General features: G+C 65.3%; 45 protein-coding genes, 2 tRNA genes and 2 pseudogenes (1 of these 49 running past the window's edge). 8 read left to right on the forward strand and 41 right to left on the reverse strand.

All coding sequences use genetic code 11. From position 1 onward, the window contains the following. A pseudogene (locus HNW77_RS05420) lies at nucleotides 1-172 on the forward strand (IS5/IS1182 family transposase); the annotation flags it as partial. A 58-nt stretch (nucleotides 173-230) separates the two neighbouring features. Here HNW77_RS05420 and HNW77_RS05425 read toward each other — a convergent pair. Genes HNW77_RS05425 through HNW77_RS05435 form a run of 3 tightly spaced genes read right to left on the reverse strand, consistent with a single transcriptional unit; the run spans nucleotide 231 to nucleotide 3,216 of the window. Next, nucleotides 231-596 (reverse strand): hypothetical protein, encoded by a 366-nt coding sequence (locus HNW77_RS05425; protein WP_130730117.1) that lies wholly within the window; start codon nucleotides 594-596, stop codon nucleotides 231-233. 14 nt (nucleotides 597-610) lie between these two features. Continuing rightward, on the reverse strand, nucleotides 611-1,780 hold the full coding sequence (locus tag HNW77_RS05430; protein WP_172155899.1) for a beta/alpha barrel domain-containing protein: 1,170 nt from the start codon (nucleotides 1,778-1,780) through the stop codon (nucleotides 611-613). A gap of 32 nt (nucleotides 1,781-1,812) precedes the next feature. Further along, nucleotides 1,813-3,216 (reverse strand): class II 3-deoxy-7-phosphoheptulonate synthase, encoded by a 1,404-nt coding sequence (locus tag HNW77_RS05435; RefSeq protein ID WP_172155901.1) that lies wholly within the window; start codon nucleotides 3,214-3,216, stop codon nucleotides 1,813-1,815. A 308-nt stretch (nucleotides 3,217-3,524) separates the two neighbouring features. Here HNW77_RS05435 and HNW77_RS05440 point away from each other — a divergent pair, with 308 nt between their 5' ends. Beyond that, nucleotides 3,525-3,869, forward strand: a complete 345-nt coding sequence (locus tag HNW77_RS05440) for a hypothetical protein (protein WP_172155903.1) — start codon at nucleotides 3,525-3,527, stop codon at nucleotides 3,867-3,869. 180 nt (nucleotides 3,870-4,049) lie between these two features. On the opposite strand, the pseudogene gorA reads toward HNW77_RS05440, so the two are convergent. Both gorA and HNW77_RS05450 read right to left on the reverse strand, forming a co-directional pair. Next, nucleotides 4,050-5,451: pseudogene (gene gorA / locus HNW77_RS05445) on the reverse strand (glutathione-disulfide reductase). Between the two features lie 128 nt (nucleotides 5,452-5,579). Then, nucleotides 5,580-6,458: a ferredoxin--NADP reductase gene (locus HNW77_RS05450; protein ID WP_172155905.1), complete on the reverse strand. Its 879-nt coding sequence runs from the start codon at nucleotides 6,456-6,458 to the stop codon at nucleotides 5,580-5,582. Between the two features lie 293 nt (nucleotides 6,459-6,751). Here HNW77_RS05450 and HNW77_RS05455 point away from each other — a divergent pair, with 293 nt between their 5' ends. Then, nucleotides 6,752-9,220 (forward strand): helicase-related protein, encoded by a 2,469-nt coding sequence (locus HNW77_RS05455; protein WP_172155907.1) that lies wholly within the window; start codon nucleotides 6,752-6,754, stop codon nucleotides 9,218-9,220. Nucleotides 9,221-9,316: 96 nt separating this feature from the next. Here HNW77_RS05455 and serS read toward each other — a convergent pair whose 3' ends face one another. From serS to HNW77_RS05495, 8 genes are all read right to left on the reverse strand, one after another. Then, nucleotides 9,317-10,582 carry a serine--tRNA ligase gene (serS, locus tag HNW77_RS05460; RefSeq protein ID WP_172155909.1) on the reverse strand — a complete coding sequence of 422 codons (1,266 nt, stop codon included), beginning with the start codon at nucleotides 10,580-10,582 and terminating at the stop codon, nucleotides 9,317-9,319. Then, a complete protein-coding gene (gene tatC, locus HNW77_RS05465) occupies nucleotides 10,582-11,391 on the reverse strand; it encodes a twin-arginine translocase subunit TatC (RefSeq protein WP_172155911.1) in 810 nt (269 codons plus the stop codon). Before tatC ends, serS begins: the two co-directional genes overlap by 1 nt. A 7-nt stretch (nucleotides 11,392-11,398) precedes the next feature. After that, the gene (tatB, locus tag HNW77_RS05470) at nucleotides 11,399-11,959 is read right to left on the reverse strand and encodes a Sec-independent protein translocase protein TatB (protein ID WP_172155913.1); all 561 of its coding nucleotides are present in this window, start codon (nucleotides 11,957-11,959) and stop codon (nucleotides 11,399-11,401) included. A 78-nt stretch (nucleotides 11,960-12,037) separates the two neighbouring features. Further along, a complete protein-coding gene (gene scpB / locus HNW77_RS05475) occupies nucleotides 12,038-12,733 on the reverse strand; it encodes an SMC-Scp complex subunit ScpB (RefSeq protein WP_241694313.1) in 696 nt (231 codons plus the stop codon). Beyond that, nucleotides 12,733-13,590, reverse strand: coding sequence for a segregation and condensation protein A (locus HNW77_RS05480; protein ID WP_172155915.1), 858 nt, complete (start codon nucleotides 13,588-13,590; stop codon nucleotides 12,733-12,735). The genes scpB and HNW77_RS05480 overlap by 1 nt, the downstream gene beginning before the upstream one ends. A gap of 9 nt (nucleotides 13,591-13,599) precedes the next feature. Continuing rightward, nucleotides 13,600-14,583, reverse strand: a complete 984-nt coding sequence (locus HNW77_RS05485) for an SPOR domain-containing protein (protein ID WP_172155917.1) — start codon at nucleotides 14,581-14,583, stop codon at nucleotides 13,600-13,602. Beyond that, the gene (gene argS / locus HNW77_RS05490) at nucleotides 14,580-16,385 is read right to left on the reverse strand and encodes an arginine--tRNA ligase (RefSeq protein ID WP_172155919.1); all 1,806 of its coding nucleotides are present in this window, start codon (nucleotides 16,383-16,385) and stop codon (nucleotides 14,580-14,582) included. Before argS ends, HNW77_RS05485 begins: the two co-directional genes overlap by 4 nt. 170 nt (nucleotides 16,386-16,555) lie before the next feature. After that, on the reverse strand, nucleotides 16,556-16,738 hold the full coding sequence (locus tag HNW77_RS05495; protein ID WP_172155921.1) for a hypothetical protein: 183 nt from the start codon (nucleotides 16,736-16,738) through the stop codon (nucleotides 16,556-16,558). A 127-nt stretch (nucleotides 16,739-16,865) separates the two neighbouring features. On the opposite strand from HNW77_RS05495, the gene HNW77_RS05500 reads away from it, so the two are divergent. Beyond that, the gene (locus HNW77_RS05500) at nucleotides 16,866-17,231 is read left to right on the forward strand and encodes a HesB/IscA family protein (RefSeq protein ID WP_172155923.1); all 366 of its coding nucleotides are present in this window, start codon (nucleotides 16,866-16,868) and stop codon (nucleotides 17,229-17,231) included. Further along, nucleotides 17,228-18,013: an exodeoxyribonuclease III gene (locus HNW77_RS05505; protein WP_172155925.1), complete on the forward strand. Its 786-nt coding sequence runs from the start codon at nucleotides 17,228-17,230 to the stop codon at nucleotides 18,011-18,013. The genes HNW77_RS05500 and HNW77_RS05505 overlap by 4 nt, the downstream gene beginning before the upstream one ends. On the opposite strand, the gene HNW77_RS05510 is transcribed toward HNW77_RS05505, so the two are convergent. The 16 genes from HNW77_RS05510 to HNW77_RS05585 all read right to left on the reverse strand — a co-directional run bounded on the left by HNW77_RS05510 (nucleotide 17,988) and on the right by HNW77_RS05585 (nucleotide 41,120). Further along, nucleotides 17,988-18,878, reverse strand: a complete 891-nt coding sequence (locus tag HNW77_RS05510; RefSeq protein ID WP_241694314.1) for an EipB family protein — start codon at nucleotides 18,876-18,878, stop codon at nucleotides 17,988-17,990. The two genes, HNW77_RS05505 and HNW77_RS05510, sit on opposite strands and share 26 nt — an antisense overlap. A gap of 5 nt (nucleotides 18,879-18,883) precedes the next feature. Then, nucleotides 18,884-20,680 (reverse strand): aspartate--tRNA ligase, encoded by a 1,797-nt coding sequence (gene aspS, locus HNW77_RS05515; protein ID WP_172155927.1) that lies wholly within the window; start codon nucleotides 20,678-20,680, stop codon nucleotides 18,884-18,886. A gap of 134 nt (nucleotides 20,681-20,814) precedes the next feature. Continuing rightward, the gene (mtnA, locus tag HNW77_RS05520; RefSeq protein ID WP_172155929.1) at nucleotides 20,815-21,906 is read right to left on the reverse strand and encodes an S-methyl-5-thioribose-1-phosphate isomerase; all 1,092 of its coding nucleotides are present in this window, start codon (nucleotides 21,904-21,906) and stop codon (nucleotides 20,815-20,817) included. Between the two features lie 305 nt (nucleotides 21,907-22,211). After that, on the reverse strand, nucleotides 22,212-24,098 hold the full coding sequence (htpG, locus tag HNW77_RS05525; RefSeq protein WP_172155931.1) for a molecular chaperone HtpG: 1,887 nt from the start codon (nucleotides 24,096-24,098) through the stop codon (nucleotides 22,212-22,214). A 181-nt stretch (nucleotides 24,099-24,279) separates the two neighbouring features. Next, the gene (locus HNW77_RS05530; RefSeq protein ID WP_172155933.1) at nucleotides 24,280-24,909 is read right to left on the reverse strand and encodes an NUDIX hydrolase; all 630 of its coding nucleotides are present in this window, start codon (nucleotides 24,907-24,909) and stop codon (nucleotides 24,280-24,282) included. Continuing rightward, nucleotides 24,906-25,364, reverse strand: a complete 459-nt coding sequence (locus tag HNW77_RS05535; RefSeq protein ID WP_172155935.1) for a cupin domain-containing protein — start codon at nucleotides 25,362-25,364, stop codon at nucleotides 24,906-24,908. Before HNW77_RS05535 ends, HNW77_RS05530 begins: the two co-directional genes overlap by 4 nt. Nucleotides 25,365-25,526: 162 nt before the next feature. Continuing rightward, on the reverse strand, nucleotides 25,527-26,204 hold the full coding sequence (locus HNW77_RS05540; RefSeq protein WP_172155937.1) for a hypothetical protein: 678 nt from the start codon (nucleotides 26,202-26,204) through the stop codon (nucleotides 25,527-25,529). 8 nt (nucleotides 26,205-26,212) lie between these two features. Beyond that, nucleotides 26,213-28,420, reverse strand: a complete 2,208-nt coding sequence (locus HNW77_RS05545) for a beta-glucosidase family protein (protein ID WP_172155939.1) — start codon at nucleotides 28,418-28,420, stop codon at nucleotides 26,213-26,215. A 208-nt stretch (nucleotides 28,421-28,628) separates the two neighbouring features. Beyond that, nucleotides 28,629-29,099 (reverse strand): cellulose biosynthesis protein BcsD, encoded by a 471-nt coding sequence (gene bcsD / locus HNW77_RS05550; RefSeq protein WP_061271618.1) that lies wholly within the window; start codon nucleotides 29,097-29,099, stop codon nucleotides 28,629-28,631. Beyond that, nucleotides 29,099-33,082, reverse strand: coding sequence for a cellulose synthase subunit BcsC-related outer membrane protein (locus tag HNW77_RS05555; protein ID WP_172155941.1), 3,984 nt, complete (start codon nucleotides 33,080-33,082; stop codon nucleotides 29,099-29,101). The genes bcsD and HNW77_RS05555 overlap by 1 nt, the downstream gene beginning before the upstream one ends. 2 nt (nucleotides 33,083-33,084) lie before the next feature. Next, on the reverse strand, nucleotides 33,085-35,508 hold the full coding sequence (locus HNW77_RS05560; RefSeq protein WP_276592070.1) for a cellulose biosynthesis cyclic di-GMP-binding regulatory protein BcsB: 2,424 nt from the start codon (nucleotides 35,506-35,508) through the stop codon (nucleotides 33,085-33,087). Beyond that, nucleotides 35,495-37,759 carry a UDP-forming cellulose synthase catalytic subunit gene (gene bcsA / locus HNW77_RS05565; protein WP_172155943.1) on the reverse strand — a complete coding sequence of 755 codons (2,265 nt, stop codon included), beginning with the start codon at nucleotides 37,757-37,759 and terminating at the stop codon, nucleotides 35,495-35,497. The genes HNW77_RS05560 and bcsA overlap by 14 nt, the downstream gene beginning before the upstream one ends. Nucleotides 37,760-37,935: 176 nt before the next feature. Then, nucleotides 37,936-38,934, reverse strand: a complete 999-nt coding sequence (locus HNW77_RS05570; RefSeq protein ID WP_276592071.1) for an endoglucanase — start codon at nucleotides 38,932-38,934, stop codon at nucleotides 37,936-37,938. Then, nucleotides 38,931-39,929 (reverse strand): glycosyl hydrolase family 8, encoded by a 999-nt coding sequence (locus HNW77_RS05575; protein WP_241694315.1) that lies wholly within the window; start codon nucleotides 39,927-39,929, stop codon nucleotides 38,931-38,933. The genes HNW77_RS05570 and HNW77_RS05575 overlap by 4 nt, the downstream gene beginning before the upstream one ends. A 683-nt stretch (nucleotides 39,930-40,612) precedes the next feature. Beyond that, a tRNA-Glu gene (locus HNW77_RS05580) sits at nucleotides 40,613-40,688 on the reverse strand. Between the two features lie 78 nt (nucleotides 40,689-40,766). After that, a complete protein-coding gene (locus HNW77_RS05585; RefSeq protein WP_172155947.1) occupies nucleotides 40,767-41,120 on the reverse strand; it encodes a hypothetical protein in 354 nt (117 codons plus the stop codon). Nucleotides 41,121-41,168: 48 nt separating this feature from the next. On the opposite strand from HNW77_RS05585, the gene HNW77_RS05590 reads away from it, so the two are divergent. Both HNW77_RS05590 and rpoH read left to right on the forward strand, forming a co-directional pair. Further along, nucleotides 41,169-42,140, forward strand: coding sequence for an RluA family pseudouridine synthase (locus HNW77_RS05590; RefSeq protein WP_172155949.1), 972 nt, complete (start codon nucleotides 41,169-41,171; stop codon nucleotides 42,138-42,140). Between the two features lie 243 nt (nucleotides 42,141-42,383). Then, a complete protein-coding gene (rpoH, locus tag HNW77_RS05595) occupies nucleotides 42,384-43,280 on the forward strand; it encodes an RNA polymerase sigma factor RpoH (RefSeq protein ID WP_172155951.1) in 897 nt (298 codons plus the stop codon). Nucleotides 43,281-43,456: 176 nt separating this feature from the next. Here the strand turns inward: rpoH and HNW77_RS05600 are convergent, their stop codons facing one another. From HNW77_RS05600 to argC, 5 genes are all read right to left on the reverse strand, one after another. Then, nucleotides 43,457-44,746, reverse strand: coding sequence for an adenylosuccinate synthase (locus tag HNW77_RS05600; protein WP_172155953.1), 1,290 nt, complete (start codon nucleotides 44,744-44,746; stop codon nucleotides 43,457-43,459). Between the two features lie 83 nt (nucleotides 44,747-44,829). After that, a complete protein-coding gene (locus HNW77_RS05605) occupies nucleotides 44,830-45,987 on the reverse strand; it encodes an ATP phosphoribosyltransferase regulatory subunit (RefSeq protein ID WP_172155955.1) in 1,158 nt (385 codons plus the stop codon). Between the two features lie 83 nt (nucleotides 45,988-46,070). Further along, on the reverse strand, nucleotides 46,071-47,243 hold the full coding sequence (locus tag HNW77_RS05610; protein WP_172155957.1) for a phosphoserine transaminase: 1,173 nt from the start codon (nucleotides 47,241-47,243) through the stop codon (nucleotides 46,071-46,073). A gap of 66 nt (nucleotides 47,244-47,309) precedes the next feature. Further along, a tRNA-Leu gene (locus HNW77_RS05615) sits at nucleotides 47,310-47,393 on the reverse strand. A gap of 76 nt (nucleotides 47,394-47,469) precedes the next feature. Then, a complete protein-coding gene (gene argC / locus HNW77_RS05620) occupies nucleotides 47,470-48,405 on the reverse strand; it encodes an N-acetyl-gamma-glutamyl-phosphate reductase (RefSeq protein ID WP_172155959.1) in 936 nt (311 codons plus the stop codon). A gap of 95 nt (nucleotides 48,406-48,500) precedes the next feature. Here argC and mazG point away from each other — a divergent pair, with 95 nt between their 5' ends. Beyond that, complete coding sequence (gene mazG, locus HNW77_RS05625; RefSeq protein ID WP_172155961.1) at nucleotides 48,501-49,295, forward strand: nucleoside triphosphate pyrophosphohydrolase; 795 nt, start codon at nucleotides 48,501-48,503, stop codon at nucleotides 49,293-49,295. A gap of 91 nt (nucleotides 49,296-49,386) precedes the next feature. Here mazG and HNW77_RS05630 read toward each other — a convergent pair whose 3' ends face one another. From HNW77_RS05630 to HNW77_RS05660, 7 genes are all read right to left on the reverse strand, one after another. Next, a complete protein-coding gene (locus HNW77_RS05630; protein ID WP_172155963.1) occupies nucleotides 49,387-50,223 on the reverse strand; it encodes an inositol monophosphatase family protein in 837 nt (278 codons plus the stop codon). A 238-nt stretch (nucleotides 50,224-50,461) separates the two neighbouring features. Continuing rightward, on the reverse strand, nucleotides 50,462-51,772 hold the full coding sequence (gene hflX / locus HNW77_RS05635) for a GTPase HflX (protein WP_172155965.1): 1,311 nt from the start codon (nucleotides 51,770-51,772) through the stop codon (nucleotides 50,462-50,464). Then, entirely contained in the window at nucleotides 51,769-52,047 is a 279-nt protein-coding gene (gene hfq / locus HNW77_RS05640) for an RNA chaperone Hfq (protein ID WP_172155967.1), read from the reverse strand. Before hfq ends, hflX begins: the two co-directional genes overlap by 4 nt. Before the next feature lie 127 nt (nucleotides 52,048-52,174). Next, entirely contained in the window at nucleotides 52,175-53,566 is a 1,392-nt protein-coding gene (gene ntrX / locus HNW77_RS05645) for a nitrogen assimilation response regulator NtrX (protein WP_172155969.1), read from the reverse strand. Continuing rightward, nucleotides 53,556-55,769, reverse strand: a complete 2,214-nt coding sequence (locus HNW77_RS05650) for a sensor histidine kinase NtrY-like (protein WP_408886764.1) — start codon at nucleotides 55,767-55,769, stop codon at nucleotides 53,556-53,558. Before HNW77_RS05650 ends, ntrX begins: the two co-directional genes overlap by 11 nt. A gap of 50 nt (nucleotides 55,770-55,819) precedes the next feature. Further along, nucleotides 55,820-57,271, reverse strand: a complete 1,452-nt coding sequence (ntrC, locus tag HNW77_RS05655; RefSeq protein ID WP_172155973.1) for a nitrogen regulation protein NR(I) — start codon at nucleotides 57,269-57,271, stop codon at nucleotides 55,820-55,822. Nucleotides 57,272-57,318: 47 nt separating this feature from the next. Then, nucleotides 57,319-57,671, reverse strand: the 3' end of a protein-coding gene (locus HNW77_RS05660) for a two-component system sensor histidine kinase NtrB (protein ID WP_172155975.1). 793 nt of this gene lie beyond the right edge of the window; 353 of the gene's 1,146 nt are visible here — the last part of the coding sequence; its start codon lies beyond the right edge, outside the window — the gene reads right to left on this strand; its stop codon occupies nucleotides 57,319-57,321.

A 57,671-nucleotide genomic window follows, 5' to 3' on the forward strand; every position in this document is an offset into this window, starting at 1 on the left:
TCGTCTCGACAGACGCCCGTTCGATAAAGCCCTGTTCAAGGCGCGCCATCTCATCGAGAACTTCTTCTGCAAGCTCAAGGAGTTCAAGCGTATCGCCACGCGGAGCGACAAGACAGACAGATCATTCGCAGCGATGATTTATCTCTCCGCTGCAATCATCAATTCACGATAATTCCCAACAGGCCCTGAAAAAAGCTTCACCAAAAACTTTTCCCTGCCCTGCGGGGCTTTCAGGCCTCTTCCTCATCATCGCCCCGGCGGGGGTCGAAGGCACGCCAATCACGCTCCATGGGGGTGGCTGCATGGGCTGCGAAATCATCAAGTTCATTGGCCGAGCGCCAGCCCTGCTCGCCTGCTTCCAGCACCTCCGCGTCCTCGCCAAAGGCGAACCAGGCCTTGAGGATGTCGGCTGCCGAAAGCCCGGCCATGCGGCAGCGCTCGATGCTGTCGCGCACATAGGCGCGGGCAAAGGCATTGGCCTGGATCAGGTCGGGGAAGCCGCCCACCTCCTCGACGATATTGTCCTCGGCGCCACCTGACAGGTCGATGATGCGCACGCGCCAGCCGCCCTCGGGGGCAAAGATGTTTTCTGACAAGATGAAGCCTTTCGTTATTCCGGGTCGTGTGGCGTGCGGCGCAGCAGGAACTCGCGCCCCGCCTTGACCCGTGGCACGTCGTCATACGCCACGATATCCGCCGTGGCATAGGTCTCGGACCAGCGATCAGGGATGAACGAGCCCGTGCCGATCACATCCACCGGGGCATGGGCATCGGCCATGCTCAGGCATTTCTCCACGCTGAACCCCGATGAGGCGATGATGCGTACATGCGCGAAACCCGCCTCGTCCAGCACCTCGCGCATGCGCCAGATGGCGGCAGCCGAGACCCCGGTGCCCACAAGGTGGCTGAGTTCCTTGTCCGAGCGGTAGCGCCGGATGGTGCCCGGCGTGTGGCGCTCGAGCACGTCATAGGAAGCCTGCGGGTCCAGCCCTTCAAGAAAGCGGCCGCCATGCGTGTCGAGCCGCACGGCCAGCCGCCCCTGTGCCGCAAGTTCGGGGAAGTGCCGGCATACCTCCAGCGCATCCGTCACCTCGCGGCCAAAATAGTCAACCAGCACCACCAGGTCCATGGCGGGATAGACCTCATGGAACATCTCGGCCGCCCGCAGGGTCGAGCCCGCATAGCCCACCAGCGCATGCGGCATGGTGCCCAGGCCGTGGGTGGTGCCAAAATAATGGGCCGTGGCGTCATTCGCGCCACCAATGAAGCCATGCGCCCCTTCCTTCTGGGCGGCATGGCTGCCAACGGAGGCGGCATAGGCCATCTGCTCCTGCATGCCAAAGCCCGCGCAATGGCGGGCCTCCATGGCCAGAAAGCGCACATGGGGCAGCGCCATGGCCATCTGGTAGGCATTATGGGCCGCGACACAGGCCGGGCCGAGGCGCTGGAGCAGCAGTGTCTCGAGCGGGGCAAGGGCTGCAAACGAGCCGGTTACGTAGGCCAGCGGCTCACCCGCCCCCACCCATGTGCCCTCGGGGTAGAGAAGCGTGGTGTCAATGGTGATGCCGCGCGCACTACCAACTGCGCGCAGCCACTCGGTCATGAGCCGGGGGGCGGAAATGACCGGGCGGCGCAGGAAGACGGCATAGGTCACCTTCCTGTCGCCAAAATGCTCCACAATGGCGCGCGTGCGGTTGAAATACGCATCCGTGCGGGCTGCGATCATGTCATCCGCAGCACTGGCAAGCCTGTCACGGCCTGCCGGTTCACCCTGGGTCATGTCCCCTCCCTTCCCGCTCCGGGGCGGCGGGGTCAGCGTGCCCCGCCAGCCATCCGGTGCATCCGCGTTTTCAGTTCCTCGGCCAGACGGAATGCCATCTCCAGCGACTGTTCCGCATTCAGGCGCGGATCGCAAAAGGTTTCATACCGCTCGCCCAGATCATCTTCCGTCAGGCGGTGGGCGCCACCGATGCATTCGGTCACGTTCTGGCCCGTCATTTCAAAATGCACGCCGCCGGGGCTGGCGCCCGCGGCCTCGAACACATCAAAGAAGCCGTGGATCTCGGAGAGGATGGCATCGAACGAACGCGTCTTCACACCCGTCGAGGTCGAACTGGTATTGCCGTGCATGGGGTCGCACAGCCACGTGACCGTGCGGCCGGTGGCCATCACCTTGTCGAGCAGCGGCGGCAGGTGGTCGCGCACCTTGCCCGCCCCCATGCGCGAGATGAGCGAGATGCGCCCGGCTTCATCCCCGGGGTTGAGAATGTCGAGCAGCTGCTCGAGGTCCTCGATGGTGGTGGAGGGGCCGACCTTGATGCCGATGGGGTTGCGCACCCCGCGCAGGAACTCGACATGCGCGCCATCGGGCTGGCGGGTGCGATCACCGATCCACACGAAATGGGCCGAGCAGTCATACCATTCGCCCGATGTCGAATCGATGCGGGTCAGCGCCTGCTCGTAAGGCAGCAGCAGGGCCTCGTGCGAGGTATAGAACTCGGTCTCGTCGATCTGGGGCGTGGTGGTGGCATTCAGGCCGCAGGCCGCCATGAAGTCCAGCGTCTCGCCGATGCGACCGGCGAGTTCGCCATAACGCTGGGCCAGCGGCGAGCGCTCGACGAAGCCGAGGTTCCAGCGATGCACCTCATGGAGGTTGGCATAGCCGCCGCTGGCGAAGGCGCGCAGCAGGTTCATGGTGCCGACCGACTGGAAGTAGCCGGTTTCCATGCGCCTGGGGTCGGGAATGCGCGCGGCCTCGGTGAAGTCGGAGCCGTTGATGATGTCACCGCGATAGGACGGCAGGGTCACGCCATCCTTGGTTTCGGTATCCGATGAGCGCGGCTTGGCGTACTGGCCTGCCATGCGCCCGATCTTGATCACCGGCACCTTGGCGCCAAAGGTCAGCACCACCGCCATCTGCAGCAGCACGCGAAAGGTGTCGCGCACGATATCGGCGGTGAATTCGCTGAAGCTCTCGGCACACGCGCCACCCTGCAGCACGAAGGCCTGCCCCGTGGCGGCCTTGGCCAGGTGGGCGCGCAGGCGGCGGGCCTCGCCTGCGAAGACCAGCGGCGGGTAGCGGCGCAGGCGGGCCTCCACGTCGCCCAGGGCTGTCTCGTCGGGGTATCGCGGCATCTGCCGCGCGGGAAACGACCGCCAGCTCTCCGGCGTCCAGGCCTGCCGGGAAGAACTGTTGTGGCTGTGCGTCGCACTCATGGGTCGGATCCTAATTCCTCTTGATACAAGACACTCCTTTCCGCCCACGGGCGGAAGGGCCGCCTTTATGTCGAAAAAACCACCATATGGCAAAGCCTGTTCGCGGCGCTTTGTGATAGCAGGGACGGGACAGGCGCCATAAATGTTGCATGGCGGCCACAACTCAGGTGGCGCGCGCCCTCGTGGGGTCGTATTGCGCGGCGGGGGCACCCATATGTAAAAGAGGTATGGTTGGCCTGCCACGTCACCGCTTCCCTTAGCAAAAAAGCCTTGGCATGCTGCCCTCTCAGGTAAAAGGATTACGGATCATGGCCACCTCACGTGGGAAACTCATAACCGCCCTCTCGGCCGGGCTGTGCCTGTTGAGCGTGACGGCCATGGCCGCCCCGGCCAGCCAGGACGACGCAAACAGCCAGGATGAAGACCGGATGACCGTTCACGGCCAGCGCGGCCACCTGCCGCCCGGCTATGAGGAAGCGCCGTCGATGGAACTCAACCACGGCCCCGACCCCGACCATCTGGAGCATGTGCATCGTGACTCGGTTACGGGCACGGACCTGTCGCGCTTCGGCACGGCCTACCAGAGCAGCGGCATCAATGGCGATGGCCAGCTTGGCGATTCCACCGGCAATGGCTGGGTGGCCCCGCGCTGACACATTCAGCCGCCAGACATAAAAAAAACCGCTGCCGGGATGACCCGCAGCGGTTTTTTTATTGGGCAGAGCCTGTATTCAGATAAAAGTTTCTGGGAGCCGCCTTTTTCAAAAAGGCGGCATTCCTCCGTAGCTTTTTGAAAAAAGCTTCACCAAAAACTTTTACTGTTTTTTAACTTTTTAACCTGCGCTGCGTGGTGTCACGCGCGTGCGGGTGCGCATGGTCACGAATTCTTCCGCCGCCGTGGGGTGGATGCCGATCGTGCGGTCCCAGTCAGCTTTCTTCAGCCGTGCCGTCACGGCCACGGCCAGCCCCTGCATGATCTCGGGCGCGTCATCGCCCAGCATGTGGGCACCGACCACCACCTGGCTGGCCTGATCGACCACAAGCTTCATCAACGTGCGCTGCTCGCGCCCGCTCAGCGTGTTGCGCATGGGGCGGAAGCGGCTGACATACACATCCACATCCCCTTCCTTCGCGGCCTCCGCCTCGGTCAGGCCAACGCTGGACAGCGTGGGGGTGAAAAACACCGCCTTGGGCGTGGTGGCGTAGCACCATTCGCGCGGCGGGGCCTTGCCAAACAGGCGGTCGGCCAGGTTATGGCCCTCGGCAATGGCGACCGGGGTCAGGTTGAGGCGGTTGGTCACGTCGCCTATGGCGTAGATGCCGGGCACCGTCGTCTCGCTCTTGTCATCAACGATGATGCGCCCGTTCTCCTCCATCGCCACGCCAAGCTGCGTAAGCCCCAGCCCGGTCACCTTGGGGTGGCGGCCGGTGGCGAAGAAGACGCAGTCGGTCTCGATGCGGGTGCCGTTATCAAGGCTGACAACGAAACTGCCATCGGCCTGTTTTTCAATGGCGGTGGGTGAAGCCGCCACGTGCTGGCGGATGCCACGCAGGTCGATCGCATCATGCAGGGCGTGGCGCAGGTCGGCGTCAAAACCACGCAGCGGCAGGTTCTGGCGGTAAACCAGGTCCACCGTCGAGCCAAGCCCGCGGAAGATACCGGCAAACTCCACGCCGATATAGCCCCCCCCCCACCAGGCACACGCGGGCGGGACGCTCTTCAAGGTGGAACGCCTGGTCGGACGAGATGGCATATTCCACGCCCGGCAGTTTGGGCAGGGTGGGCGTGGAACCGACCGCAATGACGATGCGCGCGGCCGTGACACGGCGCGGGGCCTCATGCGGGGCGAGTGGCGAGGGGTCGATGCGCAGGGTGTGCGCGTCCTCGATGGTGGCATGGCCGGTAAACAGGGCCACGCCAGCCTTTTCCAGCATCGTGACATAGATGCCGTTGAGCCGGGCGATCTCGCGGTCCTTGGCAGCGATGAGCGCGGCCCAGTCATTGTGGCCGCGCTGCGTGTTCCAGCCAAAGCCGTGGCTGTCATCCACCCAGTCGCCATAGTCGCTGGCCTGCACCATCAGCTTCTTGGGCACGCAACCCAGATTGACGCAGGTGCCGCCCCAGTGGCGGCTCTCGGCTACGGCAACCCGCGCCCCGTGGCTGGCGGCAATGCGCGCGCAGCGCACGCCGCCGGAGCCCGCGCCAATGACGAACAGATCAAAATCATAACTCATGCCGGTTGTGCATCCTGTCTCGGCCGGACGGGACACAGCACGCCGCATTCCGGCAATGACCCGCCCTGCGCGGGGCGGGGGCTATAAAAAACCCCGGCCATGGCAAATGGCCGGGGGTGTGGGCGGGATCAGCGCTCGGCGAACGCCTTTTCCACCACGTAGGCGCCGGGGTGGGAGTTGTTGCCCTCGTCGAAGCCGCGCTCCTGGAGCAACTTCTCGGTATCGGCCAGCATCTCGGGCGAGCCGCAGATCATCACGCGGTCATGCTCGGGGTCGAGTGCGGGGATGTTGAGATCGGTGAAGATCTTGCCCGTCTCGATCAGCTTGGTGATGCGGTCGGTCACGGCAAACGGCTCACGCGTCACGGCGGGGTAGTAGAGCAGCTTGCCCTTCACGTCCTCGCCGAGGAATTCATGCTCGGGCAGTTCGTGGCGGATGTGGTTGGCATAGGCCAGTTCACCCGAAATGCGCACCGTATGGCTCAGGATCACGTGCTCGTAACGCTCATAGCATTCCGGGTCCTTGATCAGGCTCATGAAGGGCGCAAGCCCCGTGCCGGTGGACAGGAAATACAGGTTGCGGCCCGGGCGCAGGTTATCAAGCAGCAGCGTGCCCACGGGCTTGCGGCCGATCAGTACCTTGTCACCCACCTTGACGTGGCGCAGGCGCGAGGTCAGCGGGCCATCGGGCACGGCGATGGACAGGAATTCGAGGTGGTCCTCGTAATTGGCGCTGGCAATGCTGTAGGCGCGCAGCAACGGCTTGCCCTCGACCTCGATGCCGATCATCGTGAACTGGCCGTTCTCGAAGCGCAGCGCGGGATCACGCGTGGTGGTGAAGCTGAACAGCCGGTCGGTCCAGTGATGCACGGACAGCACGGTCTCGGCATTCAGGTGGCCGTATTCCTTGGTGGGTTCGGCAAGATGGAACACGCCGGACTGCCCCTCAACCGGGGCGAGGCCGGTGAGCATGGTCTCACTGGTTGGCATAATCAACGTATCGGACATCTGGTTATCATTCTCCCGGCTGGATATGACGCAGACACAGGATTTCCTGAAACATGCGCCGCCCACAACGATATGGCTAAGGCGGGCATGTTTAGGCCATCCACAACGTGGATTTCCAGCACAAAACAAACATATCACGCGCCACGGGTGGCTGAACCTGCCGCATAAGGCCCGTTCTACGGCACGCCTGTCACGCAAGGCGCGTACGATGGGGGCTTCTATTCAATGATTTCCCCCACCGATGCAAGCCGGAGTCCATTGTCCCCGCCGCATGGATGACGCACATAGGAAACATGAGTTCAGAATTTTCCGATCGCGACGCGTCCACCGCAGCCCCTGCCGCGCTGGCGCTCGATGCCGCCATCGCCGCCACCGGCCTGCATGTTGAAACCCGCGAGCGCCCCAAGCTCGAGCGCGTGATCGCCCGCAAGCTGGCCCCCGGCACCGAGCGCGTGGATGACGCGACCTTCCGCGCCGCCCTGTGTACCGTGCGCCGCAAGCCGTGGGGCTCGCGCCTGATGGACCTCACCCGCCGGGCAGGGCAGGTGTGGGTTACCCGCGCGGATACCGAGGCTGCGGCAAAAACGGTCGATACCCCCGAGCCGGACGATGCCACCCTGCTCGCGGCGCTGACGCCCGTGCTGCATGAAAAACTGCGCACCCAGGGCGACACGCCACAGCAGGCGGTGGAGAACATCCGCTCCGACCTGTTCGATGGCACGGGGCGCATGCTCTCGCCCGGTGAACTGCGCACCCTGGCGCTGGCGGTGGCCGATGCCTTTGCCCTGGCCGACCCGGCCGCCTTTGCCGCCAGCCTCGATGCGGCGGAAAGCAGTCGCCGCGACCGCGATGCCCGCATAGAGGACACGGCGCGCACCCGCCGGCGCGAGGAAGTCCAGCGCCTGCGCGATTGGGAAAAGAGCCTCGTGCCCTTCAGCGACGTGCCGGGCCTGCTGCGCTGCTCGCAGCGCGAGGCCCTACGCTGGATTGCCGAGAACCGCCTGCCCGTCGCCCGCCGCGTGCCGCAGGCGGGTGGGCAGGAACGCTGGGAGTTCGACCCCTCCGAACTCATGGCCCTGCGCCAGAACCTGCCCGCGTGGCGGCGCGAAGGACCGGAGGGCGACAAACGCGCACCACTGGCCCCCGACCTTGGCAACAAACGCGTGGGCAATGCCGTGATTGCGCAGGTGGCGGCGCTCGACCGCTACGCCGCCCACTTCCGCACCGCGCGCGCGCTCAACCGGCGCATCACGCTGGTTACGGGGCCGACCAACAGCGGCAAGTCGCACACCGCACTCGATGCACTGGCCCGCGCCGAAAGCGGGCTCGCACTCGCGCCGCTGCGGCTGCTGGCCCATGAGTTCCGCGAGTCGCTGACCGCGCGCGGCGTGCCGACCTCGCTCGCCACGGGCGAGGAACGCATCGACGTGCCCGGCAGCCGCCACCTTGCTGCAACAGTCGAGATGTGCCCGCTGAACAACCCGGTCGATGTCGCCATCATCGACGAGGCCCAGATGCTCACCGACCCCGACCGGGGCGCTGCGTGGACGGCGGCCATCATGGGCGCACCCGCGCGTCACCTGTTCATTCTCGGCGCGCCGGACTGCATCCCCATGGTCCGGCGCATTGCCGAACTGTGCGGCGACCCGGTGGATGAAATCCGCCTGGAGCGCAAAAGCCCGCTGGTCGCAGCCGAGCGCGCGGTCAGCCTGCCTGAGTTGCAGAAGCATGATGCGCTGATCGCCTTCTCACGCCGCGAGGTGCTCGACCTGCGCGCGCTGCTGCTGGCCCATGGCAAGCGGGTGGCGGTGGTGTATGGCGCGCTCAGCCCCGAGGTGCGCCGGGCGGAGGCGCAGCGCTTCAATAACGGCGATGCCGATATCCTGATCGCAACCGATGCCATCGGCATGGGGCTGAACCTGACCATCCGCCGCGTGGTGTTTGCGGCCCTGCGCAAATATGACGGCAACCAGACCCGCGACCTCAACCCGCAGGAGGTCAAGCAGATCGGTGGCCGCGCCGGGCGCTTTGGCAAGCATGAACAGGGCGTGGTGGCCGTGCTGGAGGGCGTGGGCAGCCCGTCCTTCATCCGCGCCATGCTGGACGCGCCGCCGCAGCCGATCGAGGACATGCGCCCGCAGGTGCAGCCCGATGCCGACATCGTGCAGGCGGTTGCCGCCGAGATCGGCTCCGACAGCCTGTTCGGCGTGCTGGTGCGCATCCGCCGCGCGGTGCTGCGGCGTGATGACCCCAATTACCGCCTGGCCAATATGGAGCAGGCCTTCGCCATCGCCACCGCCCTTGAAGGTGTGCCGGACCTGACACTGGCCCAGCGCTGGGTCTATGCCATGTGCCCGGTGGATGACCGTGACAACGGCATCCAGCGCCTCGTGCACTGGGCTGCGGACCACGCGGCGGGCAACAGCGTGCCGCCACCGGGCACGGGCCGCCTGCCGCCCGCCGAACGCGCCGAGCGCACGGAGCTTGAACGCGCCGAAAAGCGCCACAAGCGGCTGGTGGCGTGGCGGTGGCTGGCACTCCGCTTCCCCGAAGCCTACGTCAACCGCGAGGATGCGGAGGAAACCACGGCAAGGCTGAATGACTGGATCGAGGACGTGCTGCGCCAGCAGAGCGTGCGCGCGCGGGCCACATCCGCCTCCCCCTTCCGCCCCGACAGCCGCGCCAACCCGCCGGGGCGCAGGAGCGGCAACCGCGATGGCGCTCCCCCCAAAGGCAAGCGCCCCCACCGCAAAAGGCGCTGAACAGAACAGACGTTTTTGGTGAAGCTTTTTTCAAAAAGCTTCGAAAAGAAGCCGCTTTTTTGAAAAAAGGCGGCACCCAAAAACTTCTGATTTTCTTCAGCGGATGATGTCGATCCCGCCCATGTAAGGCCGCAGCACCTCCGGCACGGTGATGGTGCCATCCTCGTTCTGGTAGTTTTCCATCACCGCGATCAGCGTGCGGCCCACGGCAAGGCCGGAACCATTGAGCGTGTGCACGAAGGCGGGCTTGCCATCGGCCGCGCGGTAGCGGGCATTCATGCGCCGGGCCTGGAAGTCGCGCGTGGTGGAGCACGACGAGATCTCGCGCCACGCCTTCTGGCCGGGCAGCCAGGCCTCGAGGTCGAAGGTCTTGGCCGCGCCAAAGCCGGTATCCCCCGCGCACAGCAGCAGGCGGCGATAGGGGATGCCCAGCTTCTCCAGCACCATCTCGGCACAGCGGGTCATGCGCTCGTGCTCGGCATCACTTTCCTCCGGCGTGGTGATGCTGACCATCTCCACCTTCTGGAACTGGTGCTGGCGCAGCATGCCGCGCGTATCCCGCCCTGCCGCCCCCGCCTCGCTGCGAAAGCATGAGGAAAGCGCCACCAGCCTGCGCGGCAGCACGGAGCTGGGCAGGATCTGGCCCGAAACACTGGCCGTGAGCGGTACCTCGGCGGTGGGGATGAGCCAGCGGCCATCTTCGGTGCGGAAGGACTGGTCGGCAAATTTGGGCAGCTTGTCGGTGCCGTACATGGCCTCGTTATTGACCAGCACCGGCACGGCTGTTTCCTCATAGCCGTTATCGGTGGTGTGCAGGTCGAGCATGAACTGGCCCAGGGCGCGCTCCATGCGGGCCAGTGCGCCGCGCAGCACCACGAAGCGCGCCCCCGACAGGCGCGATGCGGTCTCGAAATCCATCAGGCCCAGCGCCTCGCCCAGCTCGAAATGTTCGCGCGGGGTGAAGCTGAATTCGCGCACCACGCCATTGCGGTGCACTTCCACGTTGGCGCTTTCATCCGCCCCATCGGGCACCGACGGATCAAGCTGGTTGGGCAGGCGCTCGAGCGTGCCGCGAATCTGGCCATCGAGTTCGGCAACCCGGGTCTGGAGTGCTTCCATCCGCGCCTTGCCATGGGCCACGCGCTCTTCAAGTGCTGCGGTATCCGCGCCGGATTTGCGCAAGGCCCCGATCTCTTTGGAGATCTTCTTGCGGCTGGCCTGAAGCTCCTGCAATTCGGTCTCGGCGGCGCGGCGCTCGGTGTCCAGCAGCAGCACGCCATCGGCCACGGCGGGCGCCCCGCGCCGTTTCAGGGCAGCATCAAAGCCTGCGGGGTCGGCGCGTAGGGCACGCAGGTCGTGCATCAGGGGGTCTCCTCGGTTTCTTCAGGCGGTCTGCGCGGCTCGACAAGGCGGGCGCAGAGAATGGAAATTTCGTACAGCCCGATCAGCGGCACGGCCAGGCCGGTCTGGGTAATGACATCGGGCGGGGTGAGAATGGCAGCCGCCACGAACGCGCCCACATAGGCGTAGCGCCGCACCTTCGCCAGCCCCCTTGACGTGACCAGCCCCACGCGGGCCATCAGCGTGAGCACCACCGGCAGCTCGAACGCCATGCCGAACGCCAGGATCAGCTTCATCACCAGCGAGAGGTATTCCGACACCTTGGCCTGAAGCTCGATCTGCAACCCGTCCTGCCCGTCCGCCGTCTGGAACGACAGGAAGAACTTCCACGCGGCGGGGAAGATGAAGTAGTAGGCCAGCGCGGCACCGATGGCGAACATGATGGGGGTGGCCACGAGGAAGGGCGCGAAAGCCCGCTTTTCGCTCTTGTACAGACCGGGTGCGATGAAGATCCATGCCTGCACCGCCACCATGGGGAATGACAGGCAGGCCGCGCCGAAGAAGGCGACCTTCATGTAGGTGAAGAAGGCTTCGTACAGCGCGGTATAGATCAGGTGCGGCTGCTCGCCCTTCTGGCGCATGATGTCGCCCAGCGGCTTGGCGAGGAAGAAGTAGATCTGCTCGGAATAGTAGTAGCAGACCGCAAAGCACGCCACGAACGACACCATCGACCACAGCAGCCTGCGCCGCAGTTCGACAAGGTGCTCGAGCAGCGGCATGGGCTGGTCATCAATGGCGTCCGGGTTGGGGCTTTCGTCTTGGGCGTCCATCGTGTTCCTATTCCTGCCCTGCGGGGTTCACGCCAACGCGCTGGCCACGGTGAATGACCCGGACTGGCGGCAGGAAGGCAGGGGGGGTAAGGCGCGGCAGTTCGGCGGCGATGCGCCGGGCGGCGCGGGGTGGCAGGAAATCGGGCGCATCGGGTGCGTCCACCTCCGCAGGGTCTGCATCGACAAGGGGCGGGATGTAGTGGCGTGAGGGAATGGCCTGCTCGGGCAGGGATGATGCAGGCGTTGTAACGGGTGCGGACATGGCGGACTGCGCCGCCTCATGCGTATCATCAAGCGAGCGGCGCAGGGCGCCATCGCCGTCAATGGCGCTCATGATCTTGTCGCGCACGTTCATGCGCTTGAGCTGGCCAAGCTGGTCGCGCGCCTCGGTCAGGTCGGCCTCGCGCACCATCTCATCCACATGCGACTGGAACTCGGTGGCAAGGCCGCGGGCCTTCTTGATCAGCCCGGTGACGGTGCGGATGGCGACAGGCATGTCCTTCGGCCCGATCAGCAGCAGGCCCACCACCCCGATCAGGGCAAATTCAGACCATGCGAAATCGAACATCAGCCGTTCCTTCCCTACCGCGCCCGCCCCTTGCGGCCCGCGCAGAACCGTACATCATCATCCTGCTCCGCACACCTATCACGCCACGGGCGCGTCAGGAACCTCATCCGGCGCATCATCGCCTCCGTCCGCCGCCTGCATGCCACCGGGCGGTTCGGATGCCGCATCGGGCACATCCACCAGCAGTTCCTCGCGCCGGGGCAGGTCGCCCAGGTCCTTGAGGCCAAAATGGCGCAGGAAGCCGCTTGACGTGCCCCACAGGATCGGCCGCCCCGGCACTTCCTTGCGGCCCAGCGGCATGATGAGTTCGGCCTCGAGCAGCGTGTCGAGCACCTGCTGGCTCAGGCTCACACCGCGAATTTCCTCGATCTCGGCGCGCGTGCAGGGCTGGTGGTAGGCGATGATGGCCAGCGTCTCCATGGTCGAGCGCGCCAGCCTGCGCGGGCGCGGCATCACGCGGGTCAGGCGCGGAGCAAGGTCAGGGGCTGTGCGGAACTGCCAGCCCCCCGCCACCTCGACCAGTTCCACCCCGCGCCCGGCATACTGCGCGCCAAGGGCGGCCAGCGTGGCTGCCACATAGGCATCGCGGTCGGCGGTATCATGCGGGATGCCGCCCTGCGCGCCGAGCACCTCGGCAATGGCGCGGGTGCTGAGCGGGTCGGCACGGGCGAAGATCAGGGCCTCGACAAGGCGCAGCGAAAAATCACGCACCGTGATGTCTTCCGCCCCGTCCTGCACGGGCGCGATGAGATCAGGCTGCTCGGGGTCGTTCATCAGGGCCTCTCGCCTTCTGGTTGCATGGGGGCGGCGGGGTGGTCAGCCGCCATCCGTTCACGCAGCAGGATGCGGCCAAACTGTTCCGCCTGCCGCAGTTCGATCGTGCCATTGCGCGCCATCTCCAGGCTGGCCAGCAGCGTGCCCGCCACGGCGGCCCTCCGGCCGGTCTCGGCCAGGGGGCCAGCGCTGTCCGCCCCGGTGGCAGGGGGCAGGAAGGCCTCGAGCTCGCACCAGCCCACGGGCATGAGCGTGCCGAGCATGCGCCGCAGCCGCTCCAGCGCATCCTGCACGGTCCAGAACCGGGGCGGGCGCGGCTGGTAGGTGGCCTTGCGCGCGCGCCGCCGCATGGCGGCCATATAACCGCGCATGAGTTGCGGCACATCCACCGCCAGCCCCGAGCGGTCGATCGCCACAAGGCTTTCGGCCTGCCCGCGTTCAAACACCTCATGGCCAAGCTGGTCACGCGCGCCGAGCCAGCGGCCCAGTTGCACCATGCGCTCAAGCTCGAGCAGGCGCTCGTGCAGGAGGGCTGCCGCATCCTCGGCATCAATGTCTTCGCCGTCATCCTCGGGCAGCAGCAGGCGCGACTTGAGCCAGGCCAGCCATGCCGCCATCACCAGCCAGTCCGCCGCCTGCTCCAGCCGCACGGCGGGAATGGTCCGCACCACCACCAGAAACTGCTCGACAAGCTGCAGGATGGAAATGCGCCACAGATCCACCTTCTGCGCCCGGGCGAGTTCAAGCAGCAGGTCCATTGGCCCGTCAAACCCGTCAAGATGCACGATGGGCGAGGTCGGCTGCCCCTGCAGGGCAGGCGCGCCTGCGCCCCGCCCCGCCTCATCTGGCTGGGTCATGGAGTGCGCTCAGGAATGGACCGGTTCACACGGCAGGCTTTTGGCCTTGACCTTCTCGCACACCGATGCCGCCTGCGCCTTGCTCAACCCCTTGATGCGCAGGCGGTAGAATGTCTTGCCGCCCCGCTCCGCCTTGATGACGGCAGGCTGGTATGGGCCAAACACGCCGGGATAACGGCTGAGGAGGCTGCTCCAGTTTTTCAGCGCCGCCTCCTGCGAATCAAGGGCCGCAAGCTGCACGCCATAGGCCCCATTGCCCTCATTGAGCGCGCGCGGCACCGGCGGCGGCAGGGTGGCGGGTGCCTCCTCGGCCTGCTTTACCGGTTCCGCGGGCTTCTGGGCGGCCTCCTGCGGGGCGGGCTCGGTCGCGGCGGGCGTCTCGGCAGGTGGCGGGGCGGCGGCCGTGGTGGTGGCTGGCGCAGGGGTATTGCCACCATCGGCGCTGTCGCCGCCCGGTGGCGGGCCATACTGCCGGGCCATGGCATCGGGCTGGGGCTGCTCGGGCGGGGGCGAGAGGCGCATCACGCCACCATCAGCGGCCATGCCATCGCCCGCACCCAGAATCTGCATGCCGCCCGGATCGGCCGGCTTGACGCGCACCGGCCCCGGCGGGGGGCCAAGCACCGCAATCCCGCCTTCATGGTGGCCGAAGAGCGACCAGCCGCCAATCGCCAGGACCAGAATGCCGCCAAGCCCCGCCGCGCCATAGACCAGCTTGCGCGTGAGCGGGTCATCGCCCAGCAGGCTGCTGCCCGCAAACCGCGCCAGCAGGGCCTTGAAATCGGTGCCACCCCGGCCCCCACGCGCGGATGGGCGCTGGCCGATATCATCAGCCGGCTCCATGGGCGCGCGCGTGTTCAGGTCGGGGTTGGAATCCGTGCCCATGCGCTCGCGCGTGGGCGGGCGCTCGGCATAGGGATCGGGTGCTGCCGGGCTGTCCCGCCGGAGGTCATCGGGGCCACCATTGCGCGGCGGGGTATCGTCAGGACTCATCGCATCTCCTCGACCGGCTGCACGCCGAGCACGTTCAGGCCCGAACGCAGCACGGTTGCCGTCGCCTCGACAAGGGCGAGTTTCGTGCGGGTTGCGGCCACGTCATCTTCCTGCACGAAGCGCAGGGTCGTGTCATCCTTGCCCCGGTTCCACAGCGCATGGAAATCGGAGGCCAGTTCATTGAGATAGAACGCAATGCGGTGCGGCTCATGCGCGCTGGCCGCCGACTCGACCATGCGCGGCCACTGCGCCATGCGCTGCAAGAGCGCCAGTTCCGCATCCGCCACCAGCCCCGACAGGTCGGCGGTTGCCAGCTCGGCAGGGGTCAGGCCGCCGGGCAGCCTGCCCGCATTGGCAAGGCCCGCCGCCGCCCGCAGCACCGAGCAGCAGCGCGCATGGGCATACTGCACGTAAAAGACCGGGTTGTCGCGGCTCTGGGCCACGACCTGGTCAAGGTCGAACTCCATCTGCGCGTCGGCCTTGCGGGTAAGCATGGTAAAGCGCACCGCGTCACGCCCCACCTCATCGATCAGGTCGCGCAGGGTGACGAACGTGCCCGCGCGCTTGGACATGCGCACCGGCTGCCCATCGCGCACGATGCGCACGATCTGGCAGAGCAGCACATCAAGCACCGGGCGGCCATCGGTAGCCAGTGCCGCAACGGCAGCCTTCATGCGCGTGACGTAGCCGCCATGATCGGCACCCCATACATCGACCAGCACATCCGCACCCCGGCGGATCTTGTCGGCATGGTAGCCGATGTCATTGGCGAAATAGGTGTTCGAGCCATCCGACTTGCGCAGGGGCCGGTCCACGTCATCGCCAAATTCAGTGGAGCGGAACAGGGTCTGGGGGCGGGCCTCCCAGTCATCGGGCAGCTTGCCCTTGGGGGGCTCGAGCACGCCTTCGTAGATCAGGCCCTTATCCTCGAGCTTTTTGATGGCGCGGTCGGTCTCGCCATCGGCCAGAATCTTCGCCTCGCTGGTGAACACGTCATGATGCACGCCAAGGGCGGCCAGATCCGCGCGGATCATGCCCATCATGGTATCGACCGCCTCTTTTTTCACGGTCTCGAGCCACAGGGCGGGATCGGCGGGCTTCAGACCAGGGGCGGCGAGGCTGTCGCCATGTTTTTTGGCCAGCGCCTCGCCTACGGGCACCAGATAGTCACCGCCGTACTGGATCGCGCCACCGGGCACGACGGCTGCGAATTCCGCCTCCGTCACGGTAGTGTGCAGCGCCTGCAGGTAGCGCCAGTACGTAGCCCAGGCCAGCGCGATCACCTGCGCGCCAGCATCGTTGATGTAATATTCTTTCGTAACGTCATACCCCGCCTTGGCCAGCAGGTTGGCCAGCACGTCACCCACCACGGCGCCACGGCAGTGGCCCACATGCATCGGCCCCGTGGGGTTGGCCGAGACATATTCCACATTCACCTTGACGCCACGGCCTGCGCTGCTCGTGCCGTAGGCCTCGCCTGCGTGCAGCACGTCACGGGCCACGGCCTGCCACACGGCGGGCGCAAGGCGCATGTTGACAAAGCCCGGCCCCGCCACCTCGGCCTGCGCGATGCCGGGCACGCTGGCCAGCGCCGTGACCAGTTCGCCCGCGATCTCGGCCGGGCGGCGGCGGGCCGCCTTGGAGATGACCAGAGCCGCATTGGTGGCCAGGTCGCCATGCGCGGGGTCGCGGGTCGGTGTTACCTCAACGCGCTCAAGGGCTGCCGGGGGCAGGTCGGGCATGATGGCGCGCAGCGCATCGCGCACATGCGTGAGGTAACGGGCGAACAGACTGTCTGACATGCGGCTTGGTTTCCCAACAGATAACGATAACAGGCGCTGTGGCCCGGCATGGAATGGCCCGCCGGCATCGCGCCACGGCGGTGGCAGGCGGAGGATCGTGCTGCGCGTGTTTCACCCCGGCGGGGACGGGTCCGTCAACCGTCGATATGCCTCCATTGTGCAGCGACCCGTCATACCGGCAGTATAATCGGCCGCGACCCGGCACGCACCTGCCATGTCACGCCCCCCACCCGTAGCAGGGGCCTGGCGCAGGCGCCGATGGCCGGGATCGATTCGATCACAGGGCGGCCACGGTCGCGCTGCAATGGGCCATGGGCCGGAGCGGTCTGGACAGCGCAGGGTGCAGTGCTCATATAGGATCAGGACCAAGCCATGGATGAAACGGTAAAGGCCATATCACCGTACATCCATAACCCGCCCGCGGCCCGCCGCCAACATGCAGTGGTGCCGGCCTGCGTGCACAGATCATGGTGAAACCCGATGTCCACGCCCCCTTCCCCCCCGGCCGAGATGTTCCGCGTATCGGATTCGGCAGCAGATCGCCTGCGCGAAATTCTGGATGAACAGCCCGCCGCCCCCACGGGCGAGCCTGCTTTGCGGGTGGCGGTGGAGGCCGGTGGCTGCAACGGCTTTCAGTATAAATTCGCCCTTGAGCCCGAAACCCGCCCCGATGACATCGTGATTGCCGCAGGCACTGCCCGCGTACTCGTTGACCCCGCCAGCATGGACCTGCTGAGTGGCGCGGTGCTCGATTTTGATGACAGCCTGATGGGCGCGCATTTCACGGTGCGCAACCCGCATGCGGCGTCATCATGCGGGTGTGGCACCAGCTTCTCGGTGGAATGATGAAATTCGTTACCTGGAACGTCAATTCCATCCGCCAGCGCCTTGACCATGTGCTTGACTACCTTGCCCGCGAGCAGCCCGACGTGCTGGCGTTGCAGGAGATCAAGTGCGCCACCGAGATCTTCCCCGCCGATGCATTCAGGGCGGCAGGCTATGACAGCATCGTGGTCGGGCAGAAAAGCTATAACGGCGTGGCCATCCTCACGCGCCTGCCGCATGAGGTCACGCACACCGCCCTGCCCGGCTGGGAGACCGACCCGCCACAGGCCCGCTACGTGGAAATTCGCGCAGGCGGGCTGGTTTTTGGCAATCTGTACCTGCCCAACGGCAATTCCGGCGGCAGTGCAGGCTACGACTCCAAGCTTGCCTTCATGGAGGCACTGGCCCTCCACGCCCATGCCATGCTTGCAGCCGGGCAGGACTTCGTGCTGCTGGGCGACTACAATGTCTGCCCCACCGATGAGGACTGCGCACCCGGCGCGCTCGCACCCGATGATGCGCTGGTGCGCCCGGCCAGCCGTGCTGCCTTCCGCCGCCTGCTCTGGCTCGGCCTGACCGATGCGCTGCGCGCGCTGCACCCGGTGGGGCGCTTTTATACCTTCTGGGATTATCAGGCCGCCGCCTGGCAGCGTGACAGCGGACTGCGCATCGACCATGCCCTGCTCTCGCCCCGCGTGGCCGAACGGCTGCTCACCGCCCTGCCCGCGCGTGACGAGCGCGGCAAGGCCCAGCCATCGGACCATGTGCCGCTGGCTGTTACAGTGGCCGATGCTGCGGGCTGAGCGGAGCGGCCGGCGGGCAGTGATCGGGCACCGGCAGCAGCCGGAATTCGCGTAGCGTGCCCGCCAGCCGGAACTGCCCGAAATTGAGGTCGAGCTGGTCGGCCACCCCGTTGGTGAAATAACGCATGCCCTGCTCGAATATCGGCCCCATGTCGCGCGTGGTGGGGTTGTAGTAGGCAATATGCACCCGCTGCGCCCCAAGCGGGGCCAGGGCTGCAAACGGCGTTGCCACAGGCGGCGCCTCGCGTGCCAGCAGCAGCACGTAGGTGCTCAGCGCCCCGGTCTCGACCGTGCCATCGAACAAAGGCGGCGCGATCTCGCCCTGGCCCGCCTGGCCTGCCGCGATCACGCTGGTGGTGTGCGCCACGGGGAACAGCGTGCCCGCGGGCAGCGCCACGTCATGCACGCTGGGCGCGGTATAATGCACCCTGCCGCCCGTGGGGCGCATATGCGCCTCGCCTGCTATGCGCGGGCTGGGCTGGCCGTTTTCTCTCTGGTCGGCACGGAAAACGAGGGAGGCGCCATCCTTGTCCTCCAGCACCGCGTAATCGGAATCACTGTCGTGCTGATCACCCCCCCGGCCCACGGTGCGCACATGCAACTGCTGCTGGGTGGACCAGGCCGTGCACATGTCGGACAGCACGAAGGTCAGCCTGCCCTCCGCCGTCACCACATCGCCATCGCCCACGGCGGACAGCACAAGGTCATACACCGCCCGGTGCGCCGCCATGCCCGCAGGCGGGGCGGCACGCGCCGGGCCATGCCACAGCCCCACGGCCACCATGCCCGCCATCATGCCGCCATGATACATGCGCCGCGCCACAATGCGGCGCGCCGTGAGGGAGGGGTCCATCACGGCGTGCATCGCACTCAGTCCTTCTTCTGGCCGGGCTTGGGGCGCGGCAGGTCAAGCGCGAGCGAGAGTTCCTTGAGCCGCTGCGGCTCGACCGGGGCGGGGGCCCCCATCATCAGGTCCTCGCCCTGCTGGTTGAGCGGGAACAGGATCACCTCGCGGATGTTCGGCTCATCGGCAAGCAGCATCACGATGCGATCCACGCCCGGCGCCGAGCCACCATGCGGCGGCGCGCCGTAGCGGAAAGCGTTGAGCATGCCGCCAAAGCGGGCCTCGACCTCGCTGGCCGGATAGCCCGCGATCTCGAAGGCGCGGATCATCACATCGGGCTGGTGGTTCCGGATCGCGCCCGATGAGAGTTCGATGCCGTTGCATACGATATCGTACTGATAGGCCTTGATGGTCAGCGGGTCCTGATTCTGGAGCGCGTCCATGCCCCCCTGCGGCATGGAGAACGGGTTGTGCGAGAAGTCGATCTCGCCCGTTTCCTCATTGCGCTCGTACATCGGGAAGTCCGTGATCCAGCAGAAGCGGAAGGCGTTCTGCTCGATCAGGTCGAGTTCGGTCGCAACGCGGGTGCGCACGGCCCCCGAGAACTTGACCATCTCATCGCCCTTGCCCGCTACGAAGAACACGGCATCGCCTGCCTTCAGCCCGGTCTTGGCGCGGATGGCCTCGATACGCTCGGCCTCGAGGTTCTTGGCGATCGGCCCCTTGCCGCCTTCTTCCGCGAAGATGATGTAGCCCAGCCCGCCAGCACCCGATTCACGCGCCCAGTTGTTGAGCTTGTCAAAGAACGCACGCGGGCGGTCACCCGCACCGGGGGCGGGAATGGCACGGACCTGGCCACCATCGGCGGCAATACGGGCAAACAGGCCAAAGCCGGAACCGGCAAACGCCTCGGTCACGTCCGAGAGTTTGAGCGGGTTGCGCAGGTCGGGCTTGTCGCTGCCATAGACGTCCATGGCCGTGGCGTAGGGAATGCGCTCGAACGGCCCTTCGCTGACGATGCGGCCACCGCCGAACTCACGGAACACGCCTTCCATCACCGGCTCGAGGGTCGCGAACACGTCTTCCTGTGTGGCGAACGCCATCTCGAAATCAAGCTGGTAGAACTCACCGGGCGAGCGGTCGGCGCGCGCCGCTTCATCACGGAAGCAGGGTGCGATCTGGAAATAGCGGTCAAACCCCGCCACCATGGCCAGCTGCTTGAACTGCTGAGGGGCCTGCGGCAGGGCGTAGAACTTGCCCGGATGCATGCGCGCGGGCACGAGGAAGTCACGCGCGCCCTCGGGTGATGACGCGGTCAGGATCGGGGTCTGGAATTCGACAAAGCCGAGGTCGGTCATGCGCTTGCGCAGGCTCGCGATCACCTGCGCGCGCAGCATGATGTTGCGGTGCACCTTCTCGCGCCGCAGGTCGATGTAGCGGTAGGTCAGGCGCAGGTCTTCGGGGTAGTGCTCGTTGCCCGCCACCTGCAGCGGCAGCACGTCGGCGCTGGACTGGACCACGATCTCGCGCGCGCGCAGTTCGATCTCGCCGGTGGGCAGGTTGGGGTTCTTGGTGGCGCCATCGCGCAGCACCACGTCACCCGTCACGGTCAGCACGCTTTCCACGCGCACGCGCTCGGCGGTTTCCAGCACGGGGGAGCCTGCGGGGATCACGATCTGCGTCATGCCGAAATGGTCGCGCAGGTCAATGAACAGCAGGCCGCCATGATCGCGCTTGGAGTGTACCCATCCGGAAAGGCGGGCCGTCTGCCCGGCATCGGCAGCCCGCAGGGCCGCGCAGCTATGGGTACGATAGGGATGCATGCTCTTGTCCTGATTCTACCAGATTTGGGGGGCATGGCCACAAGGGGCCGCACCCGGTTGCAGGCGCGACAAAGCCAATCCCGCCCGCGCCTGTCAAGGTCATAGGTGAGCAGCCCCGGCCTGCGGGGCCGTGCTCACACGTATTCGGGGAAGAGATCGCACAGCCCGTCCGCCGTGGCCGGGCAGCGCCCGCGCTCGGTGATCAGGCCGGTCACGAGGCGCGCGGGGGTGACGTCAAAGGCCGGGTTGGCGGCCGGGCTGCCATCGGGCACAAGCTGCACGCCTGTCACGCGGCCTTCCGCATCCCGGCCCTGGATATGGGTGACTTCGCGGCCGTCACGCTCCTCGATCGGGATTTCGCTGACCCCGTCACTGATGGTCCAGTCGATGGTGGTCGACGGCAGCGCCACCCAGAAGGGCACGTTATTGTCACGCGCCGCCAGTGCCTTGAGGTAGGTGCCGATCTTGTTGGCCACATCGCCCGTGCGGGTCACGCGGTCGGTGCCCACGATCACGAGGTCGACCTGCCCATGCTGCATCAGGTGGCCACCGGCGTTATCGGCAATGACGGTGTGCTTCACCCCATGGCTGCCCAGTTCCCATGCGGTGAGCGAGGCGCCCTGGTTGCGCGGGCGGGTTTCATCCACCCACACATGCACGTCAATGCCACGGTCATGCGCCATGTAGATGGGCGCAAGCGCCGTGCCCCAGTCCACGGTGGCGATCCAGCCCGCGTTGCAGTGGGTGAGTATATTGACCGGGCCGGGGCGGCGGGCAGCGATCTCCCCGATCAGTTCCAGCCCCTGCCGGCCGATGGCCTCGTTCTGGATCACGTCTTCATCGCAGATGCGCCCGGCCTCGTCATAGGCGGCGGCCACGCGGTCGGCCTGGGGCGTGGTGCGCAGGCGGGTGAGCATGCGCCTGATGGCCCAGGCCAGGTTGACTGCCGTGGGGCGGGTGGCGGCAAGCAGTGCTGCGTCACGTTCCATGGCGGCATCACTGCTGTCATGGCGCAGGGCAAGCGCCAGCCCGTAGGCCGCGACCGCACCGATCAGCGGCGCGCCACGCACCTGCATGGTGCGGATGGCGTGCGCCACCTGATCGCGCCCGGTCAGGCGCAGGATATCGAGCGACCAGGGCAGACGGGTCTGGTCAAAGATATGGACCGACCAGCCATCATCGGCATCCACCCAGACACTGCGATAAGAGACGTTATCAATTTTCATATAAGATTTGCCGCCATCCAAAAACCGGAACACACAAAAGGGCGTGTAGGGAAGCATCCGGCCGGACCGCGTTCAAGGCCCTGCCGCCTGAATACTTTGAATAAAGCTGCCGTTGCGGTTTTTCTGCCATAAGGCAGCGTAAACCGTTCCCGCATGGGCGGGATCATACAGGCAGTCAGCCCGCAGGGCTACACCGGAACATGAAAAGCCCCTGCGCCCGGCCCGGCTGAAGCCTGAAAAAAAACATCCCGCCATGCACAACGCATGGCGGGACGTTGGGAGCATACCCTTCAGCGCAGGGCTGATCAGCCCTGCGGGCCGTCCGTCAGCGGCAGGCGCGTGAGGATCGTGGTCAGGCGCTGGGCGAAGCCGGTGGGGTCCTTCGGGCTTTCACCATCCTGGATCCGGGCCATGTCCATCAGCGTCAGCGCAATATCCTGCACCGGGTCGCCATTCTTCACGCGGGTGGCGAGATCGGCGATGAGCGGATGGGCCGGGTTGACCTGCAGCACCGGCGCCGTGTCGGGCACCTGCTGGCCGCTGCGCTTCATCAGCCGGATCATCTGCAGGTCCGGCCCGGATTCGGGGGCGGCCAGCACCACGGCGCTGTTGACGAGGCGATTGGTGCCCTTCACGTCGGACACCGCATCGCCAAGCGCTTCCTTCAGTGCGGGGATCACGACTGCCAGCGCATCCTTTTCAGCCTGCGTTTCCTCCGGCGCGCCGAACTTTTCCAGATCGGTGTGGAACTGGCTGATATTGCGGATGGGCACGTCCTTGTACACGCCCAGCCGCTCGGGCCAGAAGGAGTCCACCGGGTCGGACAGCAGCAGCACCTCGATGCCACGCGCGCGGAAACCCTCGAGCTGCGGCGAGGAGGGCAGCATTTCCGTGCGGTCGCCGGTCAGGTAGTAAATGGCTTCCTGCTCGGGCTTCTTGCGCTCGAGATAGGCATCGAGCGTGGTCCAGCCTTCCTGCGTGCTGGAACGGAAGCGGGCGATGGCGGCAAGTTCCGTGCGGTGGGTTGCGTCGTCCCAGATGCCTTCCTTGAAGGTGGGGCCGAAATTGTCCCAGAATTTCTCGAAATCCGCCTCGTCCTTGCTGCGGGTCTTGAGTTCCGAGATCACGCGGTTGGTCACGGCCTTGCGGATGCGGGCGAGCACCGGGGTGGCCTGCAGCATCTCGCGCGAGACGTTGAGCGGCAGATCCTCGGTATCGACCACACCGGTCACGAACCGCAGCCATGGCGGCAGCAGGCCCGCGTCATCGGTAATGAACATGCGGCGCACATGCAGGCGGATCTGGCTCTCGCGCACCGGCTCGGCAAACTCGAACGGCTTGCTGCCGGGAATGAACAGCAGGGCCGAGAACTCCATCGTGCCTTCGGCATGCCAGTGCAGCGTGGCCCAGGGCGTGTCGAAGTTGTGGCTCACATGGCGGTAGAACTCGTTGAGCTGTTCTTCATCAATCTCGCCACGCGGCTTGCGCCACAGGGCGGTGCCCTTGTTGGCCGAGGTTTCCTCGCCATCGTCCTTGACGATGGTGATCGGCCACGAGATGTGGTCGGCCCATTTCCGCACGATGGTTTCAAGCTGCCACGAATCGAGGAAGTCGTTCGCGTCTTCCTTGATGTGCAGGATGATGTCGGTGCCTGCCTTCTCACGCGTGGCGGGGCTGATGGTGTAGTTGCCCTTGCCGGTGGAGGACCAGCACCAGGCCTCGTCACTGCCAGCGCGGCGCGAGATCACGTCCACCCTGTCCGCCACCATGAAGGCGGCATAGAAGCCCACGCCGAACTGGCCGATCAGGCTCGGCTTGTCCTCGGGCTTGGCGTTGGCCAGTTCCTCGCCAAAGGCACGGGTGCCGGAGCGGGCGATGGTGCCGAGGTTGCGGGCAAGCTCTTCCTTGCTCATGCCCGCGCCATCATCGCTGATGGTCAGCAGGCGGGCATCCTTGTCGGGGTTGATGCGGATCTTGGCATCTTCAGGCAGGGCGCGCGCGCCATCGGTCAGCGCCTCGAAGCGACGCTTGTCTGTCGCATCCGCCGCGTTGGCGACGAGTTCACGCAGGAAGATTTCACGCTCGGAATAGAGCGCATGCACCACAAGGTCGAGCAGGCGGCCGACCTCGGCGCTGAATTCATGCTGTTCGCCCGTGGCTTCGGGCGGGGTCGTGGTGGTCTGTTCCGTCATGGCTTATCCAGTCTGTCTGTTGCAATGTCGTCGGGTTACAATTTGTATTGGATATGGAAATCCCGGCTGGTTTTTCAATGGGCGGCCTGTGGGTTGCGTGAACGCTGCGACGCCGCCTTTTTGAAAAAAGGCGGCACCCAAAAACTTTTACTACTTTATCAAGTCATTGTTTTTTAAGGTTTCAGTCAAAATCCGTGGGCAGGTCGGGGTTGGCGGCGTGTTCGAACATGCGGGCCAACTGGCCGGGCAGCACGCGGCCAAGCGAGAGGTCGGTGGGCAGGTGGTCTGCAGCAAACCAGCCGATCTCCGATGTCTCGATACTGGTCTTGGCACTGCCGCCGGTCAGTTCGCAGATGAAATAGAGCGTGCAGCATGAAAACGGTCCCGGCGGGTGGCCCTGCCGGTCGCGGTCCCACACGGCGGCGAGCTTGGTCACGCGCACGCTAAAGCCGCTTTCCTCGCGCACTTCCTTTACCGTGTTTTCCACCGGGGTCAGGTTCACATCCGCCCAGCCGCCAGGCAGGGTCCAGCGGTCATGGTCCAGCACCTCGCGCACCAGCAGTATCCGGCCCTGCGCATCGAACACGGCGGCGCGCACCACCAGCTTTGGCGTGGCATAGCCGTCCTGATCGCTGAACAGGTCGAGCACGCGCGCCATGTCGGCATGGCTGCCCGCGGCCATCATGTCGGCTGCGATCTGCCTTATGCTTTCATAGCGTTCCCGGTCGAACGGGCTTTCGGCATAGGTCAGGCCACTCTGGGCCAGTGCCTGCAGGTCGCGCGCCCAGATGAGCCATTGCGGGGGTGTCATGCGTTTTCTCCTTGTGGCGTCCAGCCGGGCGGGGCCAGTTCAAACTGGCTGAAAACAAAGGCGGGCGCCACCTGGCAGCCCATCAGGCTCCAGCCCCCCTCGCTCCGGGCTGCCTGCCATGCCCCCGGCGGCACCACCGCCTGTAGCACCTGCCCCTGCGTGGCCAGCGGGCCAAGCACGATCCGCTCGATCGGAGCCCCCTGCCCTGCGGCAATTTCAAGGACGAGCGGGCTGCCGCCCTGCCAGCACCAGATCTCGGCCGCATCAACGCGGTGCCAGTGCGAGCGCTCGCCCGCCGCCAGCAGGAAACTGATGGTCGAGACCGCGCCGCGCGGGCCATCGGCTGGCGTACTGCGCCATATTTCGCGGTAGCTGCCGCCTTCGGGGTGGGGGTGCAGGCCCAGTACCTGCCGCACGGTCTCGGCTGGCGTGTTGGGGTCGCGCAAATCTGTCATGGGGTTCGGGCTCCGGTCAGGGTCGCATGCGCTGGCGTAGCCTTCCTGCCGCCGGTCTGCAAACGGCAGGGAAAGAATGAATGAAAGTCTTCGGGTGCCGCCCTTTTTCAAAAAGGCTGATTTCTTCGAAGCTTTTAAAAAAAAGCTTCGCCAGAAACCTCTTCAGGGATCGGGGCTTCCCTGATCCCGAGACGGAAAGGCGAGGGTCTGGTCGGTATAGGTTTCCACCACCTCACTAAAGGCATGCCCCTGCCCGTCGCGCAGCACCGCGCGCTGGCGCACGATTTCAGCCGGGGCCACGATCATCGCCATGGCCTGCCCCGCAGCCGGTCCCGGCCAGGGGGACCACAGCCGCGTAAATTCCAGCCGCTCGCGGGTAAAATCCAGCGGCGCCACCACATGGCCGAAGGAGGTATCCGTCCCCTCCAGCGTGGCGTTCATCTGCGGCGTCAGCAGACCGGGCACATACCAGTTATCCGCGACCGAAAGCACATACGGGCCACAGGCCAGCCTGACCTGCCGGTGCCGCACGGGCTGCGTGGCACTCACGCCCAGATCGGCCCGCACCCGCGCGGGCACGGGGTCGGGCTGCGGCAGGTCTGCCTTCTGTGCCACCACCACGGGGTGTTCGGCCATATGGTGGACTGCGCACCAGTCCTCGAGCGCCAACGTTGCGCTGGGGTGGGTGAGCAGGGTGATTTCCAGCTCCTGCACGCTCATCATCAGGCGCGCGCGGTTAGCAGGCGTATCGGGCCATGCGGGGCTGGCCGCCTGCACGGGGCAGGCAGGCAACAGGCCAGCCACCATGATCGCTGCCCCAAGCGGCGCCCTTCTCCTCATGTGCCGCCTCAGGGCGCCATGGTCCGGCCATGCAGGTGCATGGTGGCCTGCTGGCTGTCATCGGTGGCGCATGATGCAAGCCAGACGCGGAAGGTGCCCGAGGGCACGCTCCACCGGTTATGCCGGCCATCGAAATGCGCCAGCAGGCGCGGGTCAAGCTGCACCGAAACCTGGCGGCTCTCGCCCGGCGCCAGGCTGACACGCTGCCACCCCGCCAGGCGGCGCGCGCCCCCATCGGGCAGGCCGACATAGACCTGCGGCACATCCACGCCCGGCTGCGTGCCGGTGTTATGCACGTTGAATGTGGCCGTCACCTGCCCATGGCGTTCGGCCAGCTTCAGCCCATCGGTGCTGAACGTGGTGTAGGTCAGGCCATAGCCGAACGGGTAAAGCGGCTTGAAATGGTTGCGGTCGAACCAGCGGTAACCGACATCGCTGCCTTCATCGTAAACCAGTTCCTGATCGGTGTGGAACTGCATCTCGAACACGTTATCCGCCGTCACACCCGCGATATCGGGGTGGGCAAGTTGCGATTCCGCCTGCGGGAAGGTCATGGTCAGGTGACCCGAGGGCGCAACCTTGCCAAACAGCAGCCGCGCAATGGCCGGACCACCGCCAGAACCGGGGAACCATGCCTCAAGCACGCCCGCCACGCTGTTGTTCCACGGCATCAGCACCGGGTCGCCGGTTTCCATCACCACGACCGTGCGCGGGTTGGCGGCGGCGACGGCGGTAATCAACGCATCGGCATTGCCATCAAGATGCATGCTCGGCGCGTCCATCCCCTCGAACGTGAACTGCGTGGCATACACCACCACCACGTCGGCCGCGTGTGCCGCCCGCACGGCAGAGGCGATATTGGTGCCGGAATCATAGGTGATGCGGGCCTGCGGTGCCTCGGCCTTCATGGCCTTGAGCGGCGAGGACGGGAAATAGACCGGATCGCCCGGCCATTCCTTCTTGCCCGGCCCCTTCACCACCTCGCCCCCGATCGGATCGACCTGGCTGGACCCGCCGCCTGAAATCACGCCCACATCGGCATGCCCGCCAATAACGGCAATGCGCGCGGTGGGCGAAAGCGGCAGGATGTGGCCCTGGTTGCGCAGCAGGACCGCGCCTTCTTCCTCATCCTTCTGGGCCACAAGGGTATCGGTCACGACATCAAGCGCGCTGCGCTGCGGCTGATGGTCCACCAGCCCCACCGCGAACAGCGAGCGGACAATGCGCTCCGCCATGTCGTTGATGCGGGCCTGCGGCACGCGGCCCGCCTTTACATCGGCCTCAAGCAGGGCGCGGAAATAGGGGCGGGCATCGGCATGGTCGCCTGCCGATTCCTGGTCCAGCCCCGCCAGCGCCGCACGGGCGGAGGAATGCGTGGCCCCCCAGTCGGACATGACAAAACCGGGATAGTGCCAGTCCTGCTTCAGCGTCGTGGTCAGCAGGTAGGGGTTTTCACAGGCATACAGGTCATTGACGCGGTTGTACGAGCACATGACCGAACCGGGATGCCCGGTTTCAAGGGCGATCTCGAATCCCAGCAGGTCGCTCTCGCGCATGGCCACGGGGTCGATATCGGCGCTCATGGTCATGCGTGAGGTTTCAAGATCGTTCATCGCATAATGCTTGAGCGTGGAAATCACATGCTGCGACTGCACGCCCGCAATGGTGCTGCCCACCATGCGCCCGGTCTGGAGCGGGTCCTCGCCCGCATATTCAAAGTTGCGGCCGCCGCGCGGGTCGCGCGTCAGATCCGCGCCACCCCCGAGCAGGATGTTGAAGCCACTCTGCCACGCCTCGCGCCCGATCATGACACCGGCCTGCCGCGCCATGTCCATATCCCACGTGCTGGCCGTGGACAGGCCCGACGGCAGGGAGACCGCCGCCCCGTCCTTGCGGATATGCGCCGGGTTGCGCACGCCAAGCCCCGCATCGGAAATCTGCAGGTCAGGCAGGCCCGAACCCTTGGGCGCGCGCAGGTACGCCGCCGAGCCCAGGCCGCCGGGAGGGGCCACGCTGCCATTGAAGCCACCGCCATCAACACTGAACAGCAGGGACATCTTGTCCTCAAGGCTCATGGAGGCGAGCACCTGCCGCGCCCGGGCATCGGCCGGGTCGCCCCCGCCATCATGCGCATGCCGCGCGAAAGCGGGCGCCTGGGCCACCGCCATGCCACACGCCACGGCGGATAACAGGAATATCTTGCGGGACAGTCTCATGTGGCAGGCTCCTCCTTCAGGGGCTGGACAGTGACGGCGCGGCCGCCATCTCCTCAACCCGTTTGTGAAGCACCCGGCCCCCGCGCCGCATGATCTAGCGCAAAAACAGGGCAAAGAATGGGGGCCGTGTACGCAAAAAAACCCTGCCTACAGGGCACGGACTCGCCTGTAGGCAGGGTTTTGACGCACATGGCGCGGCTGACCAGAATCAGGTCGCGGCGCTGCGGGTGCGCATGTACAGGATCACCGTCTGCGCCGGGACCGAGTTCAGGTCTTCCGCATCGATATCGCGCGTCACGACATAGTCACCGAATGCGCCGGGCTGCGACGTGATCCAGCGGCCATAAAGCCCTTCCAGCACCGGCGCGAGCCATGTGCCGGCGGGCTCGCCCGCGCTGCCCACCTGCGGCAGGTCTTCATGCACGATGCGCATGGCCTGCTCTTCGGCCAGCAGGTCCAGCTTCACGTAGCCCCAGTTGATCATGGCCAGCAGGGCGTTCAGCTCGATCTGAAGCTGGTGGATGGTGTTGCACAGCGGCGGCTGGAAACGACCAGCCATACCCCGGCCGACCTCGCGCAACAGGTCATTGCGGACCTCGATCCCGGCCTGATCATCGATCTCCCAGGACAGGGCCTGCAGGAAAAGCGAAAAGTCCGGTTTTGCGTTCAAAGTTGTCATTACTGGTCCATAATAAGATAGTGTGCGGAAATCATGGCGCCGCTTTCAGTCCAGTTACCGGCCTTCTGATAGCGCCCCGACAGATCAAGACGAACATTGCGTGTAAAGCGATAGCCAACCCTAGCATTAAAGCCACCGGTAAGACCAGCAATACTATCCCCGGGATAATAGGCGCTGTTCACCGTTTCCTGTGACAGATAATCCGTTGGCAGGGCATTCTGCACAAAATTCGATGCGACGTAATTGGCGCCGGACTGCAGCAGCGATGACGTGGGGAAGAAGGGCGCCGAGTGCTCATGGAACACCTGGTAGCCCACGCTGCCCGTCACATCCCAGTCCAACCGCTTGTGCTGGCCCGCGTAGCGGATCGGCACGGTCGCCGCGTAATAGGATTGCGGCGAGAAGTAACCACCCTGCCCGTAGGTATAGAAATCCTCGTTCTTGGCATAACCGAAATACGTCAGGCTCACGCCGATGCGCACCAGCATGTTGGCGTTATGCCACACCAGCGTGTTGGCGCCGATGCCGGCTTCACGCTCGCTGTTGCGCTGCACGTTCTTACCGGTCTGGATCGCGTAGCCACCGCCACCATACAGGATGGTGTTGCCCAGCGTCGCCTCGACCTGACCGTGGAAGTGGTTGGTCACCACCCCACCCCATTCGCTCCCCCACTGCTTGGTCAATTCATGACCATAGACCTGGCGCGCGTAACGACCGACCTCACTGTTGTAGTTCGGATCACGCAGGCCACCATAAGACAGCACGCTGTTGGTGATCGACCGCCGCTCGGCGCTGACGCGGAACGTGACCGGCCCCACCCGCGGCGAGAACTCGACGCCACCCAGCACGTTGGTGATGGGGAAACCGATGGGCGAGGCGCCGACATCGGCACGCACCCAGCTATTACCGAACTGCACATCCGGCGCAAATCCGGCCTCGCCTGCACCCGCCGCAATACGCTGGGTATGGTTGGCACCGAGGAAATCAAGCGCCCCGCACGAACTGTGGCCCGCGCACTGGTTGGCGGCCTGCGTTGCCATGAACGTACCATAACGCGGCACGTCATAGACGGAGCCTGTGTTGAGCTGGCCCGACCAGATCATGGTTGGCGTGATCGAGAAGGTCAGGGCGGAAGCACCGGCCTGCAGTGGCAGGCGCCCCACGATGGGAATGTTCGCCTCCGTCAGGCGACCCATGCCATGCTCGCCCGAACGCGACCGGAACCCGAGGCCACCATCGATGGAGGGGGCAAGGTTCTCGCGCAGCGTATGGATCTGGCCGGCAATGGAGGAGAGCATCTGGTCCGACGTATCGGGCGATGCCGCCTCGGCGCTGTAGGAACCGCCGGTTACAGGCGCGCCGAGTTCCGTCTGGTGGCCATAACCACGCGGGCGGAACGGGTTGGTCGACGGGGGCGCCAGCGCCTCTTCCTGCGCTACGGCCGCACTGGATGAAGCCCGCGTGCCCTCAACCTGCTGCAGGCGCAGGTCATAAGCCCGGCGCAGGTCCTCGATGGTGCGCTGCCCGTGGCCGTCAGCCTGGTCAGCCACGGCCATGGCCAGCCAGGCGCGGGCATCCATCGGGCTTTCCTGCACGCCATCCATGGCGAGACGGGTGGCAAGGCTGTTGTGGTCGCTGTTGACCGCGGCCTGCACCGCGGCCTGCCGCGCATCCAGATCCTGCGGGTTGTGGCGCAGCACCGCAAGGTCGATCTCGAGCGCCTTGCCCGGCTTGCCGTGGCCGTTATACAGCCGCGCGAGCGCCAGCTTGGGTGATGTTGCCTCCGGGTCGGCCTGCAGGGCGGGCGCAAGATGGTCATAGGCCTGCGCCTGATCGCCCCGCTGGTTCAGCAGGTCAGACTGCGCGACCGAGATGCCCATGCGCAGTTGCTGCAGCGTCTGCATCTGCTCGGGCAGCAACGCATTGCCCGCACCCGAACCCGTGCCGTCACCAAGCGGCGCGAGCAGGCGCGCGGCGGCCACCGGGTTGCTGATCTTCATGTATTCGGTGGCGTAGGACAGGCGCTGGTCAGGCGAGAGATCGATGGTGCGCGTCGAGGCGATGCGCAGCGCCATGCGGGCATGCACCATGTCGCCACGCTGGCGGAACAGGTCGGCCACCGCCACGCCGCGCGCGCCCGTCGGATCAGGCTGGGAAAGGGCCTCGCGGATCAGCGGCACCGGGTTGGACACCATGGACAGGCGGCTGGCCAGATCCTGCTTGATTTCCATTTCCTCGGCAATGGAGCGGATCGCGGGGGAATAATCCGCAGGCGACAGCCCGGCCAGAAGCTGGCGGGTCATCGCATCATTGCCACTGCCATAGGTATAGAGAATACCGGCCTGGCGGTCCTGCGCGGTAACGGGATTGGCCAGCACAGGCTGCATCACGCGCCCGGCTTCAGCCACGTCGCCCTGCTGCTGCAACGCATTGGCAAGGTTGATGCGCACCCACGGGTCACGCGGGGCCTGGGCCATCGCTTCACGCAGGATGGAAACCTTGCGCGCCGAATCCGACGTCTGTGATGCCGCCGCCATCAGGCCGGAAACCTCGATTTCCCCCACCTGGCTGGCATATTGCGGGCTGACGCGCGACAGAAGCTGGCGTGCCTCCGCCGTGTTGCCCTGCGCCATGTCCACCCGCGCCAGCCCCATCAGGGCCAGCTGGTTATTGGGTTCACGCGACAGGATGCCACGATATTCCTGCTCGGCGGCGGCGATCTGGCCGGTCGAACGCTGCAGGTCGGCCAGCATCAGGGTCGCGCCAGTGTACTGCCCGGGCTGGCGGGCCAGCGTGGCAAGCTTCTGCTTGGCCTCGGTGTACTGATGGGCGGCGATCATCTGGCGAACGGAGGCATATTCCCCGCTGACCTCCATGCCCGCCAGCGCGGGGCGCCAGCGATCGGCGGTCTTGGGGTCGGCGGCCATCGCTTCCTCAAAATAACGATGTGCCTCGGCGGTATCACCCTGCCGCATGCTCACGAGCCCCATGCCGCCTAGCGAATCAGCATCATGGGAATTGATCTGCAACGCCGACTGGAAGGACTGCTCGGCTGCGGAAAGACGGCCCGCGTTAAGCTGCTGGTAACCGGCCTGGCGCGCGAGCCCCGCCTTGTCCGGCGGGCCGCCGGGGGGGGGGTGGAGCATATGTTCGCGCAGCGCGGTATCATTGGGGTGGGCGGAAAGCCACTGCTCCATAAGGGGCTGCGTATCGGGGTTGACCGGCAGCCAGCTCAGGGTCTGGCGATAGGATTGTGTCGCGGCGGCGGCCTCGACCGGCGCCTGACTGCGGAAGGTCTGCAGATCCTTGAGCCGTGTCAGGCCTTCCATGCGGGTCGAGGTATTATAGGTCAGGGTCTGGGCAAAGGCGAGCTGGGCGCGGTAATCCTGCGGGTTGGATGCAACGATCCCGGCCAGGCCCGCGCGGGCCTGGTCCCACTGGCTCGGCACGCCAGCCATGGTCTGGTAGTATTCCACCGCGAGCGAACGGGGCGGCTTGCCACCGTGGAACAGCTTCTGGTACCCCGCCACCGCCTGCGCGTTCTGGCCCGAACCCGCCAGCGAGCGGATCTGTGACAGGTCGCTCTGGGAAATGGCCCGCTCGCTGAGCAGGTCACTCAGGTTGCCAGCCGCCGCACTGCCCGGCGCCACCTGCTGCAGGCGGCGCAGCGTATCGGCTGCGGCCTCGCGGTTGCCAACGGCCGCCTGGTATTCACCCTGCATTTCCAGCACGTCAGGGGAATTGGGGGCGATGCGCTCCGCATTCTGCAGGGCCTGGCGGGCATTGTCATATTGCTGCTGCTGGAGCCAGAAGCGTGCCTGCTGCAGCAGGATCTGCCGTGGTGCCGCAGCCGTGTTCGTGGCAGCGGCCGTCATGGTCGTGGAAGCCTGCTGCGCCTGCGCGGCAGGAACCGCCACCAGCACCGTCATGCAGCTGCTGGCCAGCAGGGCACCAGAAAGCGAAAGGGCGTATCGCCTGTTCATGATCACGTTCTCTGCCTTTCTTCCTGCAACTCCTTGCGGCGGCGCAGAGCATGCTTGGCCAGGGCGCGCACCATGACGGCCACCACCAGCAGGCAACCGAACAGGCCAACCAGGATCACGCGGCTGGGATGGTTGTGCATATACCAGTCAGGCTTGAGCAGCAGCGGCACGGTGCCAACCGTATAGAGCGGCGAACTGCGGTAGGATGTCAGGTCATCCCCGTGCGCCAGCACCAGATCCCCCTGGATCTTGGCCTGGTTTTTCCGCTGCGCCAGGATCTGCACAAGGTTGTTGAGCCCCTGCCCGTCGCCTGAAAGCAGCGCAAGCACGGTCCGCCCCGAAGCCAGCGGCGATTCCGCCTCAACCATCGCGGCCACGCCACCGCTGAGCGTGCTCTCGACCTCGGTCGGGGCCGTATGGCTGATGGCCGACATGGGATCCTGGAACAGGTTCCACACGCCACTCAGCGTCGAGCGCAGGGCCATGTGCAGCCGCCCGTCAGAAATCTGATAGGACGAATTGCTCAGCAGTTGCGAAACATCACCGCTATTGGCCAGCGTTGACAGGACAATCAGGTTCCGGTCCGCCACGTCATTTACATGGTCGCTCGAGACCACATCCACGCCGGACACCGGATACCACGTCGTCGCCCCCATGAAGCCCATGAGGTCGAGATAGGCGCTGACAACCATGCCATTGGGGTGTTCGGGCAGCACCACGGCCGAGCGCGACAGATCGGCATAGGTGGTGAACGGATAGCCGGCACTGGCCATGAAGGCGAGGTTGGGCATCTGGGTGATGTGATAGGCGTTGGACAGATCGATCGTCGAATCCGGGTCAACACCCATATGGAACGTGCTCGGACCGGGTTTGCAGCCCGGCTCTGTCATCGCGGCCATCTCGAAATAGAACAGCAGCTGGTTCTGGCCAAAGACCCGGTAGGTCGGGATCGGCATGGTGTGCTGCTGCACGCTGTCGTTGTGATGGCCGATACCTACGCGGCTCAGGAGCTGGTCCAGTGTCGAATCCGGCTCGCGCAGCGGGTAGGCCTCGAGATAGGTATCGTTGATACCCACATTGAGCGACGAGCGCGACACATCGACGATCGGACCCGGCGGCGCGCGGAAACGGATGTTCAGCTTGAACGGCCGGTCGCGCCATGTGTACAGGTCAGGCGAGACGCGGAACGGCACCGCCAGCGGTCCGGGCGCGTAACCTTCAGCCTGCAGCGCGCTGTCCGGCACCAGTTCACCAAGCCGGACCGGGCGATTGGTGGGAATGAAGGAGGGCGCATCATTCGCAGCGCGGGCCCCGACATCAATCGGCGCCACGTCCATGCGGTTGGCCGTGGGCAGGGTGCTTGACCCGAAGCCGATGCCCTTGCTCGCGGTGATGACTTCATCACGGTCACGCCCCGTTACGAGCAGCACCGTGCCGTTGGGGTCGGATGGATTGGCCACCTCCATGAGCGTGGGCCCATTGACCGACTGGCGCCCGAGGGCGGAAGGCAGTTCGTCGGCCACGCCCACAACAACGGCATTGCCCGTTTGCGGAATGGTGGAGAAGACCGGGAAGGTGACGCCACGGAAGTCGGTCTGCTGGCCGAACCAGGATGCCAGGATGCCCGTCGCCTTCAGCACTTCGGGATCAAATGTCTGTGCGAGAACGAACGGAATGACGATCTTCTGCTTTACGTTCTTGTCGAAGAACGGCTGGGGCAGGCGCGACAGCTGGCGGCGCGGGGGAAGCGGTATGGTGGTGATCTGCAGTTCCGAGTGTTCGGATACGCTTGCCCACAGCAGGCCGTTGCTGGGGTCCGTGCAGCCCTTCGAGCTGGAAGCGAAGCTGAAGTTCAGCCGGTTGCCGCTGATGAAGAAGATGGGGTTGATATCGAACGAGAGCGGCCCAAATGTAGGATGTGTGGGGTCCGGGCGCAGCGTACCGATGAACTGCTCGTTCAGCGTGATCGTGACCGCGCTGGTATCCGGCTGGAGGCTGGGCGACATGGCACCGGACACGACAAGCCGCGCCGACGTGACCAACTGGTCGGCGGGAATGCCGAACTGCAGGCCCTGCAGCGTGGCGGCGCCCTGCATTTTCAGGGCACTCTGCGCACCGAGTTCCTTGAGGGAATACGTATGCACCGTCGCCACGTCAGATGCGGCAATGGCGTTCTCGGCGTTGTCCACGACCGCGTCAGCCGCGCTGGCGGCAGTCGTATCCGCTGCTGGCGGGGTGGCGGCAGGCTGGTCCGTACTCGCGGGCGCGGGCGTTGCAGCCTGCGGGGCCGCCGCAGGGAGAGGTGGCAGATCGGAACCTGCGGGCTGCTGGGCTGGCGCCCTGGAAGCAACAGGTGCAGCCTGTGCCCCCGTTGCAAAGACCAGCAGCGCGATCAGGGACACCATTTTCATATCACGAGGCCGCACGGCTGATCGTTCCTTCCTGTGTCTGTCCACTCTGGATGGTTGTGGGCTCCCTGCGCTCAACCGGTAGTGTAAGTGGCTTAGTTTTTGGGCGGCTATTGGCCATCATTTTGCCTTTTTTGCGGAACAGCGCCTTAATGCTGTGCAGCAGGCTCAACAGGCTGCGTAGCGGTTTGTCATCCTCGTAATTGTTCCATTGCAGCCAGGCATCGGCCCGTCCGAACACGAAGCGGACAATGTCGCGTTCCGTATCAAGATCGTTATTGTCCCATGTGAACACGGCCTTGCCATTCGTGCAGCGCAGCATGGTGGCGGGGATGTCGATCTCCTCGCCATCGAGCACGGCATGGATACGTGTCTTGACAGGCCCCGTGTTGACATCGGGCCAAGGCATATGCACGGCAACACCACCCATCGAGACATCCTGCGTCATGCCCGGCGTCGCATTATGGTAGGTATTGGGCTGCCCTTCGACCGGTGCTTCATAAACCGTGACCGGGATATGCGCTTCGACACGATGGTTGTAACGGACCTGCTTGGTCTCACGCCCCACGGCAATGGCGGCAAACAGGATGATGAGACTGATCAGCGCCCATACGCAGTTCAGCATATAAGCGTGCATCGCGATGCTATCGAGCTGGTTGTAATGCATGGTCATCTCGAACAGACCGACCAGCAGGCCACCCATCATGATCGTTGCAAAGATGATGTTGGGGTAGGTGGCGCCAAGGTCGAACTCTTCTTCCTCCAGCACGCCGCCTTTTTCCGTCACGTTGAACTTGCCCTTGGAGGGGAAGAGCATGGTGACGACGGTCACGCGCACCAGGAACAGCGCCATGGTGGTTTCGTACACTTCACTCCAGAACGAATAGCGCCAGCCCTTGTTCACCTTGGCGGCGGTCGCGATGGAGTGGAACATGTGCGGAATGGCGTAGGCCGCCACGGCCGTCGGCGAGGCGGCGATGATGTTCTGCCCCGCGAACAGGAAGGCCAGCGGCGAGGCAAGGAAGATGACGCGCGGAATGGCAAAGAAGAACGACGTCATGGCCGAGAGATAGCACAGCCGCTGCCCAAGCTTCAGGCCCCGCCCGAGCATCGGGTTATCCACGCGGAAGATCTGGATCATGCCGCGCGCCCAGCGCATGCGCTGGCCGATATGGGTTGTCAGTCGCTCGGTGGCCAGGCCACTGGCAACGGGAATGCGCAGGTAGGCGGTGGACCAGCCGCGGCGCTGCATGCGCAGGGCGGTATGGGCATCTTCCGTCACGGTTTCAACCGCGAAGCCGCCAATCGATTCAATGGCCTCACGCCGCAGGATGGCGCACGAGCCGCAGAAGAAGGTGGCATCCCAGAAATCGTTACCATCCTGAATAACGCCGTAGAACAGGTTGCCTTCCGGCGGCGTGCGGTAGCCCACGGCCAGGTTACGCTGGAACGGATCGGGGGAGTAGAAGTGATGCGGCGTCTGCATCAGGGCGATCTTGCGGTCGGCAACCATCCACCCCATGGCGATCTGCAGGAACGCGCGTGTCGGAATATGGTCACAATCCAGGATGAGGATGTAATCGCCAGAGGTCCGCTTAATGGCGTGGTTGAGGTTACCCGCCTTGGCGTGCGCGCTATCGACGCGCCCGATATAGAGGGCGCCGCACTCCTTGGCGAACTGCTCGAATTCGGGCCGCACACCGTCATCAAGGATATAGACATTCACTTTATCGGGCGGCCAGTCGATGCCCAGCGCGCCCAGCACGGTCAGGCGCACGATGCTCAGCTGCTCGTCGTAGGTCGGAATGAAGACATCGACGGTCGGCCAGTCATCAACATTGTCAGGCAGGGGCAGCGGCGAGCGATGGAGCGGCTGGATTGTCTGGAAATAGCTGAGAAACAGCATATACAGGGCATACAGCTCGGCCATGAGCAGGGTTACGCCCAGTATGCCCTGTATCCATGTATTGAAGTCGAGCGTTTCGGTCAGGCGCCATGTCAGGTAACGCAGGGAGACCAGCGCCGAGAGCACCTCGAGAAAGACCTGGGTACGCCGGCTTTTGCCCCGCCCGACCACAAAAAAGATGACAACACATACACCTGCCACAATCAGCTGCTCATTATTGTTCAGCGTAACCGTGGTCGCGGCAATAAGTGCACAAAGCCCCAGCGCGCCAACTATATAGTTGGCTCCACGCAGTGACAGTATCGTGTTCGAAAAGCGGGTTAGCCTACTTTCCGCGGGTACTGGCGACTGAACCTCTGACATCAATAGCTCGTCCGATAATAAATACTGATAAAACAGGCAGTTATGTATTCAAAAGAAAACCGTCAGACGCATTCGGTCCGTCATGTCGCCTTTCGGCCCGCAGCGGGTGCGGGATGGGGGAAATCCTCCCCCCTCTTCCCTTGGCGTACCGGGAGCAGGTTACTCCCGGCACGATTTCAGGAGTCGCCGTTCGCGTCTTCACGCTTGCGCATCAGGGCATCACGCAGGCTGGGCTTGGGCACCAGCCGGTCCGTGGCCCGACCGCCAAGGGTCATGAACACTTCGGTCAGGGTAGGAGAATTGTCGGTCGGCGCGGGGCGGCCAGCCTGACTGTCATTCGGGGAACTCTTGTCAAATTTGGTCATTGTGGTCACCTTGGAAACAGGTTTTGAAACAGGCCGGGACACCGGTGCGGACTGGAACAGCCTCGGCGCGGGCGCCCGCTCGCTGCCCGTGCCGAAAAAGAAGCCCGGCCCTGTCAAACGCTGCCCACGCTGCTGCCGGGCCTTGGGCACGGGCGCCCATTCATCCGCCGCGACGGGGGCCGTTGCCGAAGCCGCACCAGAAGCCGGGGCCGGACGCGGCGCCATGAAGGAAGACACGGCAGGCCTCGGTGTGAAGGGCGGCGCTGCGGGCCGTTCCTGCCTGACGGGCGGGACCACATCAGGAGCGGACGGCGCCACGACCGCAGGCTGCTCCGGCGCGGGGGCTGCGGCAGGCTGGGGCGTGGGCTCATATGCCGGGGCCGCTACGGCTTCGGCATGGGTCGCCGCATATGTCTCGGGTTCGGCTGCGGGCGTATCGTCATGCGTGGCATAGGCCTCGGGCGCGGCCGGTGCAGGCTCCGGCTGCGCGGCATAGGCATCATGCGCATATGATGCCCCCCCGTAATGATGCACCTGCCCTGCTGTCTCGGCCGGTGCCGTTTCCGGCGCTGACGGGGCGGAATAGGCATCATCGTACGAAGAAACGGCATGCTGCGACGTTTCTTCAATGGCCTGCGCTGTGTCGGCCTCCTCATGCGTGACCTCCGGCTTGGGCGGACGCTTCTGCTTGAAGGGACGATAGTGAAAACCTGCGCTGCTGATACCATAGCCATTGGTCAGCATGCGATCGACATCCTGCTGGTTGTCGGTATTGATCTGCGTTCCCGCTTCCTTTTCAGGTGTGCTCACATTCCATCTCCCTGGTTCCGGGCGATATAGGCCAGCATGGTCAATGCGGCCGAATAATAATCGGGCGCATGATCAAGCGTGGGCAGTTCACCCGCCGATGCCAGACCCGTGCATGACGCCACGGCCAGATAGCCCGGCGGCGCATTATAGGGCGAACGCGTGCCGTTGGTCAGGTCAACCCAGCCCGGCAGGGCGGACGCGCCATAATGGTTCCAGAACCGGCTGAAATCCGCCAGCAGTTCCGGGGTCAGCATATGTGCCCAAGACAGGTAGAGCGGCACGCGAATCGCATCATACGAGAAGCGCGGCGGCCAGCCCTTGGCGATGGAGAAGGCATTGGTGTGCAGGTTGATCGATAGCCAGTCAGGCGGGAGCTTCCACTCACCGAATCGACCCTTGGCGATGATCTGAAGCCCGTCGCCCATCACCTTTGTCCACTGAGCGTCCCCCGTCAGCGCGAAGGCCTGCATGAGCGAAGGCATGACGTAATAGGAGAGGTTGAGGGTCACCGCATCCTTGGTAAGAAACCCGACAGCACCCGGCAGCAGCACCGTATAGGGGCCGACAGGCCTGGTCATGAGTTTCAGCACATCGCCGTAAATGGCCATGGCGTCCTGGATATAGTCGGCCCGCTTCCAGCGCTTGCCGGCCCAGGCCAGCCCGAGGGCGATGAGCAGGTCGCCATCGGTTGCGTTGTTCTTGTCGGCCACCGGCGGGTTATGGCCCTCAAGGTAACGCCACGAAAAGAGGGCGTCCTCCTTGTGCTGCAGGTTGGCGCGCGCCCAGGTCCATATCGCCTCGAATGCGGCCCGGTCGCCTGCGGCGGCGGAAAAGAGCATGCCGTAGCCTTGCCCTTCGCTGTGGGATTCGCCGCTATTGCCCGTATCGACGATGCGCCCGTCGGGGCGAAAATACTTGCTGCGGAAAATGGACCATTGCTGGGCGACCTGCGGATTCACGCCAATGGCGTCGTCAGCTTCAGCGCGGGAAAGCATGGGGAAGCTGCCAGCCGCAGCCATGACGGACAGAAAGGAGCGACGCCCCATTCCGGATACATGTTTTTGCAGCTTCATAAAATCCAACAGCATCTACCACCACACCCTCAAGAAGTCTGAACCCATGTCACCGCCTGGCGGAACGCCTGCCGCGCCCTCGATACCCTGCCGTGCCATGACGCCTTAATCGGAAACTCCTCCATCCTGCAAGTCGAAGGCGACCATTCCGGGACAGACTTTATTACTGAAAAGGACCATAACGTCTCTCCCCCCGGCGGTGAAACCGCCACCAGCGCCACAACTGGCTACAGGGAGGAGGAAGTTGCATTTTTGTCACGCAGGAGCACATGGCGCCCCATAAAAACCGTTGATAATTCCTAAGGAAATGAAAGAAGAGACATGTGGCAAATGATCGCCGTTCACTATGGTGCCATCTTTCGTAAAATTAAAAGGCGGAAAATATTTTTAAATTTCAAACCCGATTGATCTGAATCAATGCTTTTTGGGTAATTCGCCGCGGCAGTATATAAGTTGCCTTTATTATATATTAATATAAAAAAAGTTGCCTTGCCATAGCGCACCCACGCTTCGCGCAAAGATATTTGTCAAAAACGCAGTACATACGAAAAACCCGCCTTGCGGCGGGTTTTCATTCAGTCGGCCTTGTAACATCCAGCCAAGGCTGGCGTCCCGTAGGGGATTCGAACCCCTGTTGCCGCCGTGAGAGGGCAGTGTCCTAGGCCTCTAGACGAACGGGACAAAAGGCCGGTAGCCGCCTTCTAAGCGATGTTGCGGGGGCATGCAAGCAAAGAATCATGCATGCCCCCACATTTCCGTTCAGGGCTGCCCCAGCACCAGCCGCGCCGTGATGCGCCGCGCAGCGGGGTCCCATACGATGATGCGCTCGGCCACGCCGCCGCCTGCCAGCGCCACGGCCAGCAGGCCGTCCGCCCGCGCGGTGACCGAACGCACGCTCGTGCCCGGCGGTTCGTCAACCACAAGCGCCGCCTGTGCCGGCATGTCCGGCCCGGCCACCGCGGGGCCTGCCACAGCCATCGCGGCCACTGGCGGGGGGGCGGGATGCATCATGCGATGCACCAGCACGCCCACCAGCGCCAGCGACCCGAGGAACAGCAGAACCCCCATGCCGATCACCGCGGCGAGCAGCGCGCGCGATCCCTGTTTTTCCATTCCGTGCTTTCCGTTCCCGAATACCGTTTTTTCCGATAGACACATGCCATGAACGACACTGCCCCCCCTGCCCCGATCATCGCCACCGCCGATGATGCAGGCCAGCGCACCGACCGCTTTATTGCCAACGCGGTCGAAAGCCTTTCGCGCTCGCGCGTCAAGTCCCTTATGGAAAGCGGGCACCTGCTGCGCAATGGCGATCCGCTGCGCGACCCGGCCGAACCCGTGCGGGCAGGCATGTGTTATGAAATTCGCCTCCCCCCCGCAATCCCCGCAACGCCGCAGAGCCAGGACATCGCACTCACCATATTATACGAGGACCGCGACCTGATCGTGCTCGACAAGCCCGCCGGCATGGTGGTGCATCCCGCACCGGGCAATGAGGACGGCACGCTGGTCAACGCCCTGCTCGCCCATTGCGGCGAGAGCCTGACCGGCATCGGCGGTGAAAAGCGCCCCGGAATCGTGCACCGGCTGGACAAGGACACATCGGGCCTCATGGTCGCCGCCAAGACCGAGATGGCGCATCAGGCCCTGTCCCTTGCCTTTGCCGAGCGGCGGATCGACCGCGCGTACGAGGCCCTGTGCTGGGGCATCCCCACACCGGCCAGCGGGTCGTTCGATGGCGCGATCGGGCGCGACAGGCGCGACCGCAAGCGCATGGCGGTGGTGACCGGCACCAGCGGCAAGCACGCGCTCACCCATTACCGGATTCTCAATACCTTCCATGGCGGGCTTGCGCATGTGCAATGCAAGCTGGCCACCGGGCGCACGCACCAGATCCGGGTGCATTTTGCCCATGCCGGGCACGCGCTGGTGGGCGACCCGGTCTATCTGCGCCGCATCCCCGCCGCCGCCCGCGCCCTGCCGCCCGCGGCAAAGACCGCAGCGCTGGATTTTGGCCGCCAGGCGCTGCATGCGCGCAGGCTGGGCTTCATCCACCCGCGCAGCGGCGAGGAGATGCTGTTTGAAAGCGCGCCGCCGGAAGACTTTCGCCAGCTTCTGGCCGATATTGCCTGATTATCAGGCATATTCATTGACACGAGCAGGAACAATGCTTATGTTCGATGATTGTTCGCCGGGGCCGACGCCCCCAGGCTAACTGGACGTCCTGTATGGAACTGCCCAGGATGGGGGTTGCATGCAGGGACGTGAGAAGTCCAGTCGTGCGTCTAGCAGAGTGATGATGCAACCCGCCCGGTCACAATGACGTTGAGCCGGATTACAGCTGCCCCCATCCCTCTGGTACAGGAGTCCGTTGCAATGGCCTCTTCTGCTCTTATTTCCGGTCCCGAAAACAACCTCTCCAAATACCTTCGGGACATCCGCAAATTCCCCATGCTCTCCCCCGAGGAGGAGCTTCGCCTCTCCCATCGCTGGAAGGACAAGGGCGATACCGAAGCCGCCCACAAGCTTGTCACCTCCCACCTGCGCCTCGTGGCCAAGATCGCCATGGGCTATCGCGGCTATGGCCTGCCGGTGGGCGAACTGATCAGCGAAGGCAATATCGGGATGATGCAGGCCGTGCGCCGCTTCGACCCCGATCGGGGCTTCCGCCTGGCCACATACGCCATGTGGTGGATCCGTGCCGCGATACAGGAATACATCCTGCATAGCTGGTCACTGGTGAAGATCGGCACAACCGCCGCCCAGAAAAAACTTTTCTTCAACCTGCGTCGCCTCAAGGGCCAGATGCAGGCCATTGACGATGGCGACCTCAAACCCGAGCAGGTCAACAAGATCGCCCAGTCCCTCGGCGTGCCCGAGCAGGACGTGGTGAACATGAACCGCCGCCTCGCCGCCCCCGACCACAGCCTGAACGCGCCGCTGCGCATGGATGGCGAGGGCGAGTGGCAGGACTGGCTGGTGGATGACAACGACAACCAGGAACAGACCCTGGCGGAGAGCGAGGAATATTCCGGCCGCCAGGCGCTTCTGGCCAATGCCATGAAGGGCCTCAACGACCGCGAGCGCCACATCCTGACCGAGCGCAGGCTCAAGGATGAACCGGCTACGCTGGAAGAACTGTCGCATGTCTACAACATATCACGCGAGCGGGTGCGCCAGATCGAGGTCCGTGCCTTTGAAAAGGTACAGAGCGCGATGAAGGCCGAAGTCGCCACCCGCCGTGCGCAGCATGCGGAAGGGGCGGAAGCCTGAAATAAAGGCGGCGTTCTTTAAAGCTTTTAAAATTAAAGCCCCGCATGCCAATGGCCTGCGGGGCTTTTTCTTTGAAAATAATAAGAAGTTTTTGGTGAAGCTTTTTTCAAAAAGCTTCAAAAAATGCCGCCCTCCAGTATGAAGGGCGGCACCCAAGAACATCTATCCAGCCGCGATCAGTCCTCGAACGGGTCGCGCATCAGGATGGTGTCATCACGCTCGGGGCTGGTGGAAAGCAGGGTGACCGGCGCCTCCACCAGTTCCTCGATGCGGCGGACATACTTGATGGCCTGCGCGGGCAGTTCGGCCCAGGAGCGTGCGCCCTTCGTGCTGTCCTTCCAGCCTTCCATCCTCTCGAACACCGGGCGGATGCGCTGCTGCGCGCCGGGCGCCGAGGGGAAGTGCTTCGTGGTCTTGCCGTCGAGTTCGTAGCCCACGCAGATGCTGATCTCGTCCAGCCCGTCCAGCACGTCCAGCTTGGTCAGGGCCAGGCCATTCACGCCGCCCACGCGCACCGCACGGCGCACCAGCACGGCATCAAACCAGCCACAGCGGCGGGGGCGGCCCGTCACGGTGCCGAATTCATGCCCGCGCTCGCCAATGATGCGGCCCATCTCGTCATGCAGTTCGCTGGGGAACGGCCCCTCGCCCACGCGGGTGGTGTAGGCCTTGGCAATGCCCAGCACGAAGCCGATGCTCGTCGGCCCCACGCCAGCCCCCGTACCCGCATTGGCGGCAACGGTATTGGATGAGGTCACATACGGGTAGGTGCCGTGGTCGACATCAAGCATCACGGCCTGCGCGCCCTCGAACAGGATGCGCGAACCGCCACGGCGGCTGTCATCAAGCAGGTCCCACACAGGCGCCATGAAGGGCAGCACGCGGGGGGCGACAGTGTTGAGGAAGGCGAGCAGTTCGGCCTTGGTGAAGGTCTCGGCACCCAGCCCCTTGAGCAGGGTGTTGTGGTGCAGCAGCAGTTCGTCAAGCTTCCAGTCCAGCGTTTCCGGCTCGGCCAGGTCGCACAGGCGGATGGCGCGGCGGGCCACCTTGTCCTCATAGGCGGGGCCGATGCCGCGCCCGGTGGTGCCGATCTTGCGCTCGCCACGGGCCGCTTCGCGCGCGCGGTCAAGCGCGCCATGCACGGGCAGGATCAGGGGGGCGTTTTCCGCGATCTTCAGCGTATCGGGCGTGACCTTCAGGCCCTGGGCGGTCACGCGGTCGATTTCCTTGAGCAGCGCCTCGGGGTCAACCACCACGCCATTGCCGATCACGCCCATCTTGCCGCGTACGAGGCCAGAGGGCAGCAGGGAGAGCTTGTAGGTCTGCTCACCCACAACCAGCGTGTGGCCCGCATTGTGGCCGCCCTGAAAGCGCACGACCACATCGGCGCGGCTGGCCAGCCAGTCCACGATCTTTCCCTTGCCCTCGTCACCCCACTGGGTGCCGATCACGGTGACGTTGGACATTTCATGCTCCTTGATATGCTGCCCGGCAGCCACTGCGCGGCCAGCCGGAAAAAACGGGGTCGGTTCAGAAAAAAGAAATCGGTTTAGACTTCGGCGCCATTCACCGGCACGAGCTGGCCATCCACCACCACCAGCGTGCAGGCCAGCAGGGCGGCCTGCACCAGCGGGTCTTCATCGGGGCCAAGGGCGCTGACCGTGGCATAGCCCGCAGCCCGCAGGGCGGCCGCCTTTTCCGCCGGCGTGCCCCACGGCACGAAGATGCGCGTGCGGCTGGGCAGGGGCGGCGCCGCGCGCAGGATGATGTCGGGCCGCAGGGTGATGCCACAGGCCGGTTCATCATCGTTGGACAGGTAGCGCCCGCCCCGGCCCAGCTCCTCGCGCTGCCCGGCAGCATAAACGCTCACGCACACGCCGGTATGATACTGCCAGCCCCGGAACTCCACCGGGTCCACCGTCAGGCGGATGCCGGGCACGCGGGCCTCGATGGCGGCAACGGTGGCCGCCAGTCGCTCGCTCAGGGCGCGCACGGCAGGCGGCAGGTCAACAGCTGCCAGCTCGGCCAGCGCGCCCTGCGCCGGGCCTGCCGCGTGCAGGAGGCGGATCAGCACATCGGCCAGTGCGCCGCCATGCCGCGCCACGGCGGCGGCATCCTTGCGGTCAAGCGCGCGCATGAGCATGCCGCGCACGGAGCCCTCGAACCCGCCCGCATCGAGCAGGGCGGTGGTGAGGGCAGGCATGGTCAGGTCGAAGGACACGCCGCGCACCTGCAATGTGGCCAGGCACTCGGCGGCCAGGGCCACGATTTCCGCATCCGCATGCGGGCCATCGGGGCCGATCAGTTCCACGCCCGCCTGCGAGATCTGCCGATCCCCCTCGCCGCGGTTGGGGGCCATGAGAATGCACGGCCCGGCATAGGACAGGCGCAGCGGGCGCGGCACGTCAGGCAGGCGCGTTGCCGCAATGCGGGCGATCTGGGGCGTCATGTCCGGCCGCAGCGCCATCATGCGCCGCGTATCGGGGTCCATCAGGCGGAAGGTCTGCGCCGCCACCGCCGCCCCCGCGCCAGAGAGCAGGGTGGTCTCGAATTCCAGCAGCGGCGGGGTCACGCGGTCATACCCATGGGCTGCGAACACGCGCACCAGGGTCTCGACGCCCGCAGCCTCGGCCTCGGCCTCGGGGGGGAGCCGGTCCACGAACCCGGCAGGCAGAAGGGCTGGGTTGAACGGCGGGTCATCAGTCATGGCAGGGCCTATCGTGCTGCATCATGCCCGCGGGCGCGCGGCCCAAGGCATGATGGATCGGACATGGAAGGAGAATGGAGGGATCAGGCGTGTTCGCGCCGCACCTGCGCATAAGCCCAGTCAAGCCACGGCAGCACGGCCGCGAGGTCTGCGGTCTCGACCGTGGCCCCGCCCCACAGCCGCAGGCCCGGCGGGGCATCGCGGTAGCTGCCCACATCCATGGCGACACCTTCCTCGCCCAGCAGGGCGACAATCTTCTTCGCCGCCGCCGTCTGGGCCGCGTGATCGAGTGCTGTAAACCAGGGGGCGACAATGCGCAGGCAGATGGCCGTGCTCGAACGGTGCGCGGGGTTGGGGGCGAGGAACCGTGCCCAGTCGGATTTTGCCTCCCATGCGGCGATGGTGGCCAGGTTGGCTTCGCTGCGCGCGATCAGCCCTTTCAGCCCGCCAATGCCTTCGGCCCATTTCAGGCCATCAAGCGCGTCTTCCACGCACAGCATGGAAGGCGTGTTGATGGTATCGCCCTTGAAGATGCCATCTATCAGGCCCTTGGCGTTGGTCAGGCGGAAGATCTTGGGCAGCGCGCGCGGCGCGGGCGTGGAGACCAGCCGCTCGACCGCGCGCGGGGAGAGCGCCAGCATGCCGTGGGCCGCCTCGCCGCCCAGCACCTTCTGCCACGACCATGTCACGACATCGAGCTTCTCCCACGGCAGGTCCATGGCGAAGGCGGCGGATGTGGCATCACAGATCACCAGCCCGTCGCGCTGCGTGGGGATGGCGGCATCATAGGGCAGGCGCGCGCCCGATGTGGTGCCGTTCCAGGTCAGCACCACGTCGCGCGACCAGTCCACCTGCGCCAGATCCGGGATCTCGCCATATTCGGCCTTGAGCACGCGGGCCTCGGGCAGCCTGAGCTGGGCGATGATGTCATTGGCCCATGTGGCCGAGAAACTCTCGAACGCCAGCACGTCCACCGGGCGCGTGCCCAGGATCGACCACAGCACCATCTCGACGGCACCCGTGTCGGATGCGGGCACGATGCCGAGCACCCAGTCCCCGGGCATGCCCAGCATGGCCTTGGAGCGGGTAATGACCTCATTGAGCCGCGCGCGCCCTTCCGCCGAGCGGTGCGAGCGGCCCACCAGCGCATCGGCCAGGGCAATGAGCGACCACCCCGGGCGCTTGGCGCACGGACCGGAGGAAAAGCGCGGATTGGCAGGCCGCACGGACGGCTTTGCAGTAAGGGCTTCAGGCAAGGGAGATAACGTCCTGTTCGCGACACGGGCATTGGCACGGCAACACCGCCAACCGGTGCGCCAGACTGGTGCGAGAGGGGGGATTCGAACCCCCATGCCTTGCGGCGGTCGATTTTGAGTCGACTACGTCTACCGTTCCGTCACTCTCGCATACAGGCACCCCGCCCGGAACAGGACGGATGATACCATGGCAATCAGTCCATGGACGTCTTGCGGACCCGCTATATCACACCGGCGGCGGCGGCTCCAGCCCCAGCATCAACGCCAGATTCTGGATCGCCGCCCCCGACGCGCCCTTGCCCAGATTGTCCAGCCGCGCGGTCAGCACCGCCTGGCCCAGCGCTTCATCGCCATGCACGCGCAGTTCCATCCGGTCGGTGCCCGCCAGCGCATCGGCCACCAGCTTGGCACACGGTTCGGCCACCGTAATGCGATCGGAACCTGCATAATGCGCCGCCAGCACCCCGTGCAGGTCGGCAAGGCCGACAGTGCCGGGCAGCAGGTCGAGATGCAGCGGCACGGACACGATCATGCCCTGCGCAAAATGCCCGACCGAGGGTACGAACAGCGGCAGTTGCGCAAGACCCGCATACAGCTTCATTTCCGCAATGTGCTTGTGGCCAAGACCCAGCCCGTACAGCTCGAAGGCCGGGCCGCCATCGCGCTCATGCGCCTCGATCATGCTGCGGCCGCCGCCGCTGTAGCCGCTCACGGCATTGATTGTGATGGGGTAGTCATCGGGCACCAGCCCGGCCTTGACCAGCGGGCGCAGCAGCGCCACCAGCCCCGTGGGGTAGCAGCCGGGGTTGGACACGCGCGCCGCCTGGCGGATGCGCCCGGGCTGGGCGGCATCCATTTCGGGAAAGCCGTAAACCCAGGCCGGGTCGGTGCGGAACGCGGTGCTGGCATCAAGGATGCGCGGCGCCGCCGCGCCCATGCCGTCGGCCATGGCCACGGCTTCCTTCGCTGCCGCATCGGGCAGGCACAGCACCACCACATCGACTGCGGCCATCATCTCGCGCCGGGCGTCGGGGTCCTTGCGGCGGGCGGGGTCGATGGAGCGCAGCGTAACCGGCAGGTGTCGGAGCCGCTCGCGGATGCCAAGCCCCGTGGTACCTGCCTCGCCATCGATAAAGACCGTCGCCTGTCCGTCGCTGCTCATGTGCCGTGTATCCTGATAAGAACTTCCCGCTGCGGGGTGTGCGATCTATACAAAACCTGCGCCCGACCGCAACACAAACAGGCAGGAACCACCCCATGCAAGACGCTGCCCTTCCCCTCCAACGCCTGCTGGACATCATGGCCCGCCTGCGCGACCCCGAGACCGGCTGCCCGTGGGACAAGGTGCAGGATTTCGCCTCCATCGCACCCTACAGCATTGAAGAAGCCTATGAAGTAGCCGACACCATCGCCCGCGAGGACTGGAACGGCCTGCCCGATGAGTTGGGCGACCTGCTGCTCCAGGTCGTCTATCACGCGCAGATGGCCGATGAGAAAGGCCTGTTCGACTTTGCCACCGTGGCCACCCTGATTGGCGACAAGATGGTCCGCCGCCACCCCCATGTGTTTGGCGAGGCCGAAGCCGCACCCGGCCAGTGGGAAAGCGGCAAGGCGCTCGAACGCCTTGCCCGCAACCGGCGCGGCACGCTGGACGACGTGCCCGTGGGCCTGCCTGCGCTGCTGCGCGCGCGCAAGCTCTCGGCGCGCGCAGCCCGCGTGGGGTTTGACTGGGATACGGTGGGCGAAGTCGCCGCCAAGGTGGATGAGGAACTCGATGAACTGAAGGTGGAGCTTGAAAGCGGCGACCGCGAAAAGATATTCGATGAACTCGGCGACGTGCTGTTCACGCTGGCCACACTGGCCCGCAAGCTCGACATGGACCCCGAGGCCTGCCTGCGCCAAGCCAATGCCAAGTTTACCCGCCGCTTTACCGCCGTCGAGCACGACCTGGCCGACCGGGGGCTGGCGCTGGCCGATGTGGACGTGAAAACCATGGAAGAGGGCTGGCAGGCGGTAAAACGCCGCGAGCGTGCAGCAATAAAAAAGACTTAAAAATCAAAAGTTTTTGGTGAAGCTTTTTTCAAAAAGCTTCAAAAGAACGCCGCTTTTTTGAAAAAAGGCGGCACCCAAAAACTTTCATCTTTCAGGGAGCCGTCAGCAGCAGGTCGTGCAGCGCCTGCCAGCTTGCCCGGTCCGGCGCATAAAGCAGCCCACCGCTGCGGTCACTCACGCGATAGGGCGCGCCATCAAAATGCGCGCTGTAGCCGCCTGCTTCCTGATGGATCAGCCAGCCTGCCAGATGGTCCCATGGCAGGGTGCGGTTGAACAGCAGGAAATGGCAGCGCCCATCGACCAGCATCAGGTATTCATGCGCCGCACAGCGGAAATCCCATGATCCTGCCACCTTGGGCAGGTTATGGGTCACCACATCACGCACGGGGGCGGGCAGGTAGCGCCATGAGGCATTGCCCGCCATCTCATGCGCGGGCACGGCGGGGGCGACCTGCAGGCGGCGCTCGCCTCCCTGGCCATCATTGAGCCACGCACCCTGGCCGCGCGCGGCCAGGGCTGCGATATTGCAGATGGGGTCCACAATCGCCCCACCCACCACTTCGCCGCCCGATACGGCGGACACCATCACGCCAAACAGCGGCACGCCCGCCGCGTAATTGGCGGTGCCATCAATCGGGTCGATCACGAAGGCCAGGTCTGCCGTGGCCAGGCCATCAAGCAGGTCGGGGCGTGCGGCCACCGCCTCCTCCCCCACCACGAGAGCCTGCGGCCAGACGGCCTGCAGGGCAGCGGTCAGGTCGCGCTCGGTCGCTTCATCCGCCACGGTCACGATGTCCATCGGCCCGGTCTTGCTGCGGATATCGGTACGGTCAAGGCAACGGAAGGAGGGCATGACATGGCGCCGTGCGGCTTCACGCATCATCGCCACCACCTTGTGCATATCCGCCAGTGTGATCCGTTGCGTCATTGCCGCCTCCACCCCTGTCCGTTGTTCAGCCCGTCATTCCTGCGCTGCCGGGCGCTGTTTTTCCACCCCATGCGCCCGCATGGCCGGAGCATCCGGCACGCCTGCATGCAAGGCCGGTATCAAAAGACTCCTGCAACCGTAAGGAGGTTTGCGGTGAAGCCTTGCGAGAAAAGCTTCGGCAAATGCCGCCTTTTTGAAAAAAGGCGGCACGCAAAAACACCTGCCTGTGCTGCGGTGCCTAATCGACCAGACAGGTCACCACGCGGCCAAACTGCATCTCGAAACGCGCGCGGTTGGCAGGCGAAAGGCGCACGGTCATCTCGGCTCCTTCCTCCCCGTCCCCACGCGCGGTCACCTCGCCATGCTCGTGCAGCCAGGCCATGGCGGCGCCCTCGGTAATGGGCACGCGGTAGCGCACCACTTCCATCGCGCGGGTCATGCGCTCATCGATTGCAGCCAGCAGGTCGGGCAGGCCATCGCCGGTAATGGCGGAAATGACCACGTTGCCCGGTCGCGCGCCCACGGCCTCGCGCCCGCCCACGAGATCGGCCTTGTTCAGCACCTCGATCACGCGGCCCTGCCAGTCGGCCTCGATCGTGCCGTTGCGCGCCATGCCCTCGAGCACCTCGATCACGTCATTGCGCTGCGAGGCGCTATCAGGATGCGAGACATCGCGCACATGCAGGATGATGTCGGCCTCCGCCACCTCTTCAAGCGTGGCGCGGAAGGCGGCGATGAGTTCGGTCGGCAGGTCGCTGATGAAGCCCACCGTATCGGACAGGATCACCCGCCGCCCCGATGGCAGTTGAATGCCACGCATGGTGGGGTCCAGCGTGGCAAAAAGCTGGTCCTGCGCATACACGCTCGCCCCGGTCAGGGCATTGAACAGGGTGGACTTGCCCGCATTGGTGTAGCCCACCAGCGCCACGATGGGAAACGGCACGCGCCTGCGCGCCTGCCGGTGCAGGCCGCGCGTGCGGCGCACCTGCTCAAGCTCGCGCTTGAGGCGCACGATGCGGTCGCCGATCATGCGGCGGTCGGCCTCGATCTGCGTCTCGCCGGGACCGCCAAGGAAGCCGAAGCCGCCGCGCTGGCGCTCAAGATGGGTCCAGGTACGCACCAGCCGGCTGCGCTGGTATTCCAGATGGGCGAGTTCGACCTGCAGCGTGCCTTCGCGCGTGGCCGCGCGCTCGCCAAAGATATCAAGGATCAGGGCGGTCCGGTCGATCACCTTGCAGCCCAGCGCGCGCTCAAGGTTGCGCTGCTGCACGGGGGTGAGCCGGGAATCGATGATGACAACGGTAATGTTGTCGGCCTTGACCGTCTCTTTAAGCGAATCGACCTGCCCACCGCCAAGCAGGGTGGCGGGACGGCGCGCGCGCAGCAAAAGCACCGCCTGGCACACAACCACCAGCCCGATGGAGGCGGCAAGGCCCACCGCTTCCTCCAGCCGGGCTTCGGCCGCGCGGGCATCATCGTGCCGGTCAGGGCGCTCCCATGGCAGGATGACAGCGGCGCGCGTGGCGGATGAAGGCGCCGCCACCGTCACGACGGGCTGCCATCCGTGGCTGCCGGTTCTTCCGTATCCTCAACCGGGGGGTCGAACAGGCTGACGGGGGTGGCAGGCATGACGGTGCTGATCGCGTGCTTGTAGACAAGCTGCGTATGCCCGTCGCGCCGCAGCAGAACGGAAAAATTGTCAAACCAGGTGATGATGCCCTGAAGCTTGACGCCATTGACGAGGAAAATGGTGACCGGCGTTTTTGACCGGCGGACGTGGTTGAGAAACACGTCCTGTACATTCTGTGAAGGTTCTTTTGCCACGGCAGGGCCTTACTTGTTATTTGTTGGGCGAAAATCAACACGGCACAGTCACGTGTCATGCTACGGCGTTGCCACCATCCGTATCACGGTTCGTTGTCTAGCAGGCATGCGTCAGGTGGGCAAAAGCTCATCCTGCGTTGCGATCCTCCGATGTCACGCCCAGTTGCTTGAGCTTGCGGTGCAGCGCACTGCGCTCCATGCCCACAAAGCCTGCGGTACGGCTGATGTTCCCCCCAAAACGCAAAAGCTGCGCCTGAAGATACTGGGTCTCGAACAGATCACGCGCCTCGCGCAGCGGCAGGCTCATCACATCCTCGTCAGAATCGAACTTGAGCAGCGCGGGCGCCCCGTCTCCCACGGTGGAAGGCAGCATGTCCGCCCGGATGGGGTCGGTGCTGTTGCCCGGCATCATGATCAGCAGGCGTTCCATCAGGTTGCGCAGTTCGCGCACGTTGCCCGGCCACTCGTAGCTCTGCAGCGCCGCAATGGCATCGCCTGAAAGCTCGCGCAGCGGCAGGCCCGCATTTTCAGCCGCGCGGTCAAGGAACATGCGGGCTAGCTCGGGGATGTCCTCGCGCCGCTCGCGCAGGCTGGGAATGCGCAGCGGCACGACGGCGAGGCGGTAGTACAGATCCTCACGGAAGCGCCCGAGCCCGATCTCGGCCTGCAGGTCGCGGTTGGTGGTGGCGAGCACGCGCACATCCACCTTCACCCGCCGTGACCCGCCAAGCCGCTCAAACGTCTGGTCCTGCAGCGCGCGCACGATCTTGCCCTGCGTTTCAAGCGGCATGTCGGACACTTCATCAAGCAGGAGCGTGCCGCCATGCGCGCGCTCGAGCACCCCCGTGCGCCGCCCCGCGCCATCATCGCTGCCTTCGATGCCGAACAGTTCCTCCTCAAACCGGCCCGGGGCCAGGGTGGCGCAGTTCAGCGCAATGAACGGCCCCTCCGCACGGCGGGAACTGGCATGGATCATCCGTGCCGCCACTTCCTTGCCGGTGCCCGCCGCCCCCGATATCAGCACGCGCGAGCCGGTCGGCGCCACGCGGTCGATCTGGTTGCGCACGGCGGCAATGGCGGCGCTGCGCCCCTCGAGCACGGTGCCCGAGCCCGCGCGCAGGCGCAGCTCGGCATTCTCGCGCGCAAGGCGCGAGGCCTCGAGCGCGCGGCGCACCACCACGAGCAGCCGGTCGGCCTGGAAGGGTTTTTCAATAAAGTCGTAGGCGCCGTGCTGCAGGGCGGCCACGGCGGTCTCGATGGTGCCGTGGCCCGAGATCATGATGACCGGGACGGACGGCTCCTCCTTGTGCAGGACATTGAGAATGCCCAGCCCATCAAGCCGTGAACCCTGCAGCCAGACATCGAGCACCACCAGCGCGGGCCGGCGCTCGCGGAAGGCGGCAATGGCGGAATCGGAATCGGCCGCCAGCCGCGTTTCATATCCTTCATCGGCCAGAATGCCTTCGATAAGGAGCCGTATATCCGGCTCATCATCGACGATCAGGATTTCATGCCCCATGGTCGTCCTTTATCGGCAAAATCAACGTCGACACAGCTCCCCTGCCCCCGGCATTGTCCTCAAGCCCGATGCTGCCGCCATGATCTTCAAGAATCTTCTTGACGATCGCAAGACCCAGGCCGGTTCCCTTGGGCTTGTGCGTCACATAGGGCTCGGTCAGCCGGGCGCGATCCTCGACCGGCAGCCCGATCCCGTCATCCTCGACGCGCAGGCGAACATGCGCGCCGTCATTTTCCAATGTAATACGGATGTGGCCGATCACGCCATCCCCGCCCGGCACCACGCCGGAGGCACGCATGGCAATGGCGTCGGCCGCGTTCTGCAACAGGTTGGTCAGCGCCTGGCCCACCAGCCTGCGGTCGCAGCGCACGATCGGCCCCCGGTCGGGCAGGTCCACGTCATAGACCAGCTCGGGGTGGGCGTTGCGTTGCAGGATCAGCGCCTCGCGCACGATGCGCGAAAGGTCCTCGTTGCGCATGACGGGCTGCGGCATGCGGGCGAAGGCGGAAAATTCATCCACCATGCGCCCGATATCGCCCACATGGCGGATGATGGTGTCCACGCATTGCACGAACGTATCGGGGTCGGATGAAATCTCGCGCAGGAAGCGGCGCTTGAGCCGCTCGGCCGCAAGCTGGATGGGGGTGAGCGGGTTCTTGATCTCATGGGCGATGCGGCGCGCCACGTCCGCCCAGGCCGCCTTGCGCTGCGCCACCTGCAGGGCTGTTATGTCATCAAACGTAACCACATAGCCCTCGGCCGAGACACCGGCCACGCTGCCCTGCATTTCCGCGCCGATTCGCACCAGCAGCGTGCTGGCCCGCCCCCCGGTGAGCACCTGCACCTCGCCCGTCAGTTCGCGCGCGCCGTCATGGGCGATGCGGTCGAGCATGTCGGCAAGTTCGGGCACCACCTCGATCAGGGGCAGGCCCACGCACTCGGCCATATCACGGTGCAGCAGCACGCTGGCCGCCCGGTTGGGCAGTTCGATCATGCGCTGCGAGTCCAGCCCGATCACCCCTGCCGAAACACCGGACAGCACGGCCTCGGTAAAGCGGCGACGTTCATTGATCTGGTTGTTGGCCTGGATCAGTTCGGCGCGCTGGGTGGCAAGCTGCGTGGTCATGCGGTTGAAGGCGCGTGACAGGCTGGCCACCTCGTCATCACGATCGCCCTCGGGCACGTTGCTGTCGAGATCGCCCTTGCTCACCCGCTCGGATGCCAAGATGAGCAGGCCGAGCGGGCGCACGATCTGGTTGGCCAGCATCAGCCCGATCAGGATGGCAGCGCCGAGCACCAGCACCGCCACGAGCGCGAAGATGAGCACGAAGGTGAACTGGATCTTGCCACGGTTGCCATTGAGGCGCTGGTAGTCGGCCACCACCTGCTCGGTCCGGTGCATGTGCTCGAGGATGTCGGGGTCGACGGGGCGGGCGATCATGAGCATGAGCGGCGGCGTATCGCCCAGCGTCACCACCGCGCGGACGGTCTTTTCATCCGCCGAGTCCAGGATCGCGATCTCGTTGGTGCGGGCCATGAGGGTGGCGGCGGGCGGCGGCAGGTCCTTCATGTTGGCGGCCCGCCCCATCAGCCCGCCCGAGGCCACGACCGTGTTTGTGAACGGGTCGTACACCACCGCCACGTCCAGCCCGCGCAGGGTGGCCTGCGAATCCAGCACCTGCGAGAGCGCATCGGGGTTGTGCAGCAGGTCATCGCCCGACCCGGCCAGCGCGGTCTGGGCACTGACCAGATAGTTGGCCAGCGAGAAGGCCTCGGTGCGGATATTGGCGTTATGCTCCTGCAGGTAGCCGCGCGAGGTTTCCAGCGCCTCGTTCAGCGCGGTGTTCACCCGGTCGCTGAACCAGATCTGGATGCCATAGTGAAAGAACACGGCGGCAAACGTGCCCACCACGATGGTGGGCGCCACCGCCACGATGCCGAACAGCGTGACCAGCCGCACATGCAGCCGCGCCCCCGCCAGCCCGCTGCGCCGCTCGGCCAGCACGCGGCCCACCTTCTCGGTCAGCGAGGTGGCCAGCAGCAGCAGCACCAGGAAGTTGAGGATGAACACCAGCGCCTGGATCTGCGGGTGGTGGGCCAGCGAGTTGCCGCCCGACAGCACCACGAAGGTCGCCACCCCCAGCACAAGGGCCAGCAGCACCAGCACCAGCGCCACGTTGCGGCGCACGAGCATGTCGAGCATGCGCCGCGCCAGGCGGTAGGCTACACCGGGGCGCGACGGGGCGGACATGGTCATGCCCCTCCGCGCACCACGGGAATGTCGAGATCGCGGATCTTCTTGCGCAGCGTGTTGCGGTTGAGCCCCAGCATGGCGGCGGCGCGGATCTGGTTGCCGCGCGTGGCCGAGAGCATCATGGCAATGAGCGGGCGCTCCACCTCGGCAATCACCTTGTCATAGATATCGCTCATGGGCATGTCGTCCTGCCCGGCCCTTGCCGCGAGGAAGCGCCTGAGATGGCGCTCGACCGCCTCGGCCAGGGTTTCGGTGCTGCTGCCCTCGCCCGGCGCGCCACTGTTGCTGACTTCGGCGAGTTCGGCATCGATGATGTCGGCCCCGATGCTCTCCTGCGGGTGGAGCGCGGTGATGCGGCGCATCAGGTTTTCAAGCTCGCGCACGTTGCCCGGCCAGCGATAGGCCTGCAGGCGGGTCATGGCCTCCTCATCCAGCACGCGCACATTGCCCGCGCCATCGGCGTTCTCGTTGAGGAAGTGCCGCGCGAGCAGCGGAATGTCCTCCACCCGCTCACGCAGGGGGGGCAGGCGCATGGGCACCACGTTCAGGCGGTAGTACAGATCCTCGCGGAACGTGCCCTCGCGGATGGCCTGGCGCAGGTCGCGGTGGGTGGCGGCGATGATGCGCACATTGGCGCGGATGGGCACGGTGCCGCCCACGGTGGTGAACGCGCCATCCTGCAGCACGCGCAAGAGCCTTGTCTGGGCCTCGGGCGGCATGTCGCCAATCTCGTCAAGGAACAGCGTGCCGCCCGCCGCCTGCTCGAAGCGCCCCGCCACCCGGCTGGTTGCCCCCGTAAAGGCCCCGCGCTCGTGGCCGAACAGTTCGCTCTCGATCAGGTTGCGCGGAATGGCGGCCATGTTGATGGCCACGAACGGCCCGGTGCGGCGCGGCCCGTAATCATGCAGGGCGCGGGCGACCAGTTCCTTGCCGGTGCCGCTCTCGCCCGTAATCATCACGGTCAGGTCCGATGTCGTCAGCCGCGCGATGATGCGGTAGATGTCCTGCATCACCACCGAGCGTCCGATGAGCGACATCTGCTCCTCCGGCCGGGGGGCGACCACCGCGGGCTGCACCGGCATGGCGGGGGTGGCCAGCGCGCGGGCGACCACGGCCAGCACTTCCTTGAGGTCAAAGGGCTTGGGCAGGTATTCGAACGCGCCGCGCTGCGTGGCCTTGACCGCTGTCATGAGCGTGGACTGCGCACTCATCACCACCACCCTGAGGTCGGGGCGGATTCGGCGGATGCGCGGGATCAGGTCCAGCCCGTTCTCATCAGGCATGACCACATCGGTAATCACGAGGTCGCCCTCGCCTTCCTCCACCCACTGCCACAGGGTGGAGGCCTGGGCCGTGGCGCGGACCTGGTAGCCCGCGCGGCCAAGCGCCTGGCTCAGCACCGTGCGGATGGAGCGGTCATCATCGGCAACAAGAATGGTCGGCAGCGACATACGCTATAAATCTCTCAACTCTGGAATTCCCTCAACTCCGGCGGGCTTCAGGGCGTGCCCCGGTCTTCGGTCACGACAGGCAGGTGCAGCAGGACCTCGGTGCGGCCGGGGCGGCTTTCCACCTCGATCACGCCGCCATGGTCGCCCACGATCTTGCCTGCAAGCGCAAGCCCCAGCCCGCTGCCCGTGGTCTTGGTGGTGAGGAACGGCTCGAACAGGTGCGGGCGGATATTCTCGGGAATGCCCGGCCCGTTATCGCGCACCGAGACCAGCAGCGGCAGTTGCACGCGCTGGCTGCCCGCCCCGGTGGAAACCCAGATGCCGGGGCGGTAGCTGGTGGTGAGCGTGATCTGCGGCAGCGCGTCGCCTTCGGAGTGGTCGTGCAGGGCCTCGGCGGCAT

The sequence above is a fragment of the Komagataeibacter melomenusus genome (genome assembly GCF_013155395.1).
Taxonomy (GTDB): Bacteria; Pseudomonadota; Alphaproteobacteria; order Acetobacterales; family Acetobacteraceae; genus Komagataeibacter; species Komagataeibacter melomenusus.

Bases quoted from the DNA above. Each gene is read 5' to 3' on its own strand.
- HNW77_RS05430 (WP_172155899.1), bottom strand. From the start codon at position 1,780: ATGACCCAGGGTGAACCGGCAGGCCGTGACAGGCTTGCCAGTGCTGCG.
- HNW77_RS05435 (WP_172155901.1), bottom strand. From the start codon at position 3,216: ATGAGTGCGACGCACAGCCACAACAGTTCTTCCCGGCAGGCCTGGACG.
- HNW77_RS05440 (WP_172155903.1), top strand. From the start codon at position 3,525: ATGGCCACCTCACGTGGGAAACTCATAACCGCCCTCTCGGCCGGGCTG.
- HNW77_RS05450 (WP_172155905.1), bottom strand. From the start codon at position 6,458: ATGTCCGATACGTTGATTATGCCAACCAGTGAGACCATGCTCACCGGC.
- HNW77_RS05455 (WP_172155907.1), top strand. From the start codon at position 6,752: ATGAGTTCAGAATTTTCCGATCGCGACGCGTCCACCGCAGCCCCTGCC.
- serS (WP_172155909.1), bottom strand. From the start codon at position 10,582: ATGCACGACCTGCGTGCCCTACGCGCCGACCCCGCAGGCTTTGATGCT.
- tatC (WP_172155911.1), bottom strand. From the start codon at position 11,391: ATGGACGCCCAAGACGAAAGCCCCAACCCGGACGCCATTGATGACCAG.
- tatB (WP_172155913.1), bottom strand. From the start codon at position 11,959: ATGTTCGATTTCGCATGGTCTGAATTTGCCCTGATCGGGGTGGTGGGC.
- scpB (WP_241694313.1), bottom strand. From the start codon at position 12,733: ATGAACGACCCCGAGCAGCCTGATCTCATCGCGCCCGTGCAGGACGGG.
- HNW77_RS05480 (WP_172155915.1), bottom strand. From the start codon at position 13,590: ATGACCCAGCCAGATGAGGCGGGGCGGGGCGCAGGCGCGCCTGCCCTG.
- HNW77_RS05485 (WP_172155917.1), bottom strand. From the start codon at position 14,583: ATGAGTCCTGACGATACCCCGCCGCGCAATGGTGGCCCCGATGACCTC.
- argS (WP_172155919.1), bottom strand. From the start codon at position 16,385: ATGTCAGACAGTCTGTTCGCCCGTTACCTCACGCATGTGCGCGATGCG.
- HNW77_RS05495 (WP_172155921.1), bottom strand. From the start codon at position 16,738: ATGAGCACTGCACCCTGCGCTGTCCAGACCGCTCCGGCCCATGGCCCA.
- HNW77_RS05500 (WP_172155923.1), top strand. From the start codon at position 16,866: ATGTCCACGCCCCCTTCCCCCCCGGCCGAGATGTTCCGCGTATCGGAT.
- HNW77_RS05505 (WP_172155925.1), top strand. From the start codon at position 17,228: ATGATGAAATTCGTTACCTGGAACGTCAATTCCATCCGCCAGCGCCTT.
- HNW77_RS05510 (WP_241694314.1), bottom strand. From the start codon at position 18,878: ATGCACGCCGTGATGGACCCCTCCCTCACGGCGCGCCGCATTGTGGCG.
- aspS (WP_172155927.1), bottom strand. From the start codon at position 20,680: ATGCATCCCTATCGTACCCATAGCTGCGCGGCCCTGCGGGCTGCCGAT.
- mtnA (WP_172155929.1), bottom strand. From the start codon at position 21,906: ATGAAAATTGATAACGTCTCTTATCGCAGTGTCTGGGTGGATGCCGAT.
- htpG (WP_172155931.1), bottom strand. From the start codon at position 24,098: ATGACGGAACAGACCACCACGACCCCGCCCGAAGCCACGGGCGAACAG.
- HNW77_RS05530 (WP_172155933.1), bottom strand. From the start codon at position 24,909: ATGACACCCCCGCAATGGCTCATCTGGGCGCGCGACCTGCAGGCACTG.
- HNW77_RS05535 (WP_172155935.1), bottom strand. From the start codon at position 25,364: ATGACAGATTTGCGCGACCCCAACACGCCAGCCGAGACCGTGCGGCAG.
- HNW77_RS05540 (WP_172155937.1), bottom strand. From the start codon at position 26,204: ATGAGGAGAAGGGCGCCGCTTGGGGCAGCGATCATGGTGGCTGGCCTG.
- HNW77_RS05545 (WP_172155939.1), bottom strand. From the start codon at position 28,420: ATGAGACTGTCCCGCAAGATATTCCTGTTATCCGCCGTGGCGTGTGGC.
- bcsD (WP_061271618.1), bottom strand. From the start codon at position 29,099: ATGACAACTTTGAACGCAAAACCGGACTTTTCGCTTTTCCTGCAGGCC.
- HNW77_RS05555 (WP_172155941.1), bottom strand. From the start codon at position 33,082: ATGAACAGGCGATACGCCCTTTCGCTTTCTGGTGCCCTGCTGGCCAGC.
- bcsA (WP_172155943.1), bottom strand. From the start codon at position 37,759: ATGTCAGAGGTTCAGTCGCCAGTACCCGCGGAAAGTAGGCTAACCCGC.
- HNW77_RS05575 (WP_241694315.1), bottom strand. From the start codon at position 39,929: ATGCTTTCCCGCGCTGAAGCTGACGACGCCATTGGCGTGAATCCGCAG.
- HNW77_RS05585 (WP_172155947.1), bottom strand. From the start codon at position 41,120: ATGGAAAAACAGGGATCGCGCGCGCTGCTCGCCGCGGTGATCGGCATG.
- HNW77_RS05590 (WP_172155949.1), top strand. From the start codon at position 41,169: ATGAACGACACTGCCCCCCCTGCCCCGATCATCGCCACCGCCGATGAT.
- rpoH (WP_172155951.1), top strand. From the start codon at position 42,384: ATGGCCTCTTCTGCTCTTATTTCCGGTCCCGAAAACAACCTCTCCAAA.
- HNW77_RS05600 (WP_172155953.1), bottom strand. From the start codon at position 44,746: ATGTCCAACGTCACCGTGATCGGCACCCAGTGGGGTGACGAGGGCAAG.
- HNW77_RS05605 (WP_172155955.1), bottom strand. From the start codon at position 45,987: ATGACTGATGACCCGCCGTTCAACCCAGCCCTTCTGCCTGCCGGGTTC.
- argC (WP_172155959.1), bottom strand. From the start codon at position 48,405: ATGAGCAGCGACGGACAGGCGACGGTCTTTATCGATGGCGAGGCAGGT.
- mazG (WP_172155961.1), top strand. From the start codon at position 48,501: ATGCAAGACGCTGCCCTTCCCCTCCAACGCCTGCTGGACATCATGGCC.
- HNW77_RS05630 (WP_172155963.1), bottom strand. From the start codon at position 50,223: ATGACGCAACGGATCACACTGGCGGATATGCACAAGGTGGTGGCGATG.
- ntrX (WP_172155969.1), bottom strand. From the start codon at position 53,566: ATGGGGCATGAAATCCTGATCGTCGATGATGAGCCGGATATACGGCTC.
- HNW77_RS05650 (WP_408886764.1), bottom strand. From the start codon at position 55,769: ATGCTCGACATGCTCGTGCGCCGCAACGTGGCGCTGGTGCTGGTGCTG.
- ntrC (WP_172155973.1), bottom strand. From the start codon at position 57,271: ATGTCGCTGCCGACCATTCTTGTTGCCGATGATGACCGCTCCATCCGC.